Here is a 43,732-nt window from a genome sequence, read left to right on the forward strand (position 1 = left end):
GGGACGCCCCGATCGCACTCCACGTCGTGTCGATACCGGCGATCAGCAGCAGCGTCATCGTCCCCACGACGTGGACGGGGTCCAGCTTCGCGCCGTTGAGCTCGGCGCCGAGCAGGTACGTCGTGAGGTCGTCCCGCGGGTGGGCCAGGTGGTCGTGGATCTGCTCGACCAGGTAGGACGACAGCTCGGCGAAGCGCTCCAGCCGTTTCTCGGTGGGCTCGTTCACGCTTTCCAGGGCGTTCTCCACGAACTGCCGGAACCGGTCGGCGTCCTCGGGCGGGAAGCCCAGCATGTCGGCGATCACCCGCATCGGGATGTCCTGGGCGTACTCGCGGGCCGCGTCCACGACCTCCCGCCCTTCGAGGCCGTCGATCAGCTCGTGGCACAACGCCCTGGTGCTCGCCTCCCGCTTGGCGACCGCCGTCTTGGTGAAGGCGGGCAGCAGTAACTTGCGCGCGTCGTGGTGGAAGGGCGGGTCGGACGAGATCGGCGGGACCCCGCCCACCGGCGCGAGCTCCCGGGGCGGCTTGACGTTGCCGACGACGACGGCCCGGGAGGAGAACCGCTCGGTGTCGTAGGCGATGGCGGCGACGTCCTCGTACCGGGTCGGCAGCCACACCCCGCCGAACCGGTCGGTGTGCGCGATCGGGCAACGCTGCCGCAGGTCGTCCTGGATGGGGTACGGGTCCGCGGCCCACTGGGGGTCGACGTGGGAGAAGTCGGTGGCCCAGTCGGAGACCGGATCGGTGACGATCTCGCTGACGGTGCCGCGCAGCCGGTTCCTGCGCGTCTCTTCCAGCTCCGGGCCGAAGCGGTCGTCCACGGTCATCTCGCAGCTCCATCCCTGACGTCGATGAACCGGTCGGAGTCGATCTGAGGTGAATCGCACCCTCACCCGAATTAAAAAAGCATTCATTTGATACGTCAAGAGAGCGCTTCAGACGGCGGATGGGCGTTTGAGGCAAGGTCCGCGCATACGAGCAGCGAGAAGGGGCTACTTCGGCCCGCTCGATCTGCCGCATTCGTCGGCGGGCAGGATGTCATGCCGTTTGCGTGCTTGACCAAGATCTGCCGTATGTCTGTGCCGCCGAGACTGCTGGGCGACAATGGCCCACATGTCTGCCATGCCCAATGATCACGTTGAGACCGCGAACCCCTCCTCACTCAACGACTACGACAGGATGGCTGAGGGGTATGCGGCCGAGAACGAAGCCAGTCTTCTCAACGCGTACTACGAGCGGCCCGCGATGCTGGAGCTTGCCGGGAACGTGGCCGGAAGGCGCATCCTCGACGCCGGCTGCGGCGCGGGTCCCCTGTTCTCCGAGCTGCGCGATCGAGGCGCCGTCGTGACCGGCGTCGACGCGAGCGCCGGAATGCTGGAGCAGGCCCGACGGCGGCTGGGTGCCGACGCCGATCTGCGGGTCGCCGACCTTGCGGGCCCGCTGCCCTTCCCCGACGAGGCGTTCGACGACGTCATCGCGTCCCTGGTGCTGCACTACCTGGAAGACTGGGGCCCGACACTGGCCGAGCTGAGACGCGTGCTGAAGCCTGGCGGCCGGCTCCTCGTCTCGGTCGACCATCCTTTCAGCGTCACCCTCTTTCAGCACATGGCCGGGGAGAAGCCCAATTACTTCGAGACCCGCAGCCGGACCGACGAATGGACCATGGGCGGGCAGACCGTCCAGATGCGTTTCTGGCACCGGCCCCTGCACGCGATGACCGAAGCCTTCAGTGCGGCGGGCTTTCGTATCAGCGTCATCAGCGAACCGCCGTTCGCGCCGGAAGCCCGCGAACTGTTCGCCGAGGAGCTCCGCGAGTTCGAGCCCACTCGCACGAGGTTCCTGTGCTTCTTGTTCTTCGTTCTCGAAGCTTGCTAAGCGCTCCGTAACGATGCCGTCGTATGCTCCCGACGCGGGCCGAGGTGAGCGCTCTTCGGCCGGAGCGTTCGGCGTTCACGCTCGCTGACGGCTCCGGGGAGTGTTCGACCGCGGACGAATCCGGCTCAGACAGGATGGACCCGTCGTACTCAGCCCCCGGTTCTGTCGGTTTGCGATCACCGGAAGGTGTTGTTCGCGACGATCAGAGGGAGGCCGTGTGTCGATGGGCGGTTCGCGTTCGAGGGCTGGGACGCCCTTCTCGCCGCGTCGGGACAGCTGTCCGGGGGCGTACGGGTCAGCCCGTGAGGCGGGTTCTGACTTGGGCTGCGGAGGGGTGGGCGAGGTCTTCCAGGAGGGTGAGGGCCTGGCGCCAGGTGTCGGCGGCGGCGTCCGGGAGGGCGGACGCGTGCAGGGTGTCGCCGAGGCGGATGAGCGTGTCGGCCTCGTGGTAGCGGTCGCCGGCCTCGCGGAACAGCTCGACAGCGCGTCCGTACCAGGAGGCGGCCTCCTCGTGGCGGGCCAGACGGTGGCAGGCGTAGCCGAGGCTGTCGCAGGCGTTGGCCTGGCCGAGGACGTCGCCGAGCCGCCGGTGCAGGTCGAGCGCCTGGCGGCAATGGTCGAGCGCCTGTTCCTGGTCGCCGAGCTGGGCGTGGAACCAGCCGGCCGCGTTCAATGCGCGGGCCTGGCCGGTCAGGTGGCCGGCCGCGCGGTACAGGGTGAGGGCCTGGGCGGCGTGGTCCAGGCCGTCCTGGTGGCGGCCCTGACGGCTGTACATCGTGGACAGGTTGCCGTGGACGCGGGCCTGGCCGGTCGGGTCGCCCAGTTCGTCGTACAGGTCGAGGGCGAGCCGGAAGTGGGTGCGGGCGTCCTCGAAGCGGTCGATCGCGGTGTTGGCCCAGCCGAGGTTGCCGTGGACGCACGCCTGCCCGAGCCGGTCGCCGCCGCGCCGCGCGGCGGCCAGCGCGGCGGTCTGGACGGCCAGGTGCTCGTGCCGCATGCCGCGCCGGTCGAGGAAGTCGGCCAGGGTCCAGGCGAGCTGCCAGGCGTGGGTGTCGAAGCCCAGGGCCGCGGCCCGCGCGACCGCGGCGACGAGCACGGCGCACTCGGCGGTGAACCAGTCCAGCGCCCCGCCCGCTGACTCCTCGAAGGCGGTCCCGGCGTCAGGGGGCGGCTCCTCGTACGGGGTCGCGGGGGGCGGGTCGCGGTGGGGGTTGAGGAGGGTGGCGGCGGTGCGGGCGCTGTGCAGGTAGTGGTCGAGGAGACGGCGCGTCGCGGCACGGCGTTCGGCCTCGGGGGTGAGCTCCTGGACGAGCTCCACGGCGTGAACCCGCAGCAGGTCGTGGAAGCTGTAGCGGCCGGGGACGTGCTGGCTGAGCAGATGGGCGCGGCACAACTCGCCCAGCAACGGCCGCGCCCGCGCCACCGGCAGGCCCGCCAGCCCGGCCGCGGCCGGCAGGCTGAGGTCGGGCCCCGGATGCAGCCCGAGCAGCCGGAACAGGCGCCCGGCCCCGCCGCTGAGCCCCTGATGGGACCAGGAGAAGACGAGACGGACCTGCGTGCCGGGGCCGTCGGCGTCGAAGGCGTCCAGGTTGGCGTTCAGATTGGCGTTCAGATTGGCGTTCAGGTCGCCGTCCTGGTCGGTGCGGACGGCGTGGACGGCGGGGAGCTCCCCGGCGATGGCCGCCAGCGGGAAACCCGGGTGGGTGGCCGCGCGGGCCGCGATGACGGCCAGCGCCAGCGGCAGCCGCGCGCACCGGTCGATGATCTCGGCCGTCGCGTCAGGCTCGGCGGCCACCCGTTCACCGCCCAGCCGCCGGGCCAGCAGCTCCCGCGCCTCGGGCACGGACAGCGGGTCCAGCCGGAGCGGGTGCGCTCCCTCGGCGGCCACCAGACCCGGGAGCTGGTCGCGGCTGGTCACCAGCACCAGGCAGCCGGGCGCGCCGGGCAGCAGCGGCCGTACCTGCTCGGCGTCGCGCGCGTTGTCCAGCACGATCAGCATCCTGCGCCCGGCCAGCAGGCTGCGGTAGAGCCCGGTCCACGCCTCCGGGGTGGCCGGCACGCGGTTGGCCGGCGCGCCCAGCGCGTCGCCGAAGACGCGCATCGCCTCGACCGGCGTCATCGGCCGCCCGCTCTGGTCGAACCCGCGCAGGTTCACGTAGAGCTGACCGTCGGGGAACCGGTCGCGGACGCGGTGGGCCCAGTGGACGGCCAGCGCCGTCTTGCCCACGCCCGCGGTGCCCGTCACGGCGGCGACGACCACGGCGGCCGGCTGCTCACCCGCCGCGGCGAGCAGGGCGTCCAGGCGGGCGAGCTCGGCGGCGCGGCCGGCGAAGCCGTACACGCCGGGCGGCAGCATCGCCGCGACGTGCCCGGACGCGGGCGCGGCCGGGACGGTCTGGGACCGTAGTAGCGTGTCGTGCAGGCGCCGCAGCCCGGCGCCTGGGTCGAGCCCCAGTTCGTCGGCCAGCCGCCGGCGCAGCGCCCGGTAGGCGTCGAGGGCGTCGGCCAGCCTGCCCGCGCCGTGCAGCGCCCGCATCAGCAGCTCGACCAGGGACTCCCGGTAGGGGTGCTGCACCACCAGCGCCAGCGCCTCGGCGGTGACCTCGTGGTGGCGGCCCAGCGACAGCTCCAGCGCCAGGCACTCCTCCACGGCGGCGAGCCGGCGTTCCTGCCAGATCCGGGCCGCGCCCTCGAAGGCCCGGCCGCGGACGCCGGCCAGGAAGGGCCCGCGCCACAGCGACAGCGCCTCGCGGTACCCGGCGACGGCCCCCGCCGGGTCGGCGCGGGCGGTCTGCCGCGCCGCCGCGGTCAGGCTCTCGAAGGCACGGGCGTCCAGGCCGCGCTCGCCGGGGCGTAACAGGTAGCCGGCGCGCTGGGTGGTGATCAGGCCGGGGGCGGCGCCGGCGTCGGCCAGGGTGCGCCGCAGCCGGGTGACGAGGTCCTGGATCTGCCGCCGGGCGGAGGCGGGCGGCTCCTCCCAGACGACGTCCACGAGCTGGTCGACGGTGACGACCCGGTCGGCGTCGAGCAGCAGCGCGGCGAGCGTCCTCTCCTGCCGTGGCCCGTGCAGCGCGAGGGGGCGTCCGGCCACCCTGACGTCCATCGGTCCGAGCATGCCGAACCAGGCTGTGGCCATCGCGTTCCCCCTTGTTCCCGGCCCCGCCGGCTTGCGGATCGCCGCCGTCCGACGGCGAGGACGCGGCGAGGACGCGACGAGGGTGGATCAAGGATCGGCCGTCCTAGCGTGATGCGCGTGACCACGCCGTGAACCTGCGGCCAACTGACGACGGCCGCGCCGGACCCGAACCCGTCCGGCGCGGCCGAGCCGTGTGACGCCCCCACTCCCGACGACCTCCCCGCGACGGTACGGCCGTGCCCTGGAAGGGCGCGTGTCCCCGCGGTGAAAGGAAACCACAAGTGATCGACAAGCTGAGGGCCGTCGCGCGGACGGGCGGACCCCCGTCCGGGCGCCGGACCGGGAGGCTCGTCCTGGCTGCGGCGCTGCTGCTGGCGCCGCTCATGACGCCGGCCCCCGCGGCGCTGGCCGACACCACCCCCTCCCCCGAGGCGGCGGCGCTGGCCAAGGCCGGCACGTCCGGCGAACCGGTCGAGGTGGACGCCGCGCGCACCGAGACCGGCGAGCTGCTGGCGAACCCGGACGGCACCCTGACCCGGCGCGAACACCTGCGCCCGGTACGCGCCAGGATCGGCGGCTCCTGGCGGCCGGTGGACGACACCCTGCGCCGCAACCCCGACGGCACCGTCTCCCCCCGGGCCACGACCTTCGCGATGACGTTCTCCGGCGGCGGCTCCGGCCCGCTGGCCACCCTGGTCAAGGACGGCAGGAAGCTGGAGCTGAGCTGGCCGTCCCGGCTGCCCGCCCCCGTCCTGGACGGCGACACCGCCACGTACGCCGACGTGCTGCCCGGCGTGGACCTCAAGGTGATCGCCGAGCCCGACAACTTCGTGCACCACCTGATCGTCAAGGACCGGGCCGCCGCGGCCGACCCCCGGGTGCGCACGTTGAAGCTGGGCGTGCGCGGCGAGGGCCTGGACGTGACCGCGACCGCCGAGGGCGGGATCACCGTCGCCGACGGCGGCAGGCCGGTCTTCACCGCTCCGGTGCCGCGCATGTGGGACTCCTCCCACACCGCCGCCGCCAAGGGCCTGGCCGCGGCCGAGCCGCACGAGGACGGCCCGGTCCGCAACGCGCCGATGAAGGCCACCGTGGAGCCCGGCGCGGGCGGCGGCACGCTGCGGATCGTGCCCGACAGGGCCCTGCTGGACGACCCGGCCACCGTCTACCCGGTGGTCATCGACCCGATCTTCGGCGGCGGCTACCGCAACCACTGGGCCAACGCGGTGAAGAAGGCGAGCAACTCCGGCGTCGCCAACACCGTCTACTACGACGGCGGCAACAAGGTGGGCAGCGAGAACCCGCCGGTCGCCCGGGTCGGCCACGAGAACGACACCGGCCTGACCGCCCGCGCCTACTTCGAGATGAACATCAACGGCCTGCAGGGGGCCCGGATCCTCGGGGCCACCCTCAACGTCTTCAACGTCTCCTCCTGGAGCTGCTCGGCCCGCCCGGTGGACCTGGGCTGGACCGGCGGCATCGGCAACTGGGTGACCTGGAACAACCAGCCCGGCTGGATCCGCACCCTGCAGACCAAGTCCTTCGCCCACGGCTGGGGCTCGTGCGGGTCGGCCGGCGAGGACTTCGCCGACGGGGCGGTGGCCGGCGCGGTCCAGGAGGCGGCCGACAACGGCCAGAGCAACATCACCTTCGGGCTGCGCGCCGCCGACGAGAGCGACACCTACGGGTGGAAGAAGTTCAAGGTGGACGGCACCAACCCGGTGCTCCAGGTCACCTACAACCGCGCTCCGCGCCTGGTCTCCAAGACCGCCTACCAGGGGCCGTGGAACAACAACTCCTCCGACCGGCCGATCCCGTGCAGCGCCACGAACCCCGCCTGGGAGGTGGTCGGCAACACCGACGTCACGCTGACCGCGACGGGCAGCGACCCCGACGGCGGCAACCTCGACGTGGGCTTCGGCCTGTGGTTCCACGACGGCCCGGCCGTGCGGTCGGACACCCGCACGGTGGCGAGCGGGTCGACCGCGACCGTGACCGTGCCCGCCGACCAGCTCCAGGACGGCGGCCACTACTGGTGGCACGCCAGCGTCTCCGACGGCGTGGACGGCGACTGGTCCACCAACTCCTGCCCGTTCAAGGTGGACAAGACCGCTCCGACCAAGCCGGTCGTCACCTCCGCCGACGGCCGCCGCATCGACGTGGGCGAGGTGCCCGCACGCTACACCCGCAAGGTCAGGCTGACCTCCAGCGACGCCAACCTGGACGGCTTCTGCTACCGGCTCAACCGCCCGCTGTCGGTCGGCGGGGGCAGGTGCGCGGCCGGCACCTGGGTCAAGGCCGGTCCCGACGGCTCGGCGACCGTCGAGATCTATCCGCACCGCTGGCCCAACAACCGGCTGCACGTCGCGGCCATCGACGTGGCCGGCAACGTCTCGCCGTACGACGGGTCGCCCTCGCAGGCGGCGACCAACACGACGCTGATCGTCACCGCGCCGCCGGTGTTCGTGGCCGACCCCGACGGGACGGTGTCCGGCGACCGCGACGGCGACCTGACCGGCGACGGCCGGCCCGACATCCTGGCCACCAACAACAGCGGCACGCTGCGCCTGTACGCCGGCCGCGGCGACGGCACCACCGACGGCGGCACCGACGTGGGCGCCTCCGGCTTCGGCGGCGCGCTGCTGGCCCACCGCGGCGACTTCGTCGGCCAAGAGGACGGCATGGGCAAGGACGGCTACGAGGACATCTTCGTCCGCTCGGCCTCGGGCAAGTTGTCGCTGTACCCCAACGAGGGCACCGGCTGGCCGAACTTCGAGGGCAGGCGGGAGCTGCGGCACCCCGGCGGCGGCGACTGGTCGGCGGCCACCCGGATCATCGCGCCGGGCAACCTCGACGGGCGGCCGGGCGCCGACCTGATCGTGGTCGAGGGCGGCCGGCTCGACCTCTACACCGGCACCGCGGCCGGGATGCTCGCCCTGGCGGGCAACGGGGAGCTGGCCGCGCCGCGCGTCCTCGACGTCCCGTCCGGGGCGGCCGGGTCGGCGCCGCTCGGCCTGGACGGCTACGACGCCTTCGTGCCCGGCGACGTGGTCTCCGACGCCGACGGCGACGGCGTCCCCGACCCGGGCAACGCCGCCGACCTGGTGCTGCGCCGGCGTGACAGCGGCGCGGTGACCCTCTACCCGGGCTCGTTCGACGACGCCGGCACGTACGTGCTCGGCGCGCCGCGCCCCTACGGCGCCGAGCCCTGGCCGGCCGGCAGCCACCCGTGGATCGCCGCGCCCGGCGACCTCCAGGGCCAGGTCGTCGAGGTCGAGGGGGTCAAGACCTTCCAGCCGGCCGCCGGCAAGGAGGGCCCCGACTTCTGGGTGGCCGCGCAGACGGCGGCGCTCTCCGACGGCCTGTACCTCTATGCCGGCTCGCCCGCGGGCCGGGAGCCGGCCGTCAACGTCGGCGGTCCTGGCTGGACCGGCTGGATCACCGGAATCTCCTGAAACGGGGCCTGACGATGATGCGAACGACAGTCCTGGCCGTCGTGGCCGCGCTGGCGGCGGGGATGTTACACCCGTCGCCGGCGCTGGCCGCCCGGCCGGCCTTCAAGATCCGTCCGGTGCAGCGGGAGCACTCCGTCACCGGCGGCAAGGTGCGCGGGGACGTCCCGGCGCCGCCGTCCGACTCCCAGACCCGCGCGTGGCGGGCCCCGGCCGCCGTGGCCTGGCCCGCGGCGGGCAGGGCGCGGGTGGACCTGCGCGCCGCCGGGCGGCAGGTCGCGCGGGCGGGCGCGGGCTCGCCGGGCTGGAACGGCGTCCGGGCGGGCGGCCTGCCGGTCACGGTGGCCGCCTCCGCCGCCGACGGGCCGGCCGCCGCCGAGGTCGAGCTGTCCTCCCGCGAGGACGCCGCCAGGGCGGGGGTGGCGGGCCTGCTGCTGGCCGTCCGGCCCGACACGCCGGGCGCGCTGTCGGTCAAGGTGGGGTACGCGGCCGTCCGGGGCGCCTTCGGCGGTGACTGGGCCGCGCGCCTGTCCCTGGTCACGCTGCCCGGGTGCGCGCTGACGACGCCCGACCTGCCGCAGTGCCGTACCAGGACGCCGGTCGCGGCGGTCAACGACACCGCGGCCGGCACGCTCACCGCCGACGTCCCGGCCCCCGGCGGGGCGGTGCTCGCGGCGGTCGCCGCGCCGAAGGGGGCGAGCGGCAGCTACGCCGCCACCTCGCTCGCGCCGTCCGGCACGTGGTCGGACGGCGGCAGCTCCGGCGGGTTCGGCTACACCTACGGCATCGAGGTGCCGCAGGTGCCCGGCGGGCTCGTCCCGCCCGTCGAGCTGTCCTACTCCTCCTCCGCCGTGGACGGCCGGGTCGCCTCGACCAACAACCAGCCGTCCTGGCTGGGCGAGGGCTGGGAGTACGAGCCGGGCTTCATCGAGCGCGGCTACCAGGGGTGCGCCGACGACCAGGGCGACGGCGCCAACAACAGCACCAGGACGGGCGACCTGTGCTGGAAGTCCGGCAACGCCACCCTGTCGCTGAACGGCACCACCATCGCGCTCGTCCGCGACGACGCCTCGGGCGTCTGGCGGCCCGCCCACGACGACGGCTCCAAGGTCGAGCACCTCAACGGCACCGCCGCCGACACCGCCAACGGCGACGACGACAACGAGTACTGGCGGATCACCAGGCCCGACGGCACGCAGTACTGGTTCGGCAGGAACCGGCTGCCCGGCTGGAGCGCCGGAAAGCCGGAGACCGGGTCGGCCTACACCGTGCCGGTCTTCGGCAACCACGCCGGGGAGCCCTGCCACGCGGCCGCCTTCGCCGACTCCTCCTGCGCGCAGGGCTGGCGCTGGCAGCTCGACTACGTCGTGGACCCGCACGGCAACGCCATGGCCTACTACTACGACCGGCAGACCAACTCCTACGCCAAGGCCGGCTCTCCCACCGCCAACGCCGACTACGTCCGCGCCGGTCACCTCAACCGCATCGAGTACGGCCTGCGCGCCTCGGACGTCTACGCGACCCCCGCGGCGAAGGTGAGCTTCGGCGTGGCCGAGCGCTGCCTGTCCGGCTGCGACGTCTTCGACGCCGCGCACGCCGCCAACTGGCCGGACACGCCGGTCGACCAGGACTGCGCGCGCGGCGCCAAGTGCGCGACGGCCGGGCCGACGTTCTGGACGCGCAAGCGGCTGACGTCCATCAGCACGCAGGCGGGCGGCCGGGTCGTCGACTCCTGGGCGCTGACGCAGGACTTCCCCGGCACGGGCGACAACACCGCGGCCGGGTTGTGGCTGGCGAAGATCGTCCGTACCGGGTCGGGCGGCGGGGAACCGATCACCCTGCCCGCGACCACGTTCGCCGGGACGCTCATGGAGAACAGGGTGGACTCCGACGAGGGACGCCCGCCGCTGTACAAGTACCGGATCACCCGGATCGGCACCGACACCGGGGCCGACACCCTGGTCGCGTACTCGGCCAAGGACTGCGCGGCCGGCGCCACGCCGGACCCGGCGGCCAACACCCGGCGCTGCTACCCGTCGTGGTGGACGCCCGAGGGCTACGCCGAGCCGGTCAACGACTGGTTCCACAAGTACGTGGTGACCCAGGTGGTCGAGGACGACAAGGTCGCCGGCTCCGGCTCGGAGTCCGTCGTCACGTCCTACGACTACCTGGGCGGCGCGGCCTGGGTGCGGGACGAGAGCGAGTTCACCCTGGACAAGCACCGCACGTACAACCAGTTCCGCGGCTACCGGACCGTCCGCACGAAGGTCGGCGCGTCCGCGCGCAGCCAGAGCGACACCGTCTACCTGCGCGGCCTGGGCGGGACGGTGACCGACTCCGAGGGCAACCAGATGAGCGACGACCCGGCGCTGGCCGGGACCACGCTGGAGACCCTCACCTACACCGGTGAGGGCGGCGCGCTCGCCTCGGCGGCCGTCTCCGAGCCGTGGTCGTCGCCGGTCACCGCGTCCAGGGCGGTGAAGGGCCGGGCGGCGCTCACCGCCCGGCGGACCGGGACGTCCGTGAAGCGCAGCCGCACGTTGATCAGCACGGCGACGGGCACCGCCTGGCGGCGCACCCGCGCCGACTACACCCATGACGACCTGGGCCAGGTGCTGTCGTCCGCGGACCAGGGCGACACGGCGGTCACCGGTGACGAGGAGTGCGTCACCACCGCCTACACCGCCCGGGACACCGCCGCCTGGCTGGTGTCGTACCCGTCGGTGGTCAGGACCACGGGCGGCACCTGCGCCGCGCCCGGCGCGGTGCTCTCCGAGACCCGCACCTTCTACGACGGCCAGGCTCTCGGGGCCGCGCCGAAGCCGGGCCAGGCGCACGCCACCCGGACCGAGACGCTCGACCACCTCGACGGCGCCACCCCCGTGCACGTGGCCACCACCGCGACCTACGACGCCTACGGCCGGACCACCGGCACGACCGACGAGCTGGGCCACCTGACCACCACCGCCTACACCCCGGCCACCGGCCTGCCGACGGGCACGACCGTCACCGATCCCAAGGGCTTCACCACCACCACGACCCTGGACGGCGTGCGCGGGCTGACCTTGTCCTCGGCCGACACCAACGGCCGCACCACCTTCACCGACCACGACGCGCTGGGCCGGCTGGTCAAGGTGTGGCTGCCGGGCCACGACCGGAGCACCGCCGCCGACATCGTCTACGGCTACGCCATCTCCGCCACCGCGCCGACGGCGGTGACGAAGAAGGAGCTGCTCGACGACGGCTCCTACAAGGCGACGACCACCCTGTACGACGGCCTGCTGCGCGAGCGGCAGACCCAGCAGGACGCCCACGGCGGCGGCCGTCTGGTCACCGACACGTTCCTGGACTCCCACGGCCGGCCGTGGAAGACGAACGCCACCTACTGGAACGCCTCCGCGCCGGACACGTCGCTGTTCGGCGCCCCGGACAACGTGGTGCCCGCGCAGACCGTCACCGAGTACGACGGTCAGAGCCGCCAGACGGCCGAGATCTTCAAGTCGCTGAACGTGGAGAAGTGGCGCGGCACCACCTCCTACGGCGGCAACTACACCGCGACCGTCCCGCCGGAGGGCGCCGCCGCGACGCTGGCGGTGACCGACGTCCGGGGCCGGACGACCGAGCTGCGGCAGTACCCCGGCCGCGTCGCCGACTTCGCCGACCCACGGGCCGACGTCACGACCTACGACTACGACCAGGGGGGACGGGTGACCAAGGTGGTCGACCCGGCAGGCAACACCTGGGCCTACACCTACGACCTGCGCGGGCGCAGGACGTCGCTGTCCGACCCGGACGTCGGCCTGACCCGCTGGACCTACGACGCGGCCGGCCGCCGCACCGGCACCACCGACGCCCGCGGCGTCACGCTCACGTACGCCTACGACGAGCTCGGCCGCAAGACGTCGGTCGCGCAGGGGGCCGCCAGGCTCGCCGAGTGGGCCTACGACACCCTGCCCGGAGGCAAGGGCCTGCCCGCCTCCTCCACCCGGTACGACGAGGGCGGCGCGTACGTCACCGCGGTCAAGGGCTACGACGCCGCGGGCCGCCAGACCGGCACGACGGTGACGATCCCGCCGTCGGAGGGGCTGCTGGCCGGGACGTACACCGTCGGCACGACGTACCGGCCGGTCAGCGGGCTGCCGGCCTCGACGTCCTACCAGGCGGCCGGCGGGCTGCCCGCCGAGACCGTCCGGCCCGGCTACACCCGCCTGGGCGCACTCGCCTCCCTCGACAACGGCTCCCGCGTGTACGTCGGCGGCACGCAGTACTCGCCCTACGGCGAGGTCCTGCAGACGGTGCTCGGCGACGTGGGCGCCCGGGTCGTGCGCACCCTGGAGTACCAGGACGCCACCCGCCGCCTGGCCCGGTCGGTCGACGACCGGGAGAAGAGCGGGCCGCAGACCATGGACGACGCGGTGTTCACCTACAACCCGGCGGGCGACGTCACCAGCGTCCGGGACGACCGGGACGACAGGTCCGCGACCGACACCCAGTGCTACGCCTACGACCACCGGCGCCGGCTGACCGAGGCGTGGACCGCCACGGACGACTGCGCGGCGGCCCCGTCGGCCTCGACGGTCGGCGGGCCGGCCCCCTACTGGCAGTCGTTCGCCTTCGACGTGGTGGGCAACCGGACCAAGGAGGTCCAGCACGGCGGGGCGGGCGACGTCACCCGGGTCTACACCTACCCCGCCGCCGGCCGGCCGCAGCCGCACACGTTGCAGAAGGTGGAGACGACCGGGCCCGGCGCGCGTACCGACACCTACGAGTACGACGCCACCGGCAACACCAGGCGGCGCGTCACCGCGCTCGGCGACCAGACCCTGACCTGGAACGCCGAGGGCGACCTGAGCGCCTCCACCGTCGCGGGCAGGACGAGCACCTTCGTCCACGACGCCGACGGCAACCGGATCATCCGCCGCGACCCCGGCTCGGTCACCCTCTACCTCGACGGCCAGGAGCTGACGCTGGCCGGGGGCAAGGTGAGCGGCACCCGCTACTACGAGGGCCCGCGGGCCACGGTGGTGCGCACCGGCGACGGGAAGGTCAACTACCTGCTCGGCGACCGGCACGACACCGAGGAGCTGGTGGTCAACGCCACCACGCTGGCGTACGGCCGCAGGTCCACCACCCCCTACGGCGGGTCCCGGGGCGGCGCGCCGGCGTCCTGGCCGAGCCAGAAGGGGTTCGTCGGCGGCACCGTGGACGACTCGACGGGCCTGACCCACCTGGGCGCGCGCGAGTACGACGTGGCCACCGGCCGGTTCGTCTCGGCCGACCCGGTCATGGACCTGACGGATCCGCAGCAGATCAACGGCTACGCCTACGCGAGCAACAACCCCGTCGCCTGGTCCGACCCGACCGGCCTGCGCGTCTGCGACGGCCAGGAGTGCAAGGACATGGGCATCCGTCCCGACGGCCGGCCCATCCAGCCGCCGCCCCCGCCCGCGCCGGCGCAGGTGCAGCTGACTTCCGTCGGCGCCGCGCCGTCCCCCGCTCCTTCCAGGGGCGGCGGCACCGGGCGCAGCAGCGGCGGCACCAGCAACCCCGGGGCGTGCACGAGCCAGTCGTGCATGTTGCGGTACACCGATCCGGCCGCGGCCCAGCGCATCGCGGAGCTGATGGCCGAGAACAAGCGCATCAGCGACGCGCTGGCCGAGGAGCAGGCCAAGCTCAGGCAGGCGCAGGAGGCGCTGCAGAAGGAGAAGCAGAAGAAGAAGCGCGGCTGGTGGGACCGGTGGGGCCGGACGGTGGCGGCGGTGGCCGTCGGCGTCGTCGGCGCGGTCGCGGTGGCGGCGTGCGGCGTGACCGTGGTGTGCGGCGTGGCGCTGGGGGCCGCGGTCGGCATGGCGAGCTACTCGGTGCAGAACGCGGGCTCCGACCGGTTCAGCGTGACCGGCCTGGCCTTCGCCGGGCTCACCGGGGCGGCGCTGGGCGGCGCCGGCCGCTATCTGAAGGCGGGCCAGGAACTGGCCAAGGCCCAGGCGGGGGTGAAACTGCCGATGGGCACCGAAGTGCTGAGAGGTGCGAAGAACATGACCACACAACCCAAGGCGACCTGGTCGTTCACCAACTGGTTCAAGTTCCACAAGCCATGAGCCGGCTGACGGAGATCCTGCGCAGGCCGCGTACGTGGGCGGTCGTCGGAATGCTGGCCGTGGTGGACGTGCTGGCGATCCTCCTGCTGCCCGAGGAGGTGTCGGTGTACGCGGTGACCGCGCTCACGGTGGCCGCCGCGACCTTCCTCGACTGAGTCGTGAGGCCCCTGGCAGCCCGTCCGGCTGCCAGGGGCCTCACGGCGTTTCAGGGGGCGGGGCGGACATGTGTTTAGTTGTGCGAATATAATCGTTATATGCCTATAACGAGTAGAGCGCCCCTGTCCCCCGCCCCCGCGCTCAGCCCCCGCCGGCGGATGCTCGTGCTGGCCATCTGCTGCATGAGCCTGTTCATCGTCGGGCTGGACAACACGATCGTGAACATCGCGCTGCCGGCCATCCGCCGCGACCTCAACGCCTCCATGTCCGGCCTCCAGTGGATCATCGACGCCTACACGGTGGTCCTGGCGAGCCTGCTCATGCTGGCCGGCTCGACCGGCGACCGGGTCGGCCGCCGGCGCACGTTCCAGACGGGGCTGGCGCTGTTCACGCTCGGCTCGCTCATGTGCTCGCTCGCGCCCGGCCTCGGCTGGCTGATCGCGGCGCGGGCGCTGCAGGCCGTCGGCGGGTCCATGCTCAACCCGGTCGCCATGTCGATCATCACGAACACCTTCACCGAGCCGCGCGAGCGGGCCCGCGCGATCGGCGTGTGGGGCGGCGTGATCGGCATCAGCATGGCGCTCGGCCCGCTGGTCGGCGGCACGCTGGTGGACTCGGTCGGCTGGCAGGCGATCTTCTGGATCAACATCCCGGTGGGCCTGGCCGCGTTCGCCCTCTGCGCGCTGTTCGTGCCCGAGTCGCGCGCGCCGCGCCCGCGCCGGGTGGACCCGGTCGGGCAGACGCTGGTCATCGTGCTGCTGGCCACCCTGACGTACGGCTTCATCGAGGCGCCGGCGGCCGGCTGGGCGTCCCCGCGCACGCTGGGCTGCTTCGCGGTCGCGGCGCTGGCGCTGGCCGTCCTCGCGCCGTACGAGCTGCGCCGCACCGACCCGCTGATCGACCTGCGCTTCTTCCGCAGCGCGCCGTTCACCGGAGCCACGGTCATCGCGGTGTGCGGCTTCTCCGCGCTGGCCGGGTTCCTGTTCGTCAACACCCTCTACCTCCAGGACGTGCTGGGCCTGTCCGCCCTGCACGCCGGCCTCTACACGCTGCCCATGGCCGGGCTCACCGTGGTCTGCGCGCCGCTGTCGGGCCGGATCGTCGGGACCGCCGGGCCGCGCGTCCCGCTGGTGGTGGCCGGGGTCACCATGGCGGCCAGCGGCCTGATCATGACCGGGCTGGCGGCGGACACGCCGACCTGGCGGCTCATGGCCGCGTACGTGCTGTTCGGGGTGGGCTTCGGCATGCTGAACGCGCCTATCACCAACACCGCCGTGTCCGGCATGCCGCGCGCCCAGGCCGGCGTGGCCGCGGCGGTGGCCTCCACCAGCCGCCAGATCGGCCAGTCGCTCGGCGTCGCGGTCATCGGCTCGCTGGTCACCTCGGCGGTGGCCGGCCCGTTCGCCGCCGGGTTCCCGCAGGCCAGCCACATCGGCTGGTGGATCGTCGCCGGGTGCGGGCTGGCCATCCTGCTGCTCGGTATCCTGACCACGACCGGCTGGGCCCGCCGCAGCGCCACCCGTACCGCCGAACGGCTCGCCCACGCACCCGACAGAACGGCGGACGCTGTATGACCGACACCTCCGGCAGTCCCGGCAGTTCCGGGCACGACGCCGTGGCCCGCGTCTGGGCGGCGATGTACGACCTCGTCCTGCGGCAGGAGGACCGCCGCAAGGAGGTGGCCGAGACGCTCGGCATGAGCTTCTTCCGGGTCAAGGCGCTGCGCCGCCTGCTGGCCGGGCCGATGAGCATGCGGGAGCTGACCGCCGAGCTGTCCACCGACAAGCCGTACACCACCCTGATGGTCGACGACCTGGAGCGGCGCGGCCACGTGACCCGCAGCGTCTCCCCCGACGACCGCCGCAGCAAGATCGTCACGCTCACCCCGGCGGGGACGGCCGCCGCCGAGGAGGCCGAGCGCATCCTGGCCCGTCCGCCGCGTTCCCTGCTGGCCCTGGACCCCGGCGACCTGGCCGCGCTCGACCGCATCATGGCCCTCCTGCTCACCCCGGAGGAGCCGGCCCGCCGGCGGTGAGGTCAGCCCTCGAACCAGGACAGCCGGGCGGCGCAGAGGGTCTGCTCGGCGCCGAACTCCTCGAAGGCGGCGACCGGCCGGAAGCCCAGGCGGGCGGCCAGTCTCAGCGATCTTCCGTGCGCCGTCCGGGTGACGATCACCACCGGCTGGTCGGGCAGCTCGGCCGCCGCGGCGCGCAGCGCGGCCGTCGCCGCCTCGTGGGCGAACCCGCTGCCCCAGGCCGGGCGGCGCAGCACGTAGGACAGCTCCAGCTCCTCGCCGTCGCCGGTGACGTGCCCGGGGCGGTCGGCCGCGCGGCGGTCGAGCGCGAGCGTCCCGAGCAGCCGGTCGGTGACGAGGTCGGCGATGACGTAGCCGCCCGGCGCGGCCGTCGCGGCGGCGGTTCCGGCGGCGTCGAGGAAACGTTCCACGTCGTCCCGAGGGCGCGGGCCGCCCAGGTGCTCGCGCACCTCGGGGTCGGTCATCAGCTCGACGAGGCCGTCCCGGTCGCCGTCGTGGGCCTTGCGCAGCAGCAGGCGTTCGGCGCGGATCTCCGTGGCGGACAGCGTGGGCAACCGGCTCATGGGTCCTTGATCCTAGGACAGCCGGGCCGCCGCTCAAGGCGAAGGCGTCGGCGACCAGACCCCGGCCGCGGTCCCGTCCCGGACGTGCCGGCGGTAGGCGACGACCTTGCCGTGGATGATGTCCAGGCTCGCCGTCAGGTCGGCGATCCGGTCGCGGACGGCCCGCTCGTGCTCCTCCAGCAGCGCGAGCCGCTCCGGCTCGTTGCCCGGCCCCGAGCGTACGAGGTGGGCGAACCTGCGCAGGGTGGCGATCGGCATGCCGGACTCCCGCAGCCGGTTGCACAGCAGCAGCCACTCCACGTCGGCCCGGTCGTAGGCCCGCTGCCCGCCCGCCGTACGCGGGATCGGGCGCAGGAACAGCTCCTCGCGCTCGAAGAAGCGCAGCGCGTGGACGCCGAGCCCGGTGGCCCGCGCGACGTCCCCGATGGACAGGCGGTCCGCGTCCCTGCTCATGGCACCTCGCCATAGTTTGACCTAGATTGCACTCTAGATTCTACGGTCGAGGGCATGGCACGTACCCAACAAAAAATCGGCTCGGGTTTCGGCGCGCACAGCACGGCCGACGACGTCCTGGCCGGCATCGACCTGTCCGGCCGGAACGTCCTGATCACCGGCGGCTACTCGGGCCTCGGCCTGGCGGCCACCCGCGCGCTGGTACGGGCGGGAGCGCACGTCGTCGTGCCCGCCCGCCGTCCCGGCGTGGCGCGGGACGCGCTGCGCGACCTCCCCCGCACGGAGGTGGCCGAGCTGGACCTGGCCGACCTCGGCAGCGTCCGCGCCTTCGGCGACCGGTTCCTGGAGACCGGCCGCGGCCTGGACGTCGTCATCGGCAACGCGGGCGTCATGGCCTACCCCCACCGGCCGGTCGGCCCCGGCTGGGAGGCGCATCTCGCCATCAACCACCTCGGCCACTTCGCCCTGGTCAACCGGCTGCGCCCGGCGCTCGCCGGGGCCCGGGTGGTGTCGGTCTCCTCCTCGGGGCACTTCCTGTCCGACATCCGCTGGGACGACCCGCACTTCCGCCACGGCCACGACCACTGGGCGGCCTACGGGCAGTCCAAGACGGCCAACGCCCTGTTCGCCGTCCATCTCGACGCCCTCGGCGCGGCCGACGGCCTGCGGGCCTTCGCCGTGCACCCGGGCAGCATCCTCACCCCGCTGCAGCGCCGCATCCCGCACGAGGAACAGGTCGCCCAGGGCTGGATCACGGCCGACGGACGCCGGGCCGACGGCTTCAAGACCCCGGAACAGGGCGCGGCGACCGCGGTGTGGGCGGCCACGTCACCTCTGCTGGACGCGCACGGCGGCGCCTACTGCCAGGACTGCGACCTGGCCGAGCCGGCGACGGGCGACGACATGCTGATCGGCGGCGTCAAACCCTGGGCCCTCGACCCGGACTCCGCCGCCCGCCTGTGGAGACTCTCCGCCGACCTGACCGATGAATCCGCCTTCTCCTGACCGCCCTACGGGCGGCGGCCGGGCCTGACCAGCACCGCGCCGCAGGCCGCCGCCAGGGCCGCCCGGCAGGCGGTGAGGCCGCGCGCGGCGGCGGGAGAGCCGCCGGCCCGGAGCAGGAGGCGGTCCGGACGGCGCGACCTGACCGTGGCCGCGAGCGCCCCGGCGAGTCGCCCGGCGGGTCCTCGGGGGCGCTGTACTCGATCGTGACGGTGTCGTGCCGGACCGGCTCGGACGTGACCGCCACGGCCCTGCCCTCGTCATACGGGAACGACGGGTCCCCCGTGAGGTAGCGCAGCAGCGCCTGGTCGCCGATGTAGGCGCGGGAGGAGGACGTCGCGGAGTCGGCCCTCGACACGGTGAGGTCGAACGGGTGGACCGGCGTCAGGCCCTGGGCGACGTCCGTTCCGGGCAGCTCCTGCCGGACGGCGGCGATCCCGAGCGCCGGTCGTGCGGGATCGAGCCGCACGACGAGCGCCCCCGGCCGCGCCTGCGGGAGGTACCGCGCCCTGGACTGCGCGGTCCCGGCCGCCGCCACCCACGCGCCGGCGACCAGATGGCCGGAGTGCATCCGGCCGTGCCGCCCGCGCGGGGCGGTCTCCGCGGCGAACACGGTCGCGCCGCAGGCCGGCATCACGAGCACGCCGATCAGCGCCAGGAAGAAGATCAGGGAGACGAGGTCCGGCATGGAGGGAGCGTACGAGCGGAACGATCGACGCGACACCCTCGCGGGCCGGGAACGGCGACGGCCGGCCGCCGCGGGGTGCGCGGGGCCGGCCGGAGGGTTCGAAGGTCAGCCGTGGGAGTCGGTGGTCGCGGCGCGCTTGATGCTCAGCTCGTCGCCGCCGATGGAGCAGGAGGGGCCGTTCGGGCCGCCGAAGCGGACGGAGTCGAAGAAGTCGCGGAAGGTGATGTAGAAGTTGCCCTTGCCGCGCGGGCCGGTGACGGCCGAGCAGCCGCCGTAGTCGGCCTCGGAGTAGAGATGGATGAGCGTGTCGGTGCGGTTCCAGTCGGACTTGGCGCGGTCGCCCATGCCCAGGGCCGCCAGGTTGGCCGTGCTCGCCTGGAGCTGGACGATGTCGCCGGTGCCGTCGAGACCGGAGAACAGGCAGTAGTTGCCTTCCTGGCAGCGGTCGTATCCCGTCGCCGCCTGCGCGGGGGACGCCACTGCGGCCAGCGCGGCCACGGCGATCGGTAACGCCAGAACGTGAAACTTCTTGCCCACCATGCCTCCATGGACGAAACTTTCCTTCGGTCCGAACATACATAGTGAGATCAACTTGCGCTAGACCGTCAGGGTGGACGTTCTTCAGCGGATAATCCGCTACGGGATGAGTTGGTAGCCTCGATGACATGACTTCGATGGCGCCCTCCCGCACCGAGCATGACCTGTCGTTCCTGCTCGACCACACCAGTCACGTGCTGCGCACCCGGATGGCGGCGGCCCTGGCCGAGCTGGGGCTGACCGCGCGCATGCACTGCGTGCTCGTGCACGCGCTGGAGGAGGAGCGCACACAGATCCAGCTCGCCGAGATCGGCGACATGGACAAGACCACGATGGTGGTCACCGTCGACGCCCTGGAGAAGGCCGGGCTGGCCGAGCGGCGGCCGTCGAGCACCGACCGGCGGGCCCGGATCATCGCCGTGACCGAGAAGGGCGCCCAGGTGGCGCGGCGCAGCCAGGAGATCGTGGACGGCGTGCACACCGCGGCCCTCGGCTCGATCCCGGACGACGAGCGGGAGGTGCTGGTACGCGCCCTGAACCGGCTGGCCACCGGCCACCTGGAGACCCCGGCCGAGGCGCCACAGCCGGTCCGGCGGGCCAGGGAACGCGGCTAAGTAGTTCCGTGACATATCGTCTGTAACGGAACTATCTGCTACGGTCTCTCCTGTTGCACCCCTTGAAACAGGAGACGACCATGTCCCTCACCTCCCGGCGCACCGCCCTGGCCGTGTTGTCGACGTCCGCCTTGATGACCATCCTCGACGGCAGCATCGTCACCGTGGCCATGCCCGCCATCCAGCGCGACCTGGGGTTCTCCCCCGCCGGGCTGAGCTGGGTGGTCAACGCGTACCTGCTCGCGTTCGGCGGGCTGCTGCTGCTGGCCGGACGGCTCGGCGACCTCGTGGGCCGCCGGACGATGTTCCTGGCCGGGAACGCGGTGTTCACCGGCGCGTCCCTGCTGGCCGGCCTGGCCAACAGCGAGGGCCTGCTCATCGCCGCCCGGTTCCTGCAGGGCGTCGGCAGCGCGATGGCCTCGGCCGTCGTGCTCGGCATCCTGGTGACCTTGTTCACCGAGCCGCGCGAGCGGGGGCGGGCGATCGCGGTCTTCAGCTTCACCGGCGCGGCCGGCGCGTCGATCGGGCAGGTGCTCGGCGGCGTGCTCACCGACGCGCTGAGCTGGCACTGGATCTTCTTCATCAACCTGCCGATCGGGCTGGCGACGATCGTGCTGGCGCTGCCCGCGCTGCCCGCCGACCGGGGCCTCGGCCTCGCGCGGGGCGCCGACGTGACCGGCGCGCTGCTGGTCACCTCGGGCCTGATGCTGGGCATCTACACCGTGGTCAAGGTCGAGGAGCACGGCTGGCTCGCCGTGCACACCCTGGCGTTCGGCGCGGTGTCGCTGGCCCTGCTCGCCGGCTTCTTCGTGCGCCAGGCCACCGCGCGCACGCCGCTGATGCCGCTGCGCGTGCTGCGCTCCCGCAACGTGGCCGGGGCCAACGTCGTGCAGATGCTGGCGCTGTCGGCGATGTTCGCCTTCCAGATCATCGTCGCGCTCTACATGCAGAAGGTGCTGGGGTACGGCGCCCTCGCCACCGGGCTGGCGATGCTCCCGGCGGCCGTGGCGATCGGCGGCGTGTCGCTGTTCGTGTCGGCGCGGCTGAGCGCCCGCTTCGGCGCGCCGGCCGTGCTGCTGGCCGGGCTGGTGCTGCTGCTGGCCGCGATGGCCTGGCTCACGCGGGTGCCGGTGGACGCCGACTACGTCACCGACCTGCTGCCGGTCATGGTGCTGATCGCGGGTGGCGGGCTGGCGCTGCCGGCGCTGACCACGCTCGGCATGTCGGCCGCCCGCGCGGACGACGCCGGCCTCGCCTCCGGGGTGTTCAACACCACCCAGCAGATCGGCATGGCGCTGGGCGTGGCCGTCCTGACCACGCTGGCGGCCTCCCGCACGCAGGAGCTGCGCGCCGGCGGGGCGGCCGAGGCGGCGGCGCTGACCGGCGGCTACCACCTGGCCTTCGCCACCTCGGCCGGGCTGCTGGCGGCGGCCGTCGTGGTCGCCCTGGCCGTCCTGCGCCGGCCCCGGGCCGCCGCGGCCGCCGACGCGTCGCGGATCGACCAGCCCGCCGCTCGCTGAATCCCCTTCTTCTCACCGCGAAACGGAGCCGATCATCATGACCGAGCCCTCCTACGGCCCCGGACAGGGCCCCGGCGCCCGCCCCCTCACCGAGGACGAACTCCTGCGGATCCTCGCCCGCCAGCCCTTCGGCGTGCTGGCGACGCTCAAGCGCGACGGCCGCCCGCACCTGGCCTCGATGGCCCTGCGCTGGGACGCCGCCGAGCGCGTCCTGCGCATCTCCTCCGCCGAGGGCCGCGTCAAGGTGCGCCACCTGCTCGCCGACCCGCGGGCGACGGTGCACCTGCAGGGCGACGACGTCCTGTCGTACGCCGTCGCCGAAGGACGGGCGGAGGTCTCCGAGCCGTCGCTCACGCCGGGCGACGCCACCGGACGCGAGCTGCTGGAGATGGCCGGCGGCTTCCCCGACCCGGCGGACGAGGCCGCCTTCCTGGCGGAGATGGCCAGGGGACGCCGCCTGGTCATCAGGATCCGGGTGGACCACCTGTACGGCATCGCCCTCGACGCCGCCTGACCGGCGCCCCCGGTTGTCCGGAGTCGGACGGGCGGGCACCGGGCCCCGGTTGCCGCGAGCCGGAGGCGCGGGCGAGGATGGCGCGATCGACAAGGGGAGGTCGTCGTATGCGGGTCCCGGGCCGTCCACTCGTGGTGTTGCTGGTGGGGGCGCTGACCGCGTGTTCCGCGCCGGGGCCCGCCGCCGCTCCCGGTCCCGTCCCCGTGCCGGACACGAGCCCGAGCCCTAGGACCTCGCCGACCCGCGCCTCGCCCCTGCCGCCCCACACCCCGACCGTGCCGACCCACGTCCCGGCCGTGCGGGCCGCGACCCGGCCGCCGGTCGTGCGGCCGGCGCGCAGCCGCTGCGACGGGGCGAGCGCCCGCGACTTCGACGGCGACGGCCGCGACGACGTCGCCCTCGGCTATCTCGGCGCCACCGGCCGGGTGCACGTCCTGTCGGCGGGCAAGGTCATCCACCTCCCCACCCCGCCGGGCAACCGGATGAAGGGCTTCGGCTGGTCGGTGACCATGGCCCACGTCAACGACGACCGCTGCGCGGACCTCGTCGTCGGCACCCGTACCCTGACCGTGGCCGGCCTGAAGGGGGCGGGCGGGGTCTACGTCCTGCACGGCGGGGCCGCCGCGCCGCCGCGCCGGCTCGTCTCGCCGCGGCCGCAGGAGGACGCGGCCTTCGGCGAGTCCGTCGCCGCCTACGGCGACCTCGTCGCGATCGGCGCGCCGCGGGAGCGGCCGGGAGGCGCGGTCTACCTGTTCAGGAAGGGCGCGTTCGTCCGGCGGATCACCCAGGAGACGCCCGGCGTGCCCGGCAGCTCCGAGGTCTCCGACCGGTTCGGCGACCGGCTCGCCCTCGGCCCGCTCGCCGGCGGCGGCGTGGGCCTCGTCATCGGCGCCCCGGAGGAGTACGCGGACGGCCCCGGCCGCCAGGACGTCGGCGACCGGGACGACTCGCCCCTCGGCGCGGTCACCGTCGTCCGCGACGTCACGGCGCGCAGACTGAGCGCGGCACGGCTGCGACCGCCGCGCGACGACGACGGCAGGCCCTGCGCAGGCTTCGGCGACAGCCTGGTGTACGTCCCCGGCACCGGGCCGGCCGTGTTCTCGCCGCCATGCGGCCGGCTGCGCTTCTACGACCTCGACCTCAAGGTCATCCGCACCGTGACGGCCCTGCGGGAGCCCTGGGACGCCGAGCTGGCCGCCTCCGCCGACGGCCGGGTGGCGGCCCTGGGCGGTGACCACGGCGACCCGGCGTTGCTGCTGCTGTCCCCGAAGGACGAGACGCGGGACCGCCGGCTCACGGGCGACTACCTCGCCGACACGGCGCACCGGGGGATCGCGTTCGGCGGCGGCCGGATCGTGGTCACGATGCAGGGGGCCGCCGACGTGGCCCTCGTCGACCCCGCCACCGGAAAGGCCGACCTGGTCAAGACCGCCACCGGGGACCTGTTCATCAAGGCCGTCGAAGGCTGAGAAGCGCCCGACGTCGAGGCCGCCGAAGGCTGAGGGACGTCCGTCGCCCGAGGCCGTCGAGGACTGAGGAGGGCCGGTCGTGGGCCCTGTACACCAAACCAAGCGCTTGCTACGCTCCGCCCATGACGTCCACCGTGGTGTGGGGTACCGGCAACGTCGGCCGCGCCGCCATCAGGGCCGTGGAGGCCCATCCCGACCTCAGTCTCGCCGCCGTCGTCGTGCACTCCCCCGACAAGGCCGGCCGCGACGCCGGACAGCTCGCCGGACTCGGCCGCGACCTCGGCGTCACCGCCACGGACGACGCCGCCGCCGTCCTGGCCGCCCGCCCGAGGGCCGTCGTGTACGCCGCCTCCGGCGACCTGCGCCCCGACGACGCCCTGGCCGACGTCCTGCGGGCCGTCCGGGCCGGCGCCGTCGTCGTCACGCCCTCCCTGTACGCCCTCTACGACCACCGCGGCGCGCCGCCCGAGCTGCGGGACCAGGTGCTGGCCGCCGTCGCCGAGGGCGGCGGCTCGCTGTTCGCCTCCGGCATCGACCCCGGCTGGGGCAACGACCTGCTGCCCCTGCTGCTCAGCGGCCTCGGCTCGGTCGTGGACGCCATCCGCTGCCAGGAGATCTTCGACTACTCCGGCTACGACCGCCCGGACGCGGTCCGGTACATGGTCGGCATGGGCCAGCCCATGGACTACGAGCCGCCGATGATCGCGCCGACCGTCCCGTCCATGGTGTGGGGCGGGCAGGTACGGCTGATGGCGCGGGCCCTCGGCATCACGCTGGAGGAGATCCGCGAGGTCGTCGAGCGGCGTGCGCTCGACCGCACGGTCACCACCGCCGGCATGGGCGACTTCGAGGCCGGCACCCAGGGCGCGGTGCGGTTCGAGGTGCAGGGCGTCGTCGAGGGCGAGCCGCGCATCGTGATCGAGCACGTCACCCGCATCCACCCCGCCTGCGCCCCCGACTGGCCGCTCCCCCCGGACGGCGGCGACGGCGCCCACCGGGTGATCGTCGAGGGCCGCCCGCGCATCGAGGTCACGATCGAGGCCACCGACGAGGGCGGCAGCCGTTCGGCGGGCGGGAACGCCACCGCGGCGGGCCGGCTGGTGAACGCCATCGACTGGCTCGCCACCGCCCCGCCCGGCCTGTACGACGCGCTCGACGTCCCACTGCGCCCCGCGTCCGGCCGGCTCGGAAGGAAGAACCCGTGATCGTCGACGTTCCCGGCGGCAAGGACCCGATCGCGTACGTCTGGGGCGAGCTGGTCCCCGGCATCGGGACCGCCGCCTCGAAGTTCTCCATGGCCGTCTACGCCCACACCACGCTGGGCCTGCGCGAGTTCGAGGCGGCCCGGCTGCGGATCGCGCAGATCAACGGCTGCGTCTTCTGCCTCGACTGGCGCACCGAGCGCGACGGCGTCAAGGTCGAGGACGGCTTCGCCGACGCGGTCGCGGACTGGCGCGCCACGGACGCCTTCGACGCGCGCACCCGGCTCGCCGCCGAGTACGCCGAGCGCTACGCCCTGGACCACCACGGGCTCGACGAGGAGTTCTGGTCCCGGATGACCGAGCACTACAGCCAGAACGAGATCGTGGAACTGAGCATGAGCATCGGTTCCTGGTGGGCCTTCGGCCGGCTCAACCACGTGCTGGGCCTGGACACGGCCTGCATGCTGACCGGCGGCCCGGCACCCTCCGTCAGACCGACCGAGTCCGCGTCAGACCGACCGAGCGAGGGCACGTGACATGAACACCAGCCGCCGCACCTTCATCGCCGGAACCGCCTCCCTCCTGGGCGCCGCCGCACTGCCCGGCCGCGCCGCCGCCGTCGCCACCGCTGCCGCCGACGGGCCGATCGCCGACGGCGCCCGCGTGCCCGTCCTGGTGATCGGCACCGGGTACGGCGGCTCGGTGGCCGCCCTGCGCCTGGCCCAGGCGGGCGTCGAGGTGCACATGATCGAGATGGGCATGGCCTGGGACACGCCCGGCTCGGACGGCAAGATCTTCTGCAACACGCGCGAGCCCGACTATCGCTCGTACTGGCTGCGCACCAGGACCAAGGCGCCGCTCAACTACTTCCTCGGCTTCCCCATCGACCGGGACATCCCCCGCTACACCGGCATCCTGGACGCCGAGGAGTTCGCCGGCATCACGGTCTACCAGGGCCGCGGGGTCGGCGGCGGCTCGCTGGTCAACGGCGGCATGGCCGTCACGCCCAAGCGGGAGAACTTCGCCGCCGTGCTCCCGTCGGTGGACGCCGACGAGATGTACGGCGTCTACTACCCGCGCGCCAACTCCGGCCTCGGCGTCGGCCTGGTGGATCCGGCCTGGTTCGACACCACCGCGTGCTACCAGTACGCCCGCGTGGGCCGCAAGCACGCCCAGCGCTCCGGCTTCCCGTTCACCTTCGTCCCCGACGTGTACGACTGGGACTACATGAAGCAGGAGGCGGCCGGCACGGCCACCCAGTCGGCGCTGGCCGGCGAGATCCTCTACGGCAACAACCACGGCAAGAAGTCCCTGCAGAAGACCTACCTGGCGCGGGCCCGCGCGACCGGCAGGGTGACGATCTCGCCGCTGCACCAGGTCACCTCGGTCGCCCCGGCGGCGGGCGGCGGCTACACCGTCCGGATCGACCAGCTCGCCACCGACGGCTCGGTCACCGCCGCCAAGACCGTCACGGCCGCCCGGGTGTTCTTCGCCGCGGGCAGCGTCGGCACGAGCAAGCTGCTGGTCAGGCTGAAGGCCACCGGCGCGCTGCCGGGTCTGGACGACGAGGTCGGCAAGGGCTGGGGCGACAACGGCAACGTCATGTGCGGCCGGGCCAACCACCTGTGGGACCCGACCGGCAAGCTGCAGTCGGCCATCCCCTGCGCGGGCATCGACAACTGGACGGCCGGCGGCGCGTTCGCCGAGGTGGCGCCGCTGCCGACCGGGATCGAGACGTACGCCTCCTTCTACCTGTCGATCACCAACACCCCGCGCCGCGCGCAGTTCTCCTGGAACGCCGCGACCGGCAAGGTGGACCTGAGCTGGCAGACCGCCTGGAAGCAGACGTCCATCGACATGGCGAAAACGATCTTCGACAAGATCAACGCCAAGGAGGGGACGATCTACCGCACCGACCTGTTCGGCGTGTACAAGATCTGGGGCGACCACCTCACCTACCACCCGCTCGGCGGCGCGGTGCTGAACCGGGCCACCGACAACTACGGCCGCCTGACCGGCTACCCCGGCCTGTACGTCATCGACGGCTCGCTGATCCCCGGCAACACCACGGTGAACCCGTTCGTCACCATCACGGCGCTGGCCGAGCGGAACATCGAGAAGATCATCGCCACCGACCTTTAACGCAGGGTTTGCCGAAACGGCAACGGAGTTCGCGCGCCGCGGCACGGGCCGCGCATGATCCTGGTGACAGGCCAGGACACATATGCGTGGAGGAACGATGTCGCAGCTCACCCCGGTCGCCGAGGGCGTCCACCGCCTGGTGCCCTCCCCCGCCGGCCGGGTCCATCTCGTGGAGGCGGGGCAGGGGCCGCTGGTGCTGCTGGTGCACGGCTTCCCCGAGTCCTGGTACTCCTGGCGGCACCAGCTCCCGGCGCTGGCCGCCGCCGGGTACCGGGCGGTGGCGGTGGACGTGCGCGGCTACGGCCGCTCGTCCAAGCCGGCGGACGTGGCCGCGTACCGGATGACCGAGCTGGTCGAGGACGGCGTGGCGGTGGTGCGGGCGCTGGGCGAGCGGAGCGCGGTGATCGTCGGCCACGACTGGGGCTCCGGGATCGCCGCCCACAGCGCCCTGCTCAGGCCGGACGTCTTCCGCGCGGTCGCCATGCTCAGCGTGCCGTACACGCCGCGCGGCGGGCCGCGTCCCACCGAGGCGTTCGCCGCCATGGGCGGGACGGACGAGTTCTACGTCAGCTACTTCCAGACGCCCGGCCGGGCCGAGGCCGAGATCGAGCCGGACGTCCGGGGCTGGCTGGCGGGCGTGTACGCGGCCCTGTCCGCCGGGACCATGCCGGGCCCGGACGCGCCCCACCCGCTGTTCGTGGCCCCGGGCGGCAGGCTGCGCGACCGGTTCCCGGCCGGCGGCACGCTGCCCGGCTGGCTGAGCGAGACCGACCTCGACTTCTACGCCGCCGAGTTCGAGCGCACCGGCCTGGCCGGCGCGCTGAACCGCTACCGCAACATGGACCGCGACTGGGAAGACCTCGCGCCCCACGACGGCGCGCCGATCGTCCAGCCCTCGCTGTTCGTCGGCGGCGCGCAGGACGACACGACCCGGTGGCTCTCCGCCGCGATCGACGCCTTCCCCACCACCCTGCCCGGCCTGGTCTCCTCCCGGCTCCTGGACGACTGCGGCCACTGGATCCAGCAGGAACGCCCGGACGAGGTCAACGCCATCCTCCTGGACTGGCTCGCCCGGCTCTGACCCGCGACGCCGCGGGCCCGCCCGCGCGAGGCGGGCCCGCGGCGCCGGTCACAACACGGCTCCCGAGCCCTCGCGCGGCCGCCGGGCGGCCTTGGGCGCGGGCGGCTGGGGGGCCGGACGGCGGTCGTACCGGGCCAGGCCGATGGCCGCGGGGCCGGCCACGAACGACGACGTCAGCGTGCCCACGACGATGCCGGTGACCAGCGCGATCGCGAAGTCACGCAGCGAGTCGCCGCCGAAGACGGCCAGCGCGACCAGCACGAAGAGCGCGCCGAGCCCGGTGTTGACGGTCCGCGGCACGGTCTGCAGGATCGCCGTGTTCACCGCCTCGGCCAGCGGCGCGGTGCGGCGGGCGGCCCACAGCTCGCGCACCCGGTCGAACACCACCACCTTGTCGTTGACGGAGTAGCCGACCACGGTCAGCATCGCGGCGAGGAACACGCCGTCCACCGGCTTGCCGAGCCAGGCGAACAACCCGATCACCACGGCCAGGTCCACCAGCAGCGCCAGCACGGTCGCCGTGCCGAACGTCCACCGGAAGCGCACCGCCAGGTAGAGCAACTGCGCCGCCACGGCCACGCCGAGCGCGATGACGGCGTTGCGGCGCAGCTCCTCGCCCAGCGTGGGGCCGATGAACTCGTCGCGCACCTTGCTCACCTCGCCGCCCTGCCCCTCCAGCGCGGCCTGGACCTTGGCCGGGTCGAGCTGCCCCGCGCGCACGGTCACGCCGTCGGCGGCGGCCTGCACGACCGCGCCCGGATAGCCGGCCTCGCTCACGAGCCGCCGGGCCGTGTCGGCGTCGACCGCCCTGGACGTGCCGAACTCCACGAGCCGGCCGCCGGTGAACTCGACCCCGAAGTCCAGGCCGCGGGTGAACAGCCCGGCCAGCGCCGCGACGACCAGGCCGCCCGCGACCGCCAGCCACAGCTTCCTGGCCTTCATGAGCTGGGGGTTCCGGCGGGCCAGCCACGTCCGGACCGCGCCCGGTGAGCCCAGGCCCGACAGGCGCGGCCCGATCCGGCCGATGACGGCCTGGGTGAGCACGCGGGTGATCAGCATGGCCGACACCAGCGAGGCCAGCACGCCGATCGCCAGCGTCACGCCGAACCCCTTGACCGGCCCGGAGGCCAGCCCGAACAGCAGCGCGGCGGCGATGAGCGTGGTGACGTTGGAGTCGGCGATGGCGCTCCAGGCGTTCTTGAACCCCCGGTTCAGTGCCGGGGCGAGCCCGCGGGCCGGGGCCAGGCCGTACTCCTCCCTGGCGCGCTCGAAGACGAGCACGTTGGCGTCGACCGCCATGCCGATGGCCAGCACGAACCCGGCCAGGCCGGGCAGCGTGAACGTCGCGCCCATCGCGACCAGCGCGGCGTAGGAGATCAGGCCGTAGCAGGTGAGCGCGATGGCGGCGAGCAGGCCGGACAGGCGGTAGATCACGATGATGAACAGGGCGGTCAGCACCAGCCCGGCGATCGCGGCCTTGACGCTGGCCTCGATGGCGTCGGCGCCCAGTGTGGGGCCGACCGTCCGCTGCTCGACCAGGTCGAGCGGCACGGGCAGCGCGCCGCCCTTGATCAGCACGGCCAGGTCGCGGGCCTCCTCGTGGGTGAAGGACCCGGTGATCTCGGTGTTGCCGCCGGGGATGCCGGCGCCGCAGGGCACGGACGGGTCGAGCTGCGGCGACGAGATGATCTTCTTGTCGAGCACGATGGCGACGCGCCGCTTCGGGTCGCCCGCCGGCTGGCAGGCGGCCGCGCCGGTCATCCGCTGCCAGGCGTCGGCGTCGCGGAAGTCGACCGTGACCGACCAGCCGGGCCCGCGCTGCGGGTCGCTGCGCTCGGTGGCGTCGCTGACGCCGTCGCCGCTGATCGCCGCCGGGCCGAGCGCGAGCGGGCTGCCGCTCTCGTCGGGCAGCGCGGTGGCGTCCCCGGCCTTGCCGGGGCCGGTGACCGGGTGGAAGGCGAGCTGGGCGGTGCGGCCGATGACCTCGGCCGCCTTGCTCGGGTCGAGCACGCCGGGCAGCTCGACGATGATCCGCTTCTCGCCGGAGCGGGCCAGGGTGGGATCGACGACCCCCAGCGCGTCCGCCCGGCGGCGGAGCACGTCGAGGGCGCGGTCGGTGGCCGAGGAGTCGGCCGTGACCGTCGGGGAGTCTCTGGCCTCGAAGACGAGCTGGGTACCGCCGCGCAGGTCGAGGCCGAGGCGTGGCGTGGCGGTGAGGGACAGGATGATCGAGGTCGCGATGACGGCGAACGCCGCCAGCGCGCGCCACATGGGCGCACGTGACATGAGGCCTCCACAGGCTCAGGTGTGCGGAAGAGGGATCTTCAGAGCACCGTGGAGGGAGGCGCGCGGGCCGCCGCCGCGCCCCCGGGCCGGTCGGCGGCGGCACGGACGGCGGGCCGCCGGACGACGGCCGACCAGACGTGCAGCGACCGGGCCGGGGCCGCGGCGGGCAGCGCCTGCCCGCCAGGGCCGGCCTGGTCGTGCCCCGCCTGCCTGACCTGCGCGAGCGGAGGCGGCGGCGGGGTGGAGCCCAGCTGGGCGACGGCGGGCGGGTCGGCCGCCGCCTGGATCGCCGTGACCTGCGTGACGGCCTGCGTGACGGCCGGGGCGGCGACCTGGGCGGCGACCTCGGCATGGCCCGTCGCGGGGAGCAGCCACGACAGGACGAGAAGCAGCGCGGCGGGCAGCCTGGTGCGCACCTCGCCTCCTTCCCGTCGTGACCGTCGCCCCTACCGTAGCCCGCCGCCGGGCCGCTCAGGGCAGGGTGCGCAGGTACGCCGGCGGCTTGCGGACCTGAGCGGCCTGCTCGAAGGCGTATCCGAGGGCGATCAGGGACGGCTCGGAGAACCGCCCGCCGAAGAACGTGACGCCGAGCGGCAGGACGCCCCTGGCGTACCCGGCCGGGACGGTGACCGCCGGGTAGCCGGAGATCGCCGAGGGCGCGGAGGAGGAGACGAAGCCGGTGAAGTCGTCGCCCTTGGTCAGGTCGGTCAGCCAGGCCGCGTGGTTGGTGGGGGCGAGCAGCGCGTCCAGGCGGCCGGCGGCCAGCGCCGAGTCGATCGCGCGGCGGGCCAGCGTGGTGGCCTGGTCGCGGAGGGCGCGGTAGGCGGGGTCGTCCAGGTCGCCGGTGGTGGCCTGCGCCTGCTCGAAGACCTCCTGGCCGAAGTACCGCAGCTCGGTCCCGGCGTGCCGCCGGTTGAAGTCGATCAGCCCGGCCAGGTCGGCGGGGTGCCGTCCGGGGGTGGCGGCCAGGTAGGCGTTCAGGTCGTGCTTGAACTCGGTCAGCAGCGCCGGGAACTCGGCCTCGCCGGCCTGGTCCATGCCCTCCAGCTCGACGTCCACCACGGTCGCGCCGCGGGCCTTGAGCGTGGCGACGGTGGCGTCCAGGGCGGCGCGCACCTCCTGGTTGTCGCCCGCGACCGAGCGCCACACGCCGACGCGGGCGCCGTTCAGCGCGCCGGGACGCAGGGCCTTGAGGTAGTCGCGGCCGCCGCCCGGGACGGTCGCGGGGTCGCGCGGGTCCGGCCCCTGGATGGCCGAGAGCACGGCGGCGGCGTCGGTGAGGTTCCTGGTGATCGGCCCCGCGGTGTCCTGCCGGGCCGAGATCGGCACCACGCCGGCCCGGCTGACCAGCCCGATCGTGGGCTTGATGCCGACCACGCCGTTGATCCCGGCCGGGCAGACGATCGAGCCGTCGGTCTCGGTGCCGATGGTGACGGCGGCCAGGGTGGCGGCGGCGGCGACCGCCGAGCCGCTGCTCGACCCGCAGGGGTTGCGGTCGAGGACGTAGGGGTTGTTGGTCTGCCCGCCGATCGCGCTCCACCCGCTGGAGGACGGGCTGGAGCGGAAGTTCGCCCATTCCGACAGGTTGGCCTTGCCCAGGATCACCGCGCCGGCCGCCCGCAACCGCTGGACGAGGAACGCCTCCGCGGCCGGCCGGGCGCCGAGCAGCGCCTGCGAGCCGGCGGTGGTGCGCAGCGGCGCTGCGGTGTCGATGTTGTCCTTGAGCAGGACCGGGACGCCTTCCAGCGGCCCGTGCGCGCCCCGGCGGCGACGCCGGTCGCTGTGCTCGGCCTCGCCCAGCGCGCCGGGGTTGGTCTGGACGACCGCGTGCAGCAGCGGGTCCACCGCGCGGATGCGGTCGAGGTAGAAACGGGTCAGCGTCACCGCGTCGAAGCGGCCGTGGTCCATGGCGCGTTGCAGGTCGAGCACGGTGGCGCGGTCGAGGTCCAGCCCGCGCAGGACGGTGCCGGCGGACGGCGGGGCCGCCTCGCGCGCGTGCGCGGGGACGGCCGCGGTCAACCCGGCGGCGAACGCGAGCGCCAGAGCGGCGGCCGCCCGGCGTGCGGGCTTCAGGAGAGTCATGGCTGTCGAGCGTAGCCATGATGCTTTCCCGGGAAAATATTCCAATTCGCATATATCCGCCACCCTCGGTCCGGCCCGGCCCCGCGGGCGCGGGGGGGCCGGACCGGCCCCGCGGGCGCGGGGGGCCGGACCGGCCGCGGGGCGGGCCCGCCTACGCGGTCCCGGGCCGGCGGCGGGGCGTCAGGGGCAGCCCGTGGCGGCGAAGGCCGTGAACTGGCTGACCTCGTTCCTGCTGAAGTTGTCGTCCGAGCCGATCACCAGCGTGCACTCCCCACTGGCCAGCCGCGGCCCCCACGACATGGCCTCCAGGTTCTGCACCGGCGGCCGGAAGTCGCCCAGGTCGTAGACCAGCCGCTTGCTCACCGGCCGGTACCCCGCGCTCAGGTCGTCCTGGCTCAGCACGTTGGTCGCGCCCGTCAGGTCGATCTCGTACAGCTTGACCTTGTAGTCGACGCCCTCGATCCAGGAACGCTCCAGGGCCAGGTAGCGGTGGTCGTCGATGGGCAGGATCTCCGAGACCCCGCTGTCGGACTCCCCGGTGGGCGGCACCGGCGCGGCCGGGAGCGCGTCGAGCGGGTAGACGAACTGGCCGCGCGGGACGCCCCGCCGGTCCCACACGGTGAGCCGGGCGGGCGCGCCGTGCCGGACCGTGGACGGCTCGCCGTCCTCGTACCGGGGGCCCTCGGTCATCGCCGTGATCCGGCGGGCGGTGACAGCCAGGCCCTCGAAACCGGCGTTGCGCCGCGGGCCGTGCTCGGTGGTGGTCAGGCGCAGGTTGCCCGGCAGGCGCAGGTCCCCCTGGTGCCGGCCCTGGAGGTCGGCGGCGCGCACGCCGGAGGCGGCCAGCGGCAGGTCGGGGTGGCCGGCGTCGGGGCGGTCGCCCTCGTCGCCCCACAGCAGGCGACCGGACCAGCGGTCGTACCTGATGGACTCGGGGTCGGCCGAGCCGGGCTTGCCGTAGCCGGGGTAGGGGGTGCCGTCCTGCCTGGTCAGCGTGGTGACCCCGGTCAGGCTGATGCCGGTGAACGCGCCCGAGTCCCGGTCGATGTCCAGGCGGGCGGTGTAGAAGCGGGCGGGACCGTAGCGCCAGCGGTCGTCGGAGATCAGGTACCAGGCGCCGGTGCGCGGGTCGCGGTCGATGCCCGACACCCCGCCGACGGTGGTGCCGTCGAACTGCATCAGGTACGGCAGCCGCTGCTCCCCGAGATACCGGGTGATGCGGACCTCCTCCCGCGGGGCCGCCCAGGCGGGCTGGGTGACGCTCATGGCGACCGCGCACGCGACCGCGAACCCCGTGATTCTTCGCATTCCGTCCCCTGTGTCGTTCTGGTTACGTGGAGTGACCGGGGGACATGAAATCGTGCCCGCGCCCGCCGGGGCGACCGGGACACGCCGCCGCCCGCGCGTCTTTGCCTGGCGGGCCGTGGACAGGCCGGTGGCGCACGGGCCACCGTCCTGTCACTCCGGAGCGCGAGGCGACGGAAACCGTCGGTGCCCGCCCGCACACTCAGCGCATGCCCGATGAGCCTCTGGAACTCGGTGAGATCACCGTCTCCGACTGGTACGCCCACAACGACAAGATGGCCGAGGTCGGCTTCCTGACCATCGCCAGGCGCCTGCCCTCGCTCGTGACGCAGGCGATGAGCATGTCCTGGCGGGCCGGCCCCCGCGACACCGTGGCCACCATCGCGCTCAACCTCCTCGGCGGCGTCTTCACCGCCTTCGGCCTGCTGGCCACCACCGGCGTGCTGAGCGCCCTGTTCAGCGAGGGCCCGACCCCCGACCGCGTGCTGGCCGCCCTGCCCAGCCTCGTCCTGGTGGGCGTGGCCGCCGTGCTGCGCACGGTGGTGCAGGCCGGCGCGGGCTGGGCGCAGTCACGCCTGACCCCGCAGATCTCCCGCCACACCGAGGAACGCCTCTACGGCCTGACCAGCCAGGTGGAGCTGGTCGCCTACGACGACCCGGAGTTCCACGACAGCCTCGAACGCGCCAACATGCGCGGCGTCAGCGTGGCCGGCGCGGTGGTCAGCTCGGCCATCAACGTCGTCACCGCCGCCGTCGGCATCGCGGCGGCGGCCGGCGTGCTGGGCGTGCTCCATCCGGTGCTGCTGCCGTTGCTGCTGCTGGCCGTGCTGCCCGACGCGTGGGCCACCGTGCGCGGCGCCCGTATGCGCTACTCGACGATGTACTCCCTCATCCCCGCCCGCCGCCGCAAGTGGATCATCGCCGAGCTGCTGGCCGACCGCGAGCCCGCCGCCGAGGTGCGCTCGTTCACCATGCGCGGCTTCCTGCTGCGCATGTACGACGCCGTCGCCAGGGCCGAGCAGGACGTGCTGCTCGCCCTGGCCAGACGCCAGACCCTGGCCGGCCTGGTCGGCGAGGCACTGGGCGGTCTCGGCACCGCCCTGGTCTACGTCGCGCTGGGCGTGCTGCTGGCGGTGGCGGCGATCCCGCTCGCGGTCGCGGGCACCGCGGTGCTGGCCATCAGGACCGGCCAGTCCTCGCTGGCCAACCTCCTGTACGCCACCAACCGCCTCTACGAGGACGGCCTCTACTTCACCGACTTCCTCCAGTTCTGCGCCGACGCCGAGCGCCGCGTGCCCACAGCCCGCTCGGCGGCCGTGCCCGAGGGGTTCGAGCGCATCGTGGCCGACGACGTGACGTTCACCTACCCGGGCGCCGACCAGCCGGCGCTGCACGGGGTGACGGTCGAGATCAAGCGCGGCGAGGTCATCGCGTTCGTGGGCGAGAACGGCTCCGGCAAGACCACCCTGGCCAAGATCCTGTCCGGCCTGTACGAGCCCGACACCGGCACCGTCTCCTGGGACGACGTCGACCTGGCCGACGTGCCCCCCGACGACCTGCGCCTGCGCACGGCCGTCATCGCCCAGGACCACACCCGCTGGCCGCTCACCGCCCGCTACAACATCACCATGGGCGCCGACAAGGGCGAGCCCGCCCTGGTCGCGGCGGCCTCGGTCGCGGGGGCCGACGAGGTGGTCGCGGGCCTGCCCCTCGGCTACCGCACGCTGCTCGACCGCCGTTTCAAGGACGGCTGCGAGCTGTCCGGCGGCCAGTGGCAGCGCATCGCGGTGGCCCGGGGGTTCTACCGGGACGCCGACCTGCTCATCTGCGACGAGCCCACGGCGGCCCTCGACGCCCGCGCCGAGCACGCCCTGTTCGAGCGCATCCGCGACCACTCCGAGGGCCGCACGGTGCTGCTCATCACCCACCGCCTGGCCAGCGTGCGCTACGCCGACCGGATCTACGTCCTCGACCACGGCAAGGTCACCGAGCAGGGCGACCATCAGACGCTCATGGCGCTCAACGGCCTCTACGCCGACCTCTACACCCTCCAGGCCGCCGCCTACCGCTGACCCTGCCTACCGCTGCCCCTGCCGGACGCCGGACCTGCGGGGCTTGCGCTTGGCCACCGGCAGGGTGCGCCGTCCGTGGTACCGGGGCAGGGCAGCCGGCCGCACGCCGACGGGGTGGGTCTTCTCGTCGGGGAAGACCCACTTCCGCAGCGCCCAGAAGCGGAAGACCATGGCGATCACCGTGCCGACGAGCTGCGCGCTCACGAAGTCGGCGATCTCCTGGGCCGCCAGGCCCACGTCGGGGGCCTCCAGGCGGAACACGTAACGGGAGACCCACAGCGGCGCCGAGCTGAGCACCAGGCCGATGCCGCTGACCAGGAAGAACAGCCCCGCCTCGTGGCGGCGCTCGCGACCGCCCCTGAGCCGGAACGACCACTCGCGGTTGAGCACGTAGGACACGATCGTCGCCACGAGCACCGCGATGATCTTCGCGGTCACCGGCTTCGGTTGCAGGACGGTCAGCTTCAGCCCGTAGAACACCGCGTTGTCCACCACGAACGTCGCTCCGCCGACCACCGCGAACTTCAGCAGTTCACGGTGCCTCAGCACGAGCGCCTGCAGCGGCGCCGGTAACCTCGCGAGTACTGCTTCTGCGATTCGGAGCACTCTCGATCTTCTCATCCGTCCGGACCGCGAAGGACGACGCTCACCCCGTCCCGGCCGGAACCGGGGTCGACAGCGGGCGCGCATCTGACACGGCGGCCATCCCGTTCTGACCGGGCGTTGCAAGGCGGGCCTCCCGATGGTGCACTCAAGGGCGTTGGTTCCGACCTGTGTCCGGGCCGCCAGCGGGAGCGAGGGCCGGCGGCGGACCTCGAAGGGAGAACCGTGCGACGATTACGTCCCCTACTGCTGTTCCTGCTCGCCGCCCTGCTCGCCGTCCTGCTCGCGGCCTGCGGCGGGGCCGCGCCCGGCGGCCCGCGGCCGACCGGTTCCGGGGCGCCGCCGGAGAAGATCCGGATCGGCGTCATTCCGATCCCCGACAGCGCGCTGGTCTACCTCGCCCGCGACCGCGGCTACTTCGCGGCCGAGGGGTTGTCGGCCGAGCCGGTGACCGTGCAGGGCGGCGGCCCGGCGATCGACCGGATGAAGGGCGGCGCCCTGGAGTTCGGGCTGGTCAACTACGTGACGGCGTTCCTGCAGCAGCGGCGCGAGCCGGGGCGGCTGAAGCTGGTCGCCGACGCCTACCACGCCGCGCCCGGCGCGTTCCAGCTCTTCGTGGCGCCCGGCAGCCCGATCAGGAGCCCGCGCGACCTGCGGCGCTCCGGCGGCGCGAAGAAGAGCGTCGCGGTGGCCACGCTGCGCTCGGTCGGCACGCTGAGCGCCGAGACCGTGCTCGCCGCGGCCGGGGTCTCCGCGGACGACGTCGCGTTCAAGGAGATCCCCCTGCCCGACATGCCGGCCGCGCTGGCCGCGCACGCGGTGGACGTGGCGTGGATGACCGAGCCGTTCATCACCGCCTACCGCCGGCAGGGCGGCCGGTCGCTGGGTGACGCCATGGCGAACGTCCCCGCCGGGTGGCCGATCGCGGGGTGGGCCACGACCGCCTCGTACGCGGCCGCGCATCCCCGGGCGGTCGCCGGGTTCCAGCGGGCCATGGCGCACGCCCAGCTCGACGCCCGGGACCGGAACCTGGTCACCGGGGTGCTGGGCACGTACACGAAGATCCCGCGCGAGGTGCTGCCGACCATCACGCTCGGCACGTTCCCCGCCGCGCTGGAACCCGACGGGCTGCAGTCGGTGGTGGAGACCATGGTGAGGTTCGGTTACCTGCCCGCGCCGCTGCGGGCCGAAGACATGATCGTCCGGCCGGCCTGGGAGTCGGGGAAGGGGAACCCATGAGCGAGACGCCGGAGCGGGCGCGGGTGCTGCGCCTGATCGACGACTTCATCCTGTACGCCGCCGTCCGGGCCGCGCTGCGGCTGTCGGTGTTCGACCTGCTGGCCGCCGGGCCGTGCGCCGTGCACGAGCTGGCCGACGAGATCTCCGCGGGCGGCGCCGGCCGTCCGGACGAGATGCTGCTCGGCCGCCTGCTGCGGGCGCTGGAGCACCTGCGGCTGGTCGAGCGGGACGCCCGCGGCCGCTACCTGCTCACCGGCGAGGGCGACCTGCTCACCAGCGGCCGGGACGACTCGCTGGCCCCCGCCGCGCTGATGTGGGGCGAGGAGCTGTGGCGCGACTCGGCCGACCTGCTGCACCGGACGATCACCAGGGGCGCGCCCGCCGCGCTGGAGCTGCACCAGGTGGACTCCCCCTACGCCTGGCTGGGGGCCCGGCCCGCGGCCGGCGCGCTGTTCAACGAGTTCATGGCCACCCGCAGCGTCACCGTGGCCCGCGCGCTCGCCGAGCAGGACGTGACGGGCGTGGACGTGGTCGCCGACATCGGCGGCGGCACCGGCATCGTCCTGGCCACGATCCTGGCGGCCCACCCGCGGCTGCGCGGCGTGCTGTTCGAGCTGCCCGAGGTGGCCGCCCAGGCCCGCCGTCACCTGGACGGGCGGGCGGGCATCACGGTGGCCGAGGGCGACATGTTCACCGACCCGCTGCCCCGGGCGGCCCTGTACCTGCTGGGCAACATCCTGCACAACTACCCCGACGAGCGGGCCGCCAAGCTGCTGGCGCGGCTCGCGTCCCTGATGGACGGCCGCGCCGAGCTGTGGATCGTGGACGCCGTCCTCGACGACGACCCGCACCGCTCGCCGACGTCGGCGGTCGCGCTGGACATGAAGATGCTCACGCTGTTCAGCGGCGGCCAGGAACGCACGCTGACCGAGGTCGAGAGCCTGCTGGGGGCCGCGGGGCTGCACGTCGCCCGCACGGAGCCGCTGCCCCACGGGCTGCACCTGGTGGTGGCCGGGCAGCGCCCGGCTCCGGCGTGATCCCCCGGCCGCCGCGCACCCGCGGCGGCCGTCGGCGAGACTGGCGGCCACGGGCGTCGGCCCGGGCCGCTCGGCGATGGTGATCTTGGGCTTCCCGCCACTTCGCGGCTTCTGGAAGTATTCGATCATGGAAGAAGGGAGACGCGAAGTGGCAGAGGCCAACGCGGGCGTACGGCGATTACTTGCGGACTCTGGGGAGCCGCGCGGATGGGTGCCGCTCCGGGCGGATCTCGTCACGGCGCTGCTGGGGGTCTGGTTCGGCGTCGGACTGATGATCGACGCCTGGGCGCACACCAATCGCAGCGACCTGGAGACGTTCTTCACGCCGTGGCACGCGGCGTTCTACTCCGGGTTCGCGGCGGTGTCCGGCTGGATCATCTGGCAGGTGTTCCGCAACGTGCGGCTCGGCCGGCAGGGGGTCGCGGCCGTTCCCCAGGGTTATCTGGCCGGGCTGGTCGCCATCCCGGCGTTCGCGCTGTTCGGGCTGGCCGACATGACCTGGCACACCGTGCTCGGCATCGAGACGAGCGTCGACATCCTGTTCAGCCCGTCGCACCTGGGGCTGATCGTGACCATGCTGCTCATCATCACCACGCCGCTGCGCTCGGCCTGGAACGCCCCCGACGTCGGCGTCCGGCCCTCGCTCGGGCGGCTGTTCCCGGCGCTGGCCGGACTCGCGTTCGCGGCCACGCTGGTGTCGCTGTTCCTGTCGTACGGCGACGCCCTGCAGTACCGGTCCGCGCGCGTCGTCGAGGCGTTCTCCAGCGTGGACGGGCCGGGCGCCGAGCATCTGGCCACCTCCATGGTCATCAGCAACGTCGTCCTGCTGGCCCCGGTGCTGCTGGTGGCCCGGCGCTGGAACCTGCCGTTCGGCGCGGTGACCGTCATGTACACGATCGCCGTCCTGATGCCCGGCGCGCAGACGGCGTTCGAGAACGCGCCGACCCTGCTCACGTTCGTCGCCGCGGGCCTGGCCAGCGACGTGCTGATCCGCCTGCTGCGCCCGTCCGGCGCGCGGCGGGGGGCCTACTGGGCCTTCGCCGGGCTGTCGGCCTTCGTCACCTGGTCGCTCTACATCGTGATCGCCTCGGCGGCCGGGGGCGGGCTGCCCGCGGTGCCCGAGCTGTGGACCGGCGCGCCGGTGGTGGCCGGGCTGATCGGCCTGGCGCTCGGGGCGCTGTTCCTGCCGAACGCGCTGCCCGCGGACGCGGCCGACGCCGGACGGGCATGATCCGGCCGCTCCGGGTCCTGTGTCTCGTCGCCGTACTCCTGCTCGCGGGCGCCGCCCCGGCCGCGGCCCACAACGTCACGGCCGGGGCGGACCTGCGCTTCGCCCAGACCATCGCCGGCGCCGAGCTCACGGTCGTGATCAAGGGCACGTCGCGGGTGCCGGGGCCGCTGCTGATCGGCGTGATCGCCTACGAGCCGGCGACCGGGCCGCCGATCGGCCTGGAGGTGCGCTCGGTCGAGGACGGCCACAAGGCGACGGCCACCGCGCAGCCGTCCGCCGGCCCCCGGTACGTCAAGATCACGGTCGAGCGCACCGGGCCGCACGAGCTCAGGCTGACGGCGGGGGGCGAGGTCGCCGTGCTGCCGTTCCGCGTCCTGGTGGACCGCGGCTCCGCCGGCGAGTTCCTGATCTACGGCGGCCTGCTGGTGGCCGGGCTGCTGCTGGTGGGCGGCCTGCTCACCGGGGCGCTGTCGCGCAGGACCCCGGCGATGCTGCTGGCCGGTGGCGCGGCGGCCGCGGTGACGGTGGCCGCGATGGTCGTCGTGTTCGAGCCCTCGCTGCCGCCCCCGCCGCCGGAGGGCGCCGCTCCGGCGGTGAACACGACGGCCCTCGGACGGCCCTTCGCGCAGGGACGGGTGACGACCGTCCCGGCGCGTCCGGCGGCCGGCGAGGAGTTCACGCTGCGCCTCGACCTCACCGACGGCTCGACCGGGCATCCGGTGGACGACCTCGTCCTGCACCACGAGGCGCTCGCCCACCTGGTGGTCACCAGCGAGGACGGCGCCTACTTCCGGCACCTGCACCCGCTGCGCACCGCGCCCGGACGGCTGGAGGTCCGGCTGCGCGCCGACCGGCCGGGCCGGTTCCTGGCCTACGCGGAGCTGGAACGCGAGGACTCCGGCGGCCAGCTGCTCGACGGCGAGTTCCGGGTCGCCGGGCCCGCGGTGGCCGCTCCGCCGCCGGTCCCGCCCGGGACGGGGGGCACGCCGGTGGTGCGGCCGTCCGTGCCGGTCGCGGGGCGTCCGGCGGCGATCGAGGTGGGGCTCGGGGTCACCCCGCGGCAGTGGCTCGGCATGTCGGGGCACCTGATCGTGCGCAGCCAGGACGGCGCGTTCCTCGGCCACGTGCACGAGATGGGCGCCCCCGCGCCCCGGCTGCGCTTCACGTTCAGCTTCCCGGCGCCGGGCCGCTACCTGGCCTGGGCCCAGTACGCGGCCGCCGACCGGATCGTGACCGTGCCCTTCACCGTCGAGGTCGCGGAGGCTCTCGGATGAGGCGGATCCTGGCCGTCGCCGCCCTGCTGGCCGCGGCCCTGGCGGTGTTCCTGTACGTGCGCGGCTCTGCGCCCGGCCCGCTCACCCTCACCAGCACCGGCCAACGGTACGCCGTCACCGTCGTGGTCCCGAGGCCGACGACGGGCCGCGTCACGGCCGAGGTGCGGGTGACCTCCGGCGACCCGCACACGGTGGCGCTGTCCACGGTGATGCCCGGCATGGGCCACGCCACCCCGGAGATCGTCGCCGACCTGCGGCAGCCGGGCCGTTACGTGGCCGAGGGCGAGTTGTTCCCGATGGCCGGGGTGTGGGAGCTGTCGGTCCGGCTGAGCGGCGCGGCGGGAGAGGAGGTGCTGGTGGTGAAGGCGCCGATCACGGGATAGGGGGCCGCTCTTGACGTATGAAATGAACGATCTTTTAATTCGTCCATGGGACGTATCGCCGGCGTCACCGCCGCCGAGACGCGAGAACGCCTGCTGCGCGCCGCCGCGGACGTCTTCGCCAGGCGCGGCTACGACGGCACCCGCGTCGCCGACATCGCCGCCGCCGCCGGGGTGAGCAACGGCGCCCTGTACGCCCACTTCGGCTCCAAGGCCGGCCTGCTCGTGGCCGCGCTGGGCGCGCACGGGCGGCGGCTGATGGACGGCCTGTTCGCCGACGACCCCGACCGGCCGGTCGCCGACCTGCTCGTCGCCGCCGGCCGCCGGCTCCCCCGCCCCCTGGACGCCGGCGGCGACCTCGTCGTCGAGGCGCTGGCCGCCGCCCGCCGCGACGAGGACGTGGCCCTGCCCATGCGGGACTACGTCGGCGAGCGCGCCCACCGGCTGGCCGGCCTGATCCGCGCCGGCCAGGACGGCGGCGAGCTGGACCACGCGCTGTCACCGGAGACGATCGCCCATTTCTGCCTCCTGCTCGCGATGGGCAGCGCGCTCATCGCCCCCGACCCCCACCAGGTGGACGAGGAGGAGTGGGCCAGGCTGCTCATCCGCGTCGTCGCCGCCCTCTCCCCCGCCCCACCGCACGAAGGAACGCCGTGAGAGTACAGATCGACCCCGAGCGCTGCCAGGGACATGGCCGCTGCTACGACCTCGCCCCCGACCTGTTCGGCGAGGACGACGAAGGTTACGGAACGGTCCTGGGCGACGGCGAGGTGCCGCCCGGCCAGGAGCGCACGGCGCGGCTGGCCGTCTCCAACTGCCCGGAGCGGGCGATCGACCTGCTCGGGGAGGCGTGACATGAGCGTGGACGAGCGCTTCGTCAAGAACTTCGGCGAGCCGGGCGACGGCGAGGAGCTCGGCACCCGCAGCGAGATCGTCACCGGCCCGGTCTCGGACTGGGCCACCGACTTCTCGCACCTGGAGCCGGAATGGGCCGCCGACCCGTACCCGATCCAGGACGACCTGCGGCGGCGCTGCCCGATCGCGCACACCGACCGGTTCGGCGGCGGCTGGCTGCCCACCCGCTACGAGGACGTCGCCGCCGTCGCCTACGACACCGAGCGGTTCTCCTCACGCTCGATCATCATGAGCAACTTCCGGCCGCCGCGGGAGAGCGCGCCCGTGGGCGGCACGCCGCCGATCTCGTCCGACCCGCCCTTCCACCACGACGCGCGCAAGCTGCTGCTGCCCGCCTTCACCAAGACGGCGGTCGCCAGGCGGGAGGAGTCGACGCGGGCGCTGTGCCACGAGCTGATCGACGCCCTGGAGGGCCAGGACGTCGTGGACGCCGCCCGCGACTACGCCCAGCACATCCCGATGCGGGTGATCGCCGACATGCTGGGCTTCCCGCCCGAGGACGGCCCGCGCTTCCGCGAGTTCATCGAGAACGCCCTGGAAGGCGTCAACCTGCCGCCCGAGCAGCGGACCGCCAACATGGGACGGCTCTTCGACTACCTGCTGGACCAGATCCGCGACCACGTGCAGCACCCGCGCGACGACCTCACGACGTACCTCGTCGAGGCCGAGCTGTACGGCCACAAGCTGGAGGCCGGGCACGTGGCGGGCACGATCGCCCTGCTGCTGATCGCCGGTATCGACACGACGTGGAGTGCGATCGGGGCGTCCT

35 protein-coding genes are annotated in these 43,732 nt (G+C 73.8%); 24 read left to right on the top strand and 11 right to left on the bottom strand.

Translation table 11 applies throughout. From position 1 onward, the window contains the following. Positions 1–829: cytochrome P450 (locus tag ACIBQ6_RS50005; RefSeq protein WP_397219537.1), on the bottom strand; the 829-nt coding region annotated here is incomplete at its 3' end. Between the two features lie 277 nt (positions 830–1,106). On the opposite strand from ACIBQ6_RS50005, the gene ACIBQ6_RS50010 reads away from it, so the two are divergent. Continuing rightward, positions 1,107–1,877, top strand: a complete 771-nt coding sequence (locus tag ACIBQ6_RS50010; protein ID WP_397219538.1) for a class I SAM-dependent methyltransferase — start codon at positions 1,107–1,109, stop codon at positions 1,875–1,877. Positions 1,878–2,172: 295 nt separating this feature from the next. On the opposite strand, the gene ACIBQ6_RS50015 is transcribed toward ACIBQ6_RS50010, so the two are convergent. Then, entirely contained in the window at positions 2,173–5,013 is a 2,841-nt protein-coding gene (locus ACIBQ6_RS50015; RefSeq protein ID WP_397219539.1) for a BTAD domain-containing putative transcriptional regulator, read from the bottom strand. Between the two features lie 281 nt (positions 5,014–5,294). On the opposite strand from ACIBQ6_RS50015, the gene ACIBQ6_RS50020 reads away from it, so the two are divergent. The 5 genes from ACIBQ6_RS50020 (at position 5,295) to ACIBQ6_RS50040 (ending at position 16,754) form a co-directional block, all read left to right on the top strand. Beyond that, complete coding sequence (locus ACIBQ6_RS50020) at positions 5,295–8,468, top strand: DNRLRE domain-containing protein (protein WP_397219540.1); 3,174 nt, start codon at positions 5,295–5,297, stop codon at positions 8,466–8,468. 14 nt (positions 8,469–8,482) lie between these two features. Then, positions 8,483–14,563, top strand: coding sequence for an RHS repeat-associated core domain-containing protein (locus tag ACIBQ6_RS50025; protein ID WP_397219541.1), 6,081 nt, complete (start codon positions 8,483–8,485; stop codon positions 14,561–14,563). Continuing rightward, on the top strand, positions 14,560–14,718 hold the full coding sequence (locus tag ACIBQ6_RS50030; protein ID WP_397219542.1) for a hypothetical protein: 159 nt from the start codon (positions 14,560–14,562) through the stop codon (positions 14,716–14,718). Before ACIBQ6_RS50025 ends, ACIBQ6_RS50030 begins: the two co-directional genes overlap by 4 nt. Before the next feature lie 99 nt (positions 14,719–14,817). Beyond that, complete coding sequence (locus ACIBQ6_RS50035; RefSeq protein ID WP_397219543.1) at positions 14,818–16,293, top strand: MFS transporter; 1,476 nt, start codon at positions 14,818–14,820, stop codon at positions 16,291–16,293. Further along, positions 16,290–16,754, top strand: a complete 465-nt coding sequence (locus ACIBQ6_RS50040) for a MarR family winged helix-turn-helix transcriptional regulator (protein ID WP_397219544.1) — start codon at positions 16,290–16,292, stop codon at positions 16,752–16,754. The genes ACIBQ6_RS50035 and ACIBQ6_RS50040 overlap by 4 nt, the downstream gene beginning before the upstream one ends. A 2-nt stretch (positions 16,755–16,756) precedes the next feature. Here the strand turns inward: ACIBQ6_RS50040 and ACIBQ6_RS50045 are convergent, their stop codons facing one another. Together ACIBQ6_RS50045 and ACIBQ6_RS50050 are read right to left on the bottom strand one after the other, a co-directional pair. Continuing rightward, the gene (locus tag ACIBQ6_RS50045) at positions 16,757–17,317 is read right to left on the bottom strand and encodes a GNAT family N-acetyltransferase (protein WP_358302675.1); all 561 of its coding nucleotides are present in this window, start codon (positions 17,315–17,317) and stop codon (positions 16,757–16,759) included. 33 nt (positions 17,318–17,350) lie between these two features. Next, entirely contained in the window at positions 17,351–17,770 is a 420-nt protein-coding gene (locus tag ACIBQ6_RS50050; RefSeq protein ID WP_397219545.1) for a MerR family transcriptional regulator, read from the bottom strand. 54 nt (positions 17,771–17,824) lie between these two features. On the opposite strand from ACIBQ6_RS50050, the gene ACIBQ6_RS50055 reads away from it, so the two are divergent. Beyond that, a complete protein-coding gene (locus ACIBQ6_RS50055) occupies positions 17,825–18,775 on the top strand; it encodes an SDR family NAD(P)-dependent oxidoreductase (protein ID WP_358302669.1) in 951 nt (316 codons plus the stop codon). On the opposite strand, the gene ACIBQ6_RS50060 is transcribed toward ACIBQ6_RS50055, so the two are convergent. Together ACIBQ6_RS50060 and ACIBQ6_RS50065 are read right to left on the bottom strand one after the other, a co-directional pair. After that, the gene (locus ACIBQ6_RS50060; RefSeq protein WP_397219546.1) at positions 18,690–19,460 is read right to left on the bottom strand and encodes a hypothetical protein; all 771 of its coding nucleotides are present in this window, start codon (positions 19,458–19,460) and stop codon (positions 18,690–18,692) included. The genes ACIBQ6_RS50055 and ACIBQ6_RS50060 overlap by 86 nt on opposite strands. 105 nt (positions 19,461–19,565) lie before the next feature. Beyond that, positions 19,566–20,000, bottom strand: a complete 435-nt coding sequence (locus ACIBQ6_RS50065; protein WP_352325303.1) for a peptidase inhibitor family I36 protein — start codon at positions 19,998–20,000, stop codon at positions 19,566–19,568. A gap of 125 nt (positions 20,001–20,125) precedes the next feature. Between ACIBQ6_RS50065 and ACIBQ6_RS50070 the strand changes: the two genes are divergently transcribed. From ACIBQ6_RS50070 to ACIBQ6_RS50105, 8 genes are all read left to right on the top strand, one after another. Beyond that, positions 20,126–20,611, top strand: coding sequence for a MarR family winged helix-turn-helix transcriptional regulator (locus ACIBQ6_RS50070; protein WP_397219547.1), 486 nt, complete (start codon positions 20,126–20,128; stop codon positions 20,609–20,611). A gap of 80 nt (positions 20,612–20,691) precedes the next feature. Then, a complete protein-coding gene (locus ACIBQ6_RS50075; RefSeq protein WP_397219548.1) occupies positions 20,692–22,131 on the top strand; it encodes an MFS transporter in 1,440 nt (479 codons plus the stop codon). A 37-nt stretch (positions 22,132–22,168) separates the two neighbouring features. Continuing rightward, the gene (locus tag ACIBQ6_RS50080; RefSeq protein WP_397219549.1) at positions 22,169–22,645 is read left to right on the top strand and encodes a TIGR03618 family F420-dependent PPOX class oxidoreductase; all 477 of its coding nucleotides are present in this window, start codon (positions 22,169–22,171) and stop codon (positions 22,643–22,645) included. A gap of 275 nt (positions 22,646–22,920) precedes the next feature. Beyond that, entirely contained in the window at positions 22,921–24,114 is a 1,194-nt protein-coding gene (locus ACIBQ6_RS50085) for an integrin alpha (protein ID WP_397219550.1), read from the top strand. A 122-nt stretch (positions 24,115–24,236) separates the two neighbouring features. Next, positions 24,237–25,319 (top strand): dihydrodipicolinate reductase, encoded by a 1,083-nt coding sequence (locus ACIBQ6_RS50090; RefSeq protein ID WP_397219551.1) that lies wholly within the window; start codon positions 24,237–24,239, stop codon positions 25,317–25,319. Further along, positions 25,316–25,852: a carboxymuconolactone decarboxylase family protein gene (locus ACIBQ6_RS50095; RefSeq protein WP_352325308.1), complete on the top strand. Its 537-nt coding sequence runs from the start codon at positions 25,316–25,318 to the stop codon at positions 25,850–25,852. Before ACIBQ6_RS50090 ends, ACIBQ6_RS50095 begins: the two co-directional genes overlap by 4 nt. Before the next feature lies 1 nt (position 25,853). Further along, on the top strand, positions 25,854–27,458 hold the full coding sequence (locus ACIBQ6_RS50100) for a GMC oxidoreductase (protein WP_358302647.1): 1,605 nt from the start codon (positions 25,854–25,856) through the stop codon (positions 27,456–27,458). A gap of 97 nt (positions 27,459–27,555) precedes the next feature. Further along, positions 27,556–28,539, top strand: a complete 984-nt coding sequence (locus ACIBQ6_RS50105; protein WP_397219552.1) for an alpha/beta fold hydrolase — start codon at positions 27,556–27,558, stop codon at positions 28,537–28,539. A gap of 48 nt (positions 28,540–28,587) precedes the next feature. Here the strand turns inward: ACIBQ6_RS50105 and secD are convergent, their stop codons facing one another. From secD to ACIBQ6_RS50125, 4 genes are all read right to left on the bottom strand, one after another. Further along, on the bottom strand, positions 28,588–30,825 hold the full coding sequence (gene secD / locus ACIBQ6_RS50110; protein ID WP_397219553.1) for a protein translocase subunit SecD: 2,238 nt from the start codon (positions 30,823–30,825) through the stop codon (positions 28,588–28,590). Between the two features lie 38 nt (positions 30,826–30,863). Next, positions 30,864–31,241, bottom strand: a complete 378-nt coding sequence (locus ACIBQ6_RS50115; protein WP_397219554.1) for a hypothetical protein — start codon at positions 31,239–31,241, stop codon at positions 30,864–30,866. 55 nt (positions 31,242–31,296) lie between these two features. After that, entirely contained in the window at positions 31,297–32,907 is a 1,611-nt protein-coding gene (locus ACIBQ6_RS50120) for an amidase (RefSeq protein ID WP_397219555.1), read from the bottom strand. 180 nt (positions 32,908–33,087) lie between these two features. Further along, positions 33,088–34,215, bottom strand: a complete 1,128-nt coding sequence (locus ACIBQ6_RS50125; RefSeq protein ID WP_397219556.1) for an esterase-like activity of phytase family protein — start codon at positions 34,213–34,215, stop codon at positions 33,088–33,090. A gap of 206 nt (positions 34,216–34,421) precedes the next feature. Between ACIBQ6_RS50125 and ACIBQ6_RS50130 the strand changes: the two genes are divergently transcribed. Beyond that, positions 34,422–36,284, top strand: coding sequence for an ABC transporter ATP-binding protein (locus tag ACIBQ6_RS50130; protein WP_397219557.1), 1,863 nt, complete (start codon positions 34,422–34,424; stop codon positions 36,282–36,284). A gap of 6 nt (positions 36,285–36,290) precedes the next feature. Here the strand turns inward: ACIBQ6_RS50130 and ACIBQ6_RS50135 are convergent, their stop codons facing one another. Further along, positions 36,291–36,833, bottom strand: a complete 543-nt coding sequence (locus ACIBQ6_RS50135) for a GtrA family protein (RefSeq protein ID WP_358302626.1) — start codon at positions 36,831–36,833, stop codon at positions 36,291–36,293. A 279-nt stretch (positions 36,834–37,112) separates the two neighbouring features. Between ACIBQ6_RS50135 and ACIBQ6_RS50140 the strand changes: the two genes are divergently transcribed. From ACIBQ6_RS50140 to ACIBQ6_RS50175, 8 genes are all read left to right on the top strand, one after another. After that, entirely contained in the window at positions 37,113–38,126 is a 1,014-nt protein-coding gene (locus ACIBQ6_RS50140) for an ABC transporter substrate-binding protein (protein ID WP_397219558.1), read from the top strand. Beyond that, on the top strand, positions 38,123–39,163 hold the full coding sequence (locus tag ACIBQ6_RS50145) for a methyltransferase (protein WP_358302620.1): 1,041 nt from the start codon (positions 38,123–38,125) through the stop codon (positions 39,161–39,163). The genes ACIBQ6_RS50140 and ACIBQ6_RS50145 overlap by 4 nt, the downstream gene beginning before the upstream one ends. A 148-nt stretch (positions 39,164–39,311) precedes the next feature. Then, positions 39,312–40,394: a hypothetical protein gene (locus ACIBQ6_RS50150; protein ID WP_397219559.1), complete on the top strand. Its 1,083-nt coding sequence runs from the start codon at positions 39,312–39,314 to the stop codon at positions 40,392–40,394. After that, the gene (locus tag ACIBQ6_RS50155; RefSeq protein ID WP_397219560.1) at positions 40,391–41,668 is read left to right on the top strand and encodes a hypothetical protein; all 1,278 of its coding nucleotides are present in this window, start codon (positions 40,391–40,393) and stop codon (positions 41,666–41,668) included. Before ACIBQ6_RS50150 ends, ACIBQ6_RS50155 begins: the two co-directional genes overlap by 4 nt. Then, complete coding sequence (locus ACIBQ6_RS50160; protein WP_397219561.1) at positions 41,665–42,051, top strand: FixH family protein; 387 nt, start codon at positions 41,665–41,667, stop codon at positions 42,049–42,051. The genes ACIBQ6_RS50155 and ACIBQ6_RS50160 overlap by 4 nt, the downstream gene beginning before the upstream one ends. A 45-nt stretch (positions 42,052–42,096) precedes the next feature. Continuing rightward, complete coding sequence (locus ACIBQ6_RS50165; RefSeq protein ID WP_397219562.1) at positions 42,097–42,705, top strand: TetR/AcrR family transcriptional regulator; 609 nt, start codon at positions 42,097–42,099, stop codon at positions 42,703–42,705. Next, positions 42,702–42,902, top strand: coding sequence for a ferredoxin (locus ACIBQ6_RS50170; protein WP_352354927.1), 201 nt, complete (start codon positions 42,702–42,704; stop codon positions 42,900–42,902). The genes ACIBQ6_RS50165 and ACIBQ6_RS50170 overlap by 4 nt, the downstream gene beginning before the upstream one ends. Position 42,903: 1 nt before the next feature. Continuing rightward, positions 42,904–43,732: cytochrome P450 (locus ACIBQ6_RS50175; RefSeq protein ID WP_397219563.1), on the top strand; the 829-nt coding region annotated here is incomplete at its 3' end.

The organism is Nonomuraea sp. NPDC049655, assembly GCF_044465465.1.
Classification (GTDB): Bacteria; Actinomycetota; Actinomycetes; order Streptosporangiales; family Streptosporangiaceae; genus Nonomuraea.

What these genes read in the sequence shown, in the direction of transcription:
- ACIBQ6_RS50130 (WP_397219557.1), top strand. Translation starts at nt 34,422, where the DNA reads ATGCCCGATGAGCCTCTGGAACTCGGTGAGATCACCGTCTCCGACTGG.
- ACIBQ6_RS50080 (WP_397219549.1), top strand. Translation starts at nt 22,169, where the DNA reads ATGACCGAGCCCTCCTACGGCCCCGGACAGGGCCCCGGCGCCCGCCCC.
- ACIBQ6_RS50040 (WP_397219544.1), top strand. Translation starts at nt 16,290, where the DNA reads ATGACCGACACCTCCGGCAGTCCCGGCAGTTCCGGGCACGACGCCGTG.
- ACIBQ6_RS50065 (WP_352325303.1), bottom strand. Translation starts at nt 20,000, where the DNA reads ATGGTGGGCAAGAAGTTTCACGTTCTGGCGTTACCGATCGCCGTGGCC.
- ACIBQ6_RS50010 (WP_397219538.1), top strand. Translation starts at nt 1,107, where the DNA reads ATGGCCCACATGTCTGCCATGCCCAATGATCACGTTGAGACCGCGAAC.
- ACIBQ6_RS50050 (WP_397219545.1), bottom strand. Translation starts at nt 17,770, where the DNA reads ATGAGCAGGGACGCGGACCGCCTGTCCATCGGGGACGTCGCGCGGGCC.
- secD (WP_397219553.1), bottom strand. Translation starts at nt 30,825, where the DNA reads ATGTCACGTGCGCCCATGTGGCGCGCGCTGGCGGCGTTCGCCGTCATC.
- ACIBQ6_RS50035 (WP_397219543.1), top strand. Translation starts at nt 14,818, where the DNA reads ATGCCTATAACGAGTAGAGCGCCCCTGTCCCCCGCCCCCGCGCTCAGC.
- ACIBQ6_RS50025 (WP_397219541.1), top strand. Translation starts at nt 8,483, where the DNA reads ATGATGCGAACGACAGTCCTGGCCGTCGTGGCCGCGCTGGCGGCGGGG.
- ACIBQ6_RS50060 (WP_397219546.1), bottom strand. Translation starts at nt 19,460, where the DNA reads ATGCCGGACCTCGTCTCCCTGATCTTCTTCCTGGCGCTGATCGGCGTG.
- ACIBQ6_RS50125 (WP_397219556.1), bottom strand. Translation starts at nt 34,215, where the DNA reads ATGCGAAGAATCACGGGGTTCGCGGTCGCGTGCGCGGTCGCCATGAGC.
- ACIBQ6_RS50145 (WP_358302620.1), top strand. Translation starts at nt 38,123, where the DNA reads ATGAGCGAGACGCCGGAGCGGGCGCGGGTGCTGCGCCTGATCGACGAC.
- ACIBQ6_RS50120 (WP_397219555.1), bottom strand. Translation starts at nt 32,907, where the DNA reads ATGACTCTCCTGAAGCCCGCACGCCGGGCGGCCGCCGCTCTGGCGCTC.
- ACIBQ6_RS50075 (WP_397219548.1), top strand. Translation starts at nt 20,692, where the DNA reads ATGTCCCTCACCTCCCGGCGCACCGCCCTGGCCGTGTTGTCGACGTCC.
- ACIBQ6_RS50155 (WP_397219560.1), top strand. Translation starts at nt 40,391, where the DNA reads ATGATCCGGCCGCTCCGGGTCCTGTGTCTCGTCGCCGTACTCCTGCTC.
- ACIBQ6_RS50105 (WP_397219552.1), top strand. Translation starts at nt 27,556, where the DNA reads ATGTCGCAGCTCACCCCGGTCGCCGAGGGCGTCCACCGCCTGGTGCCC.
- ACIBQ6_RS50165 (WP_397219562.1), top strand. Translation starts at nt 42,097, where the DNA reads ATGGGACGTATCGCCGGCGTCACCGCCGCCGAGACGCGAGAACGCCTG.
- ACIBQ6_RS50100 (WP_358302647.1), top strand. Translation starts at nt 25,854, where the DNA reads ATGAACACCAGCCGCCGCACCTTCATCGCCGGAACCGCCTCCCTCCTG.
- ACIBQ6_RS50160 (WP_397219561.1), top strand. Translation starts at nt 41,665, where the DNA reads ATGAGGCGGATCCTGGCCGTCGCCGCCCTGCTGGCCGCGGCCCTGGCG.
- ACIBQ6_RS50015 (WP_397219539.1), bottom strand. Translation starts at nt 5,013, where the DNA reads ATGGCCACAGCCTGGTTCGGCATGCTCGGACCGATGGACGTCAGGGTG.
- ACIBQ6_RS50090 (WP_397219551.1), top strand. Translation starts at nt 24,237, where the DNA reads ATGACGTCCACCGTGGTGTGGGGTACCGGCAACGTCGGCCGCGCCGCC.
- ACIBQ6_RS50030 (WP_397219542.1), top strand. Translation starts at nt 14,560, where the DNA reads ATGAGCCGGCTGACGGAGATCCTGCGCAGGCCGCGTACGTGGGCGGTC.
- ACIBQ6_RS50055 (WP_358302669.1), top strand. Translation starts at nt 17,825, where the DNA reads ATGGCACGTACCCAACAAAAAATCGGCTCGGGTTTCGGCGCGCACAGC.
- ACIBQ6_RS50070 (WP_397219547.1), top strand. Translation starts at nt 20,126, where the DNA reads ATGACTTCGATGGCGCCCTCCCGCACCGAGCATGACCTGTCGTTCCTG.
- ACIBQ6_RS50045 (WP_358302675.1), bottom strand. Translation starts at nt 17,317, where the DNA reads ATGAGCCGGTTGCCCACGCTGTCCGCCACGGAGATCCGCGCCGAACGC.